The organism is Actinoplanes sp. NPDC089786 (assembly GCF_040684855.1).
Classification (GTDB): Bacteria; Actinomycetota; Actinomycetes; order Mycobacteriales; family Micromonosporaceae; genus Actinoplanes.
Window position 1 is genome coordinate 115,344 of record NZ_JBFBGU010000004.1, and the last position, 56,080, is coordinate 171,423.

Below are 56,080 nucleotides of genomic sequence, written 5' to 3' on the forward strand. Positions count from 1 at the left end.
TGGTCTCTCCGCCCTTCAGACCGGTTTTGATCTCGATGAACCGGCCGTCGGTCAGCCCCAGCGTGACGTTGACGGTCTTCCGGGTACGGCCGTCGGCGACCACGTCGACCTTGCCCTTGCCCTGGCTGCCCGCGACGGCCTCGATCGGCAGCACGAGCGCCTTGGCCGCCTTGCCGGTGATCACCTCGAGGGTCACCTCGGCCCCGTTGATCAGCTTGACGCTCTTCGGCGCGGTGCAGACCAGGCGCAGCCCGGTCGACTCGGAACCGCCCGCCGGTGTCTGCTCCTCGGGGTTCTTCGGATCCGGGGCGGGCTGGGTGGCGCCGGGACCGGGCGTCGGCGGGGTGGTCGGCTCGGGCTCGGGGATGGTGCCCTCGGGGAGGGCGGCCACGGTGCCGAGCGGCTTGCAGGCGAAGGGACCGGGTCCGTTCTTGATCTGACCGGTCACGGACTGGGCCGAGCCGTTGAGCCGGTAGGCCTGGGCGCTGTCGATCTCGGCCACGACGCCGTACCCGGCGTGCTTGGCCGAGATGATCGGCATGCCCTCGCTGACCTGGGAGCGGTCCGGCATCAGGCGCCCGGCCAGGGTCGAGCCCTTGGGGATCTCGACCTCGGTCTTCTCGCCGTCCCACCAGACCGACGCCACCCAGGTGTCGTTCCGGACCGGCGTCCGGGTCGGCTCCTTGTCGAGGTAGCGCACCTCGCCCGCGGTCGGCGCGACGATGCCGAAGACCGGGTCGATGGCGACCTTGCCGGTCAGGCTGATCTTGTTGACCACGTCCTGGCGCACCGGCTTGACCGTGGTGAGCACCGTGCCCGGGGCGTCCAGCGCGGGCGTCTCGACGCCTTCGGCCGACCCCGTGCACGCGGCGAGACCCACGACAGCCGTGAGGGCGATCGCCACCCGAGCCGCCCGTCCTGTACCCAATTCGAGCCTCCTTCACCTTCGGCTCGCAGAGGGTACAGAACGGGGTCAAAGTGTATCGACCCGGTTACGCCGGGTTGTTGGCGTGGGTGAGCGTCTCCCACGCGATGAAGACATTGTTCGACCCCCGACCCAAATATCAAGGGCTGCCTATGGAGCGGTCATCACCTCGCGCACCTCGACCGGCTGCTGGATCGGCTTGCCGCCCTGGGCCGGAGCGGCGCTGCACCGGGCCGCGATCTCCACCGCGCGGTCCGGCGTCGCCACGTCGACCAGCCGGAACCCGGCCAGCCGGCCCTCGACCGGGGCCTGGCTCGCCTCGGTCGCGGCGCCGTCGGAGACCACCACGGTCACCGCCTGGCCCACGCCCTGCGAGTCGATCAGCTCGCCCGAGGCGTTCAGCTCGGCGTCCAGCGCGACCTGGAAGTCGATGTGGGCACGGATGTCGGCCGGGTCCCACTCGCCCATCGGCGTGTCGCAACCCCGGCCGCCCTCGTAGTTCTGGATCAACAGGTACTTCGGCATCTCGGCTCCCTGACGTTGGTGTGGCCTGTGCCCGTGGGTCGGAGCCGGAACGGCGTACTCGACATGGTTTCCCGGGTTTTCCGGCCCCGGCCTTCTTCCCGGACCGCCGAACCGGCACGATGGGACGGTCGTCGATGCTCGGGGAAGGAGGCGGCTTGTTCGGCCAGGCACTGCGGACCGCCCGCCGCAGGTGCGGACTGACCCAGGAAGAGCTCGCCGCGGACAGCGGCGTCAGCGTGCGCAACATTCGCGACCTGGAGACCGGACGCATCGCACGGCCGCGCCCCGCCACCGTCCGGCGGCTCGCCGAGGCGCTCGGCCTGAGCAACGACGACCGGACGTCCTTCCTGACCGCGGCCGCGTCCCCGGCCGAACCGCCGGCCGTCGCGCCCAGCCGGCACCGGCCCCGGCCGGCCCAGATGCCCGCCGACACGGCCGTCTTCGTCGGGCGCACGGCCGAGCTGACCGAGCTGGACATCTCCGACGACGCCGGAAAGCTGCCGGTGGTGTGGACCGTCACCGGCCCGGCCGGAGTCGGCAAGACCTGCTTCGCGGTGCACTGGGCGCACAGCGCGGTCGACCGGTTCCCGGACGGTCAGCTCTACGTCAACCTGCGCGGGTACGGGCCGGGCGAGCAGGTGCCGCCGACCGAGGCGGTCCGCGGCTTCCTGGACGCGCTCGGCGTGCCGCCGCACGCCGTGCCCGACGACCCGGCCGCGCAGCTCAGCCTCTTCCGCAGCGTGCTGGCCGGCAAGCACATCCTGATCGTGCTGGACAACGCCCGCGACGCCGCCCAGGTGCGGCCGCTGCTGCCCGGCACGGCCGGCTGCGTGGTCGTGGTGACCAGCCGCAACCCGCTGCACGGGCTGGTCGCCACCGCCGGCGCCCGGCCGATCCGGCTCGAGATGCTCAGCACGGCCGACGCGGCCGGCCTGCTCACCCGGCGGGTCGGTGCGGCCCGGCTGGACGGCGACACCGACGCGGTCCGGGCCATCATCGACCGCTGCCAGCGGCTGCCGCTCGCGCTCGCCGTGGTGGCCGGGCGCCTGGTCTCCGAGCCGATGCTGACCGCGACCCGGGTGGCCGGCGATCTGGCCGCCGGGATGCCGGCGTTCGCCAGCGACGACGAGCACACCGACCTGCGCAGCGTGTTCTCCTGGTCGTACCGGATCCTCTCGCCCTGGGCGGCGCGGCTGTTCCGGCTGCTCAGTCTCAACCCCGGTCCGGACGTGTCCGAGATGGCGGCCGAGGCGCTGGCCGGCGGGCCCGCGACCGAACTGGTGGCCGAGCTGATCCGGACCCAGCTGCTCACCGAGCGGGCGCCGGGGCGGTACACGATGCACGACCTGCTGCGGTCGTACGCGAGCGAACAATGCCTGCGCACCGACGACCCGGCGGAGATCCGCGCCGGCCGGGCCCGGCTGCTCGACGCCCACCTGCTCTGGTCGTCGGCGGCCGCGCAGACCCTGGAGCCGTTCCGGGAGCCGGTCGACGAACGGGCGCCCGACCTGTTCGCCGACGACGACACCGCGATGACGTGGCTGGCCGCCGAGCGCGCCAACCTGCTCGCGCTCGTCACCATGGCGGCCGATCAGGGTTTCCCCGGCCGGACCTGGCGGCTGGCCTGGGCGCTGACCACCTTCATGCAGCGCCGCGGCCACTGGTACGACCTGATCCGCGCGCACCAGATCGCCCTGGAGGCCGCGCGCCGGGCCGGCGACATCCGGGGCGAGATCCACGCCCACCGCGGGCTGGCCCGGGCGCTGTTCCGGCTGGAGCGCTTCGACGAGGCGCGCGTCCACCTCGATCTCGCGCTGGCCCAGGCCACCAGCCTCGACGACGTGCTCGGGATGGCCCGGGCCCGGCACGGCCTCGGGTACACCGCCCAGCAGCAGGGCCGGCAGGACGAGGCGTTCGAGCACCTGTCCGAGGCGCGGCGGCTGTTCGAGGGCGCCCAGAACGTCGAGGGCGTCGCGGACGCGATGACCAGCATCGCCTGGTGTCACACGCTGCTCGGGCAATCGGCCGAGGCCCGGGACAACGCGCAGAAGGCGGTCGAGCTGTTCATCACGGTCCGCAACCGGCACGGGCAGGCGGTCGCGCTCGACACGCTCGGTCGCGCGTACGCCGGACTGGGCGACCCTCGGCGCGCGGTCACCCACCACCAGCAGGCCCGGCAGGTTTTCCATGAGCTCGGCGACCGGTATTCCGAGGCCGAGGCGTCCCGGCACCTGGCCGAGGCGCATGAGGCGGCCGGCGACCCGGTGGCCGCGCAGAACGCCTGGCAGCGGTCGGATTCGATCCTGGCCGGCGTCGACAAGCCGGTCGCACGGTCCTGACCCGAGCTGTATATCGCCGGCGGTGGAGCCGGAGCGGGCCCAAGGAGCCCACCACCCGGCCGCCCGTCCACCGCCGGCGAGAACCTGAGCGGCGGCCCTGGAGGGCAGGGCCGCCGCACTCGCGCCCGGATACTCCCCGTACCCCCGAGCGACTCCCCCGTGAGCGTCGCTTGCGGTTCCATCCCGGCGTGGTGTCCACTCTGGTGCATCCGGGACACCGGCAACAGGCGACCGACCGGCGATTGACCGGCGATTCGCAGCGGTAGCCTCCGTGTGGTGGACACCTCCTGGATCGAGGACGGCCCGGCCGACGGGCCATTGATGATCTTCCTGCACGGCTGGCCCGAGCGCGGCTTCATGTGGCGGGCCCAGCTCAGCCACTTCGCCGCGCGGGGCTGGCGGTGCGTCGCGCCGGACATGCGCGGTTACGGCTCGTCGGTGGTTCCGGCCGACACCTCCGCGTACGCGCAGCGGGAGATCGTCGCCGACATGGTCGCGCTGCACGACGCGCTGGGCGGGCCGCCCGCCGTCTGGGTCGGTCACGACTGGGGCAGCCCGGTGGTGTTCTCGCTGGCCGCCCACCACGCCGCGCGGTGCCGGGCGGTGGTGAGCCTCTGTGTGCCGTACCTTCCCCAAGGTTTCGCCCTGGCCAACCTGGTGCCGCTGGTCGACCGCGACCTGTACCCCGAGGCCCGCTTCCCGGACGGGCAGTGGGGCTACTACCGGTGGTACACGGCCGACTTCGACCGGGCCGTGTCCGACTTCGAGGCGTCGGTGCCGAACCTGGTGAAGCTGATGTTCCGGCCCGGCCACCCCGGCACGGTCGGCCGGCCGTCCCGATCGGCCGACGTGGTGCCGAACGACGGCTGGTTCGGCCCGGCGCGGCAGGCCCCCGACCTGGGCGACGACCAGCTGCTGCTGTCGCCGGAGGAGTTCACGGCGACGGTCGCCGGGCTTACCCGCACCGGCTTCCGCGGACCCTGCGCGTGGTACGTCAACGACGAGGCCAACATGGCGTACGCGTCGTCCGCGCCGCGCGGCGGCCACCTGGCGATGCCGGTGCTGTTCATCCACGCCACCTACGACGCGGTCTGCGACACCGTGCATTCGGCGCTGGCCGATCCGATGCGCGCGGCCTGTACGTCGCTGACCGAGGACACGATCAACGCCGGCCACATGGTGATGCTGGAGAAGCCGGACGAGGTCAACCACGCGATCGCGACCTGGCTTCGCGCCGCCGCCCTCTGACCGGCCTGCCCTAACCCTCGAAAACGCCGTGGGCGGGCGGCCCGGCCGGGACAATCGGCGGTATGACCCGGTTCCTCCCGCCCCTCCGGCTCGAACACCTGGTGCCCGCGTGCGCCGTGGCCGTCGTGCTCGTGGTGGTGACCGGACCCGGCTCGCCGGGGGCGGGGACCGGCGCCCGCTGGGCCGCCCTCGCGTTGCTGGCCGCGCCCGCGGTGATGATCTACATCCATCGGCCGGCGGCCGCCCTGGCCTCCGTGGTATGCGCGTTCGGGTGGGCGCTGTTCGGGCCGGGATACGGCTGGCGGGACTTCCTGCCCTTCGCGTACGCCCTGGTCACGATCATTGTCGCGCGGCGCGCCGCGGCCGTCGTGGTGCCGGTGGCGCTGCCGCCGCTGATGGTGCCCGTCCACGAGGAGGAACGGCTGTTCGCCGACGCGCCGCACGAGGTGCTGGTCGACGTGCACCTGCCGGGAACGACGTTCGCCGCCCCGCATCTGGTTGACGAGCCGGTTCCGGAACCGGTGGAGGTCGAGGAGTCGGCGGGGCACCGGCCGCCGGCGGGGCACTTCGAGCAGCCGCCCTGGCCCCGGGACTGGCCGGTCGTGGCGCGGGTGGCCGGGGTCTCGGGTGGCGTGGCGCTGGCGGTCGCGGGCGGCCTGTTCGCCTGGTGGCAGGTTTCCGACCAACCAGTCGGTAGCGGGGCGTGGCTGCTCGCGGCCGGCGTCGGCGCGGCGCTGGTGGCCCGGGCCCGGGAACGCCGCCGGGCGGTGCGGCGGTTGTTCGGCACGGTGCAGCCGGTCCGCCGCGCCCGCGTCGTCGACCAGCTCGGCTACGTGCACGTGCTGGTGCCGGCCGCGGACGGGCGTACTGCGGTGGAGTTCGGGATCGACACCGCCGACGACTGGTCCACCGACGACGAGGCGGGCGACCCGCAGACCCGGCCGGCGCTGCTCTACGGTGACCCGGCGCCGGGCGAATGGTGCGCGGTGGTGGTCGACGGGCGGCTGCACGTGCCGGTGGAGCCGGTCGGGGCGGTGACGGTCGTCCCGTACGACGCCGACCACGGCCTGCCGCGCGAGATCTCCGACGACGAGGAGCAGCTCGTCGACCCGGACGCGCTCCGCGCCGACGACCACCTGCTGCCGCCCGGGGTGATCCGCGAGCACCGCGTCTCGCCGGCCCGCGCCTGGTGCACGGTCGCCGCGATCGGGCTGGGCACGGCGTGCGCGGCGGCCGAAGGCATGCACGTCGCCGGGTACGGCGGTGACTGGCCGTCGGTCGCGGTGGTCGCGCTCGCCTCGCTGGCGGCGGTCGAGTTCGGGTGGCGGTGGCAGATCCGGGAGCGGCTCTACTGGAACGTCGGCGGCGTCACGGCGGTCGGCTTCCGGGGCACCGTCTCCGAGCCGTGGACGGTCGACACGGCCGCGGTGCACGACGACGAAGGGGCGGTCACGCTCGCGGTCGGCGACTCGGTGCTCACCGTGCCGGTGCCGCCGCCGTGGCCGCGTACCTCATCGCAGCGCACCCGCGACCAGCTCGTGGCCGCCCTGCGCGACGCCCGCTGGCAGGCCTTCGCCACCGACGACCGGCCGCCGCCTCCCCCACCTCTGGTCCCCCGCCGCCCGCTCCTGCTCGTGGCGGCCTGGGCGGTGGCGGTCGCGGCGGCCGTCGCCCTATTCGCCGACTAGAACGGGCTCCTTCGCCGCGGGCCTCGGGGCCGGGGCCGTCTGGACCGCGCCGATGCTGGCCGCCACCACCAGCACGATCGCCGCCAGCTCGGTCGCGTTCAGCGCCTGGTCCAGGATCGCCCAGCCGGCGCCGGCCGCGATCGCCGGGCCCAGGCTCATCAGCACCGCGAAGGTCGCCGTCGGCAGCCGGCGCAGGGCGATCAGTTCCAGCGAGTACGGCAGCACCGACGACAGCACCGCCACCGCGCAGCCCAGCACGAGCACCCGCGGCTCCAGCAGACCCGGACCGGCCCCGGCGATCCCCAGCGGCAGCGACAGCACCGCCGCGACGCCCATCGCCAGCGCGAGACCGTCGGCCTTCGGGAAGCTGGCCCCGGCGCGCGAGGAGAGCACGATGTACGACGCCCAGCACACCCCCGCCGCCAGCGCCAGCACCACACCCAGCCAGTTCAGCCGGTCGAAGCCACCGCGGCCCAGCAGCAGCACGCCCGCCACCGCCAGCCCCGCCCACAGCCACGCCGACCGGCGCCGCGCGGCGATCACCGACAACGTCAGCGGCCCGAGCACCTCGATCGTCACCGCCGGCCCGAGCGGGATCCGTTCGATCGCCTCGTAGAACACCGTGTTCATCGCGGTCAGGGCCAGACCGAACGCGCCGATCACCGCCCAGTCCGCGCGGCTGCGACCCCGCAGGGCCGGGCGGCAGACCGCGAGCAGCAGGAGCGCGCCGACGGTCAGGCGGATCGCCACGACCGACCAGATGCCGGCGTACGGGAAAAGGGTCGCCGCCACCGCGGCGCCGGAGTGGACCGACAGGCCGCTGGCCAGAACCAGACCCACGCCTACCGACCGTGATCTCACGTGGCCCCACGCTACGGCCGCGATCACCCTCGGCGGAACAGATGGTTACGCAGCTCACCGCCAGCTCACCGGCGGTGACGATTCGGTATAGGTAGCGACCGGATCCGGGTAACCGGGTCGACGGAGAACAACCCGATCAGTAACCTCCCCGCTCGAAAGATCAACGGGGAGGAATTTCTACAGTGGCATTCACCCGCCTGCGCCGGCTCGCCGCCGGTGTCGTGGGCGCGCTCCTGGCCGCGGCGCTGGCACCCGCCGCCGCGCCGGCCGCGTCCGGGCTCCAGATCGACTTCGACGACCTCATCCTGGTCGCGCCGACCAGCCAGACACGGTGGATCGGGGTGTCCGGCGACCAGCCGGGCGCCCTGCACGACGTGACCATCACGGTGGACTCGTCCGAGGCGGCCGGCGTCGCCGTGATCCGGCCGCTCTTCGACTGGAACACGCCCTGCAAGGCCACCAGCAAGACGCTGCTGACCTGCACGTACGAGTCGCTGGCGCGCGCGGGGAGCGGCTGGCTGGCCGAGGACCTGTGGATCCGGCCGGTGGAGGGCGCGAAGCTCGGCGCCGCGGGTTCGGTCACCATCAAGCTGACCAGCCGCGAGGGCGCGGCCGGCCGCACGTCGGCGATCGAGATCGGCGAGGCGGTGGCGCTCGAGGCCGGCCCGTCGACCGGGGGCCGGGCGAAGCCGGGCGACATCATCCGGACGCCGCTCAGCGTCAAGAACGCGAGCGAGACGGCGGTGAACGGCGTCGAGCTCTTCTTCTACATCGACCCGTGGTACACGCCGGCCAAGAAGTTCAGCAACTGCTGGTACGCGGTCAGCGCCGGCTACTGCCACTTCGACACCGTGCTGGACGCGGGCGCGACCTACGCGGCCAGCGAGGCCGCCCCGGCGCGGGTGCGGCCGGACTACCCGGCGCCCGGCATCGTCTCGCCGTCGTACACCTGGCACACCGTGGCCGACAACCGCAAGAACGTCGCGCTGGTCAAGGCCCGTAAGGCCACGAAGGGTACGGCCGGCGCGCTGCGCCTCACCAAGCAGGCCGCGGCCCGCAAGGCCGCCCACCCGCAGACCGACAGCAGCCCGTACGACACGCAGTACTCGATCACCGAGGTCACCGGCATCCAGACCGCCGACGTTGCGGCGGCCGGCGCTTCCGTGCGCGGGGCGACGGGCGCGACCGTGAAGGCCGCGGTCGGCGTGAAGAACAACGGCCCGGCGTTCGCCAAGGGCTTCCCCGAGGCCGCCGCGGTGGCCACGGTGAAGCCGCCCCGGGGTGTCACGGTCGTCGACGTGCCGGCCGGCTGCGCGGCCAAGGGCGCGACCTACGTCTGCACCACCGACGTGCTGACGATCGACCCCGGCACGTCGGTGCTGTGGACGTTCGGGCTGCGGATCGACCAGGGCGGGCCGCTGACCGGGACCGTGTCGTCGACCTCGGTCACGGCCGACGCCAACCAGGGCAACAACACCGCTCAGCTGCTGATCAACCCGCCCGGTGGCGTTCCGGCCGACGCGGCCGGCGGCTCCGGCGGGGCCGGCGGTGGCGCGCTGCCGATCACCGGTGCGCCCGCGGCGCTGCTGGCCGTCGGTGGGGCCGTGCTGCTGATCGGGGGCGCGGTCGCGTTCACGATCGCCCGCCGGCGCCGGGCGCGCTTCGTCGCCTGATTCCGCCGTTTTCGCCGAGCCCGGGCTGTCGCCCGGGCTCGGCCTGTTTCAGGAAGCCCCGGCCTGGGCTTTCCGGCCCCGGGCGGTTTCAGGAAGGCCGGGCCCGGGCTTTTCCGGCCCCAGGCTGTTTCAGGAGGCCCGGGCCACCGCGGCGGGGACGCTCGGGTCGAAGAGCAGCGTCAGATGGTTGGCGTCGGCCCGCTCGATGGTCAGCCGCGGCAACTGGGAGCGGCCGGCCTCCAGCGCGGCGTCGGTCAGGAACGGGGCGGCGTTGTCGTGGGCGCCCCGGGCGGCGGCGATGAGGTGGGCGGGCTGACCGGTGCGGGAGAGCGCCCCCAGCGTCGGCGGCCCCGACAGCGTGTCGGCCGCGTCCTCGATCAGGCGATCACGTTCGAGGCGCGGGCGCCGGCCCCCGGCCAGCATGTACTCGGCCCATTCCAGCATCGGCTGCCGCAGGTCGGGCCGGTTCGCGATGGCCTTGCCCTCGGCGACCTCGGCGTACTTCTCGGCGCTGGGCCAGTTGCGGTCGAGCCGGCGGGCGACGAACCCGAACAGCAGCCGGACGATCGGCCGGCGCAGCGCGAACCGACGCTCCGGAGCCACCCCGCCATCGAGCATGATCACGCACCGGGCCCGGTTGCCGAGCTTGGCCGCCACCAGCGGCGCCAGGAACGCGCCCATCGAATGTCCGACCACGATCACATCATGGAGCTGCAGCGCGTCGGCCATCCGCAGCACCGCCTGAGCATGCGCGGCCAGCCCCGGCCCTTCCGGCACCCCGGTCGACCCGCCGCGACCCGGCAGATCGGGCGCGACCACCCGCATGTGCGGAAGCGACCCCGCCATCGCGCTCCACACCTCCGACGTGCTGGTCAGCCCATGCAACGCGAGCACGATCGGCGACCCCGACGGCGGCCCCCAGTCCGCCACGGCCAGGCCGGCGACCACCCGCCGTCCGTTCATCCCTACCCCCACAGCCCCTGACCCAGCGAGACGGATCATCATCGAGGAGTCAGCATAGGCGTCACCACCAGCACCGACCGCGACCACGCCGATCACACCGTGGATTGACGAACGTGGCGGCCATTCACCAGGCGGTTCCCCACCATCCACGCGCCGGTCGAGCTCAGGCGGGCCAGAGGTTGCGGCTTTCGTAGACCGTCTTCAATGCCGTCAGGTCGTCGGTCATGATGCCGTCGACGCCCAGGTCGAGGAGGCGGTCGATCTCGGCCGGGTCGTCGATGGTCCAGACGTGGACCTGGAGGCCCAGCTGGTGAGCGTACGAAAGGAAGACCGTGTCGACGACCCGGACGGGGCCGGAACGCACCGGGACCTGGGCGGCCACGACCGCGTCGGTCCAGCCTCGGGGGCGGGATGATTTGCGGAAGCGGGACAGGGACGCGAGGCGCAGGCGGGTCACCGCGCGCTGGCCCATCGAGGTGGCGATCGACGGGCCGGCCAGGGCTCGGGCCGTGGCCAGGCGGGCGTCGCTGAACGAGGCCAGCAGGACCCGGGCCGAGGCGTTGCACTTCTTGATCACCTCGACCGCCGGCGCCACCACGTCGGCGGCCTTGAGGTCGACGTTGAAGCGGACCTCGGGCCAGGCGCCCAGGATGTCGTCGAGGCGGGGCACGGCGCTGGCGCCGCCGACCCGGAGCTGGGACAGGTCGGCCCAGGTCATTGACGACACCGCGCCGGGCGAACCGGTCAGCCGGGCGAGGGTGGCGTCGTGGAAGACCACCGGAACGCCATCGGCGGTGGCGTGGACGTCGGTCTCCACGAAGCGGTAGCCCAGGCCGACCGCGCGGGCGAAGGCCTCCGCCGTGTTCTCGTCGCCGGCCGCCGCCCCACCCCGGTGGGCGAACGCCAAGGGGGTGGGGGCGTCCAGATATGCGCTCACGAGATCAGTCTGGCAGAGCGGGCGGGCTCACCAGCTGACGGCGATGTACTTGGACTCCAGGTAGTCGAGCATGCCCTCGTGGCCGCCCTCGCGGCCGATGCCGCTCTGCTTCACGCCGCCGAACGGCGCCGCGGGGTCGCTGACCAGGCCACGGTTGAGGCCGACCATGCCGGCCTCGATGGCCTCGCTGACCCGCAGGCCGCGGGACAGGTCGCCGGTGTAGACGTACGCCACCAGGCCGAACTCGGTGTCGTTGGCCAGCCGGACGGCCTCCTCCTCGGTCTCGAAGGTGACGATCGGCGCGACCGGGCCGAAGATCTCCTCGCGCAGGATCGGAGCATCCGGCGCCACCCCGGTCAGCACGGTCGGCGGGTAGTAGAACCCGGGCCCCTCGGGCCGCGACCCACCGGTGACGGCGGTGGCGCCCGCCTCCAGGGCCGACGAGACCAGTTTGTCGACCTTGTCGACGGTGTCCTCGTTGACCAGCGGGCCCACCTGCGTGGCGGGATCGGTCCCGGGCCCGACGCGCAGCGCCCGCATGCGCGACGCGAGGCCGGAAGCGAAGTCATCGGCGATCGACGCCTCGACGTAGAAGCGGTTAGCCGCCGTGCACGCCTCACCACCGTTGCGCATCTTGGCGATCATCGCGCCGTCCAGGGCGGCCGACAGGTCGGCGTCGGCGAAGACCACGAACGGCGCGTTGCCGCCGAGCTCCATCGACGTGTTGACCACGTTCTCGGCGGCCTGGGCGAGCAGGATGCGCCCGACCTCGGTGCTGCCGGTGAACGACACCTTGCGTACCCGAGGGTCCTTGAGCATGGCCGACACCACCTTGCCCGAGCTCCGCGACGGCAGCACGTTGACCACGCCCTCGGGCACCCCGGCCTCGGCCAGGATGGCGGCCATGGCCAGCGCGGTCAGCGGGGTGTCGCTGGCCGGCTTGAGGATGACCGTGCAGCCGGCGGCCAGCGCCGGGCCGATCTTGCGGGTGGCCATCGCGGCCGGGAAGTTCCACGGCGTCACGAGCACGCACACGCCGACCGGCTGCTGGACGACCAGGATGCGGTTGGCGCCGGACGGCGCGGTGGCGACCTGGCCCTCGGCCCGGACGGCCTCCTCGGCGTACCAGCGGAAGAACTCGGCCGCGTACGTCACCTCGCCCTTGGCGTCGACCAGCGCCTTGCCGTTCTCCAGGCTGACCAGCTTGGCCAGCTCGTCGGCGCGCGAGGTCATCAGCTCGAACGCGCTCCGGAGGATCTCGGAACGCTGCCGCGGCGCGGTCGCCGACCAGCCGGGCAGCGCGGCCGCGGCGGCGTCGACCGCGGCCGCGGCGTCCGAGACGGTGCCGTCGGCCACGGAGGCGATGACGTCACCGGTGGCGGGGTCCTGGACGTCGAAGCGCTCGGACGAGGACACCCACTTGCCGCCGATGAAAAGATCAGTTTCCACGAGCAATACCCCCTAGTACGGGTTGGCCACCACGCCGGCCTGCAGTTCCAACCCTAGGCCGTGATCGAGCTGGTACGCGACGCGTTGCTGCTGCCTACCCCGAGGGTGCCGTGATGACACCTGCGACAGCGGTGGTACGAGGGCATGAGTTGCCTGGTTGCGATCGGTTGCGATCGGTTGCGGCAGATTGGTCCCCATGATGGTCTGGTCCGGGATGAGCGCGCTGCGACTGCTCCAGACGACCACGTTCGTCAGCACGCTCGACCGGTTCGCGATGCCGCCGATGCTGGTGGCGATGTCCGGGGCGCTGGGCGTGCCGCTGTCGACGATGGTGCACGTGGCCGGGTTCTACTTCCTGGCGTACGGCGTGATGCAGCCGGTCTGGGGTGTCGTCTCCGACCGGCTGGGCCGGGTCCGCACGCTGCGGCTGTCGCTCGTCCTGGCCGCCACCGCGTCGGCCGCCTCCGCCTGCGTCGCGAACACCGCCCAGCTCGGGGTGGCCCGGGCGATCGCCGGGGCCTGCTTCGCGGCGGCCATCCCGGCCGGCCTGATCTACGTCGGCGACACCGTCCCGGCCGAACGCCGGCAGCCGTCGATCGCCGCGCTGATGACCGGCGTGGCGGCGGGCACCGCACTGGCCTCGGCGACCGCCGGGGCGCTGGCGTCGGCGGTGAGCTGGCGCCTGATGTTCGCGCTGTCCGCGGCCTGCGCCCTGGTCCTGGTCGTGCTCCTGCGACGGCTGCCGCCGCTTCCGCTCCCGCCCGATCCCGAGCCGCTGCTGGCACCGGCCGGCCGGGTCGCCCGCTCCCCCTTCACGCTGCTGGTGCTGGCCATCGCCCTGGTCGAGGGCGGCATCCTGCTCGGCGCGCTCACCCTGCTGCCCGCCGCCACCGAGCAGGCCGGCGCCGGGCCGACGCTGGCCGGGCTGGTCACCGCGGTGTACGGGGTGGCCGTGTTCGCCTTCGCCCGGCTGGTCGGGCGGCTGTCCCGCACCCGGCCGGTGTGGCAGCTCATCGCCGGGGGCGCGGCCGCGTGCGCGCTGGCCTGCGGGGTTGCCGCCGTCTCGCGGGCACCGGTGGCCGCCGCGGGCGCGGCCGTGCTGCTCGGCATGGGCTGGGCGTCGATGCACTCGTCGCTGCAGACCTGGGCGACCGAGGTGCTGCCCTCGGCGCGGGCCACCGTGGTGTCACTGTTCGCCGGGTGCCTGTTCGCGGGCAGCTCGGTCGCGGCGGTGCTGCTCGCCGGTCCGGCCGACGCCGGCCGCTTCGACATCGTCTACGCCGCGCTGGCCGTCGCCTGCCTGCCCCTGGGCGTCCTGGCCTCGGTGGCCCGCGCGCGCTGGCGCCTTCCCACACCCGTCCTTCGACCTCCGGCGGCCCCGTAGAGAGGCCTCCGTAGAGAGGCCTCCGGCCGCCCGGTTGAGAGGCCTCAGCCGCGCCAGCCGGTGGTGGCCAGGTCGAGGACGCCCTGCTTGCCGCCGTGGGCGTCGAGCCAGCGGTAGGTCTGGCAGGCGGCCTTCGCGTACATCTGGTCGTCGGCCGTCGCGGCGGCCAGCCAGTCCTGAAGAGTGACCGGCAGGGCGCCGGTGGGCTCGACCTTGCAACGGTCGCCGGCGCCGGGCGGGCGGATGTTGCGCCCGTCCTTGGAGACGATGACGGCCAGGCCCTCGTCGAACCACTGTGGAACCCCGTCGGCACGGTCGCCCAGGCGGTGGTCGAACTCGACGTGGGCCATCTCGTGCGAGGCGATCACCACGTCGAGGCCGCGCGGGGAGAGCATCACCGCCCGGTTCAGCACCGCGACGCCACGTTCGCCGCCACCGCCGATGCGGCGGTAGCAGTCGTCGGTGAAGCAGGCGAGCAGCATCGGGTCGCTCTCCCGGCCGCCGTAGAACTCGGCGACCCGCTGGTCGGCGTCCGACCGTACCCGGATCATGATCTGGTGCTGGGTCTCGTCGAGCCCGCCCTCGACGTAGAGCCCGTCGCTCGCCTCGACCAGCGAGAAGCAGCGCGGGCAGGCGGTCGCGGCCACCGACGGATACCCGAAGGCGAGCACCGCGACCGCGGCGACGATCAGCACGACCGGCCCCGCGGCCACCCACATCCACCGGCGCCGACGCATGCCCGAAACCCTAGCTCTAGTGGGGAAATGCTCGTGGGACGCGCGGCGAGATCTCCTCGCGGAACTTCTCGATGCGCAGGGCGACCTGGTTCATGCCGACGGTCTCCTCGATGCGGTCCAGGTAGAGGTTGCGCGCGGCCAGGGCGGCCAGGTCGACGGTGAAGTAGATGGCCATCAGGGGATTCACGAACAAGACGCTTCCCTGGGTACGCCTGGTGAACCGCACGTCCCCGAAGGCGCCCCGGGTGGCCGCCTCGATCTGACCCTGCACGATGCTCGGGCGGATCGGGGTCGCCGCCTGCGCGTCCGCCACCGCCGACCGGTAGAGCTCGGCCTCGCGGCTCGCGCCCGGGATCGACAGCGCGCCCAGGTAGGCGCCGTCCCGGTCGAGCGCGGCCAGGTTCTCCAGGACCTGGGTGTGCACCACGCCGTGGAAGGCGTCGATGCCGAAGCCGAGGCAGGTGACCAGCCGCACCGGCACGTCCACGCCGGCCACCGCGGCCAGGCTGGTCATGTCCTCGACCGGGGTGCCCAGGCCGTCCTCGTCGCCGCGCATCAGGATGTCGGTGCCGCCGTCGACCAGAACGATGGCGTCGATGTCCAGCTCGTCCACCAGGTGGCGGTAGGCCGCCCGCAACGGTTGCACGCCGGTGCGCGGGAACGCGTACACCGGTCTCGGCAGGTCGTTGGCGGCCAGCCAGCGGGCCAGCGTCCGCTCCGGGAAGTAGTCGTCCGGCCCCGACGTGCCGGTGCGGGCGGCGACGATGTCCGGGGCGTGCCAGTGGTCCAGGTCGACCAGTTCGAGCGGGGTGAAGGACAGGTTCGCCAGGTGTACGCCCACACCGCGGTCGTGCAGGGCGATGGCCAGCGGCAGGGCGGCGTACACGTCGAACCCACCACCGGCGCCGGCCAGCAGAACGTTTCGCGACGAGGACAGAGCGGCGAAGAGCGGCGGATCCGCCAGGGAATTCACCGGTCCAGGTTAGGTGCGTGGATCAAGGAATCGGGGTACGGCGTCCGTATGGCAGAGACGATTGCTGATACGCGGGACCGGACGTTCTTCGGCCAGCCTCGTGCGCTCGCTCATCTGTTCGGGGTCGAGCTGTGGGAACGGTTCTCGTTCTACGGCATGCAGGGGATCCTGCTGATCTATCTGTACTACACGGCGGCGCAGGGCGGGCTCGGGATCGACCAGGCCACCGCGACCAGCATCGTCGGGGCCTACGGCGGCAGCGTCTACCTGGCCACCGTGGTCGGGGCGTGGATCGCCGACCGGCTGTTCGGGCCGGAACGGGTGCTGTTCGGCTCGGCCGTCCTGGTCATGATCGGACACATCTGCCTGGCCGTGATCCCCGGCCTGGCCGGCGTCGCGGCCGGCCTGATCGGCATCGCGCTCGGCTCCGGCGGCGTCAAGGCGACCGCCACGGCGCTGGTCGGCTCGCTCTACGCCCCCGGCGACGACCGGCGCGACGCCGGGTTCTCGCTGTTCTACCTCGGGATCAACCTGGGCGCGCTGGTCGGCCCGCTGCTGACCGGGCTGCTCCAGAAGGAGGCGGGCTTCCACTGGGGCTTCGGGCTGGCCGCCGTGGGCATGGCGCTCGGGCTCGCGCAGTACGCGTACGGGCGAAAAGGCCTGACCAACGAGGTGGCCAACCCGCTCCCCGCCGCGCGCCGCCCGATGGTGATCGCGGTCGCCGTGGCGGTGATCGTCGTGGTGGCCGTGCTGGCGTTCGCCGGCCTGATCCCGGCCGCGAGGCTGTCCACGATCGTCGTGGTGCTGAGCATCCTGGCCGCGATCGCCTACTTCGCGGTGATCCTGAGCAGCCACCGCATCAACGACACCGAGCGCCGCCGGGTGCTCGCGTTCATCCCGATGTTCCTGGTCAGCGCCGTCTTCTGGAGCCTCTACCAGCAGCAGTTCACGGTCGTCACGGTCTATTCGGACCAGCGGCTGGACCGCAACCTGTTCGGCTGGGAGATGCCGGTGAGCTGGGTGCAGTCGATCAACCCGGTGTTCATCATCATCCTGTCCGGGGTGTTCACCGTGCTCTGGACCAGGCTCGGGAGCCGCCAGCCCTCCACGCCGATCAAATTCGGTCTCGGCACCACCATCATGGGCGTGGCGTTCCTGCTCTTCCTGCCCCTGGCCGGTGGCGGTCCGAACTCGGCGCCGCTGCTCGGCCTGGCCGGCATCCTGTTCGTCTTCACGGTGGCCGAACTGCTGCTGTCCCCGGTCGGCCTGTCGCTGGCCACCAAGCTGGCGCCGGAGGCCTTCCGCACCCAGATGGTCGCCCTGTTCTTCCTGTCGGTCGCGCTCGGCACGGCGATGTCGGGCACGCTCGCCAACTACTACAGCGAGGACCACGAGGTCCCCTACTTCGGCATCATCGGCGCGGTCGCCATCGTCGCCGGCCTGATCATGATCGCCCTGACCAAACCGTTGCGACGGTTGATGGGCGGCGTCAACTAGGTAACCGTGGTGTTCACGGCCGCCGAGACGTTCCCGGCGGTGCCAACCGCTCGCCGTGGACCGCGCGCTGAGCGGCTCCATCGAGGGCAAACCGCCCGAAGCCATGACGCCACGCGGCCCGTCGGCGAGCCCCGCGACGACACCGGGGGTGGCGAGACGGAAGCGCATCAGCGAACCGTCGGCAAGTGGGGAGCCGGCTTGGGAAAAAGAAGGGTGAGTGGGCACGGACGCCGCAGGCGAAGCGCAGCGAGCCGGCCTCGGCGGGAGCTGCGGTCCGCACCCCCCACCGAGCTACGACACCAATCTTTTTGAAGTTCTGGCCGGTGAGCGCGCGGCCTAGGGGCGGAACGGGGTTGAGCGGAGATACAAATGTGGCCGGCTGTCGCCCGGGTCGGGGCCGAGGTCGGTTGCCTCCGAGGCGAACAGGACGCGGCTGGCGTCGGCTGACGGAACGGCCCGGTAGCTGGGACCGTTGGAGCCGGCGCCGGACACGTCGGTCGACACCAGCGTGGTGCTGCCGGCGCCCAGGTTGCGGAGGAAGGCGTCGCTGACGAAGCCGTTGGTGTCGCGCCGGACCAGGTCGGACGCGTTCGAACCGAAACCGGCGAAGCGGCCGTCGGCGGACAGCGCGCCCCCGGAGGTGCCGGAGTCCCCGGCGCCGGTGCGCGCCGCGTTGGCGGTCACCAGGGTGGTGGTCCTCGCGGCCACGTCGTACAGGTAGAGGTCGTCCATCCCGTTGCTGTCCGAGGGGTCCAGCCTTGCGTTCGAGACGTACAGGACCTTGCTCCCGGCGCGGTCGATGCTGGGTGCGGACGCGTCCACGAACGGGGCGGTGTCGCTGGTCTGCGGGCTGACGCGGATCGCTCCGCCGGTGGCCCGCGACGTCAGGTAGACCGCGCTGGCACTGCCGCCGTCGCCGACGTAGTCACCCGTGGCGGCGAAGGCCACCCAGGCGCCGTCGCCGGAGATCTCGGCGCTGAAGGCAGCCGCCTCGCTGTCCGGGAACGGGACCGAAACCTGCCGGGTGACGCCGGCGGTCAGGTCGCGGACGTACACCTGCGGGCGGACGCCGTTCGGGATGTCGGCCTGGATGAAGGTCACGTAGCGGCCGTCGTCCGAGATGGACGGGCTCTGCTGAAGGCCGGTGCCGGCGCCGGCTCGGACGGTGACGCCGGTGCGGCGGTCGTGGACGAAGACGTCCCGCTGGCCGTTGGTGTCGCCGGCCACCAGGTTGGACGCGTCCGAGGTGAACGCGACGTACCGGCCGTTGCCGGAGATGGCGACGTCCCGCACCGGGCCGTTGGCCGGTTGGCCGTTGCGCCCGCCGCTGACCAGCGTTGTCGTTCCGGCGTTGAGGTCGCGGACGAAGGCGTCGTGGGTGGCGTTCGTGTCACCCGCGACGAGATTGCCGGAGTCCGACACGAAGGCCACCACGCGGCCGTTGTCGGCGATGTCCCAGTCGGTGTTGGCGCCGTTGCCGGGTGTGCCGTCGGCGGCCACGTCGACCAGGACGGTGGTGGCGCCGGCGGCAGCACGAGCCGCCGCCGGCGCGAGTAGCACCGAGATCGTCGCCCCGGTGGCCACCATGGACCGAATCCCCCATGAAATCGTCATGCGGGGAGGCTAGTGATGCCGGGGCGGCGCCGCAGTCAGATCAAGGGCAGGCTATTCGAGTACGACCTCAGCGAGGCGCTCGACCTCGTCCGGGTCGTCGATGGTCGGGTTGAGGATGAGCTCCTCGGCGCCGATCGCCTCGAACGACTTGACCACCTCACGGACCTGCTCGGGCGTGCGGGCCAGGTTGTCGACGACCACCTTGGCGAAGTCGCCGTGGACGCTGTAGTAGTCGCCCACGTTCCGGGCGCCCTTGTCGGGGTCGCCGAGCCCGAAGTAGGCGATCGCCACCAGGCGCGGCTCGCCCTCGCGGCCCGCCGCCTTCCACGCGGCCCGGGCGCCGGCGAACCCGTCGGCCACCATCGAGGCCGGGGCGCTCGGTCCGACGTACCCCTGGCCCCACTTCGCCATGCGGGCGAGAGCGGCCGGGGCAATGCCGCCGAACATCAGCGGCACCGGACGGGTGCCGGTGGGAACGGCCGCGTTGTCGCCGCCGCCGACCGGCTCGCCCTTCCACACCCGGTGGTAGGTGTCGAGGTCGGCGTCGAAGCGCTTGCCGCGCGCCTTCATCGGGTAGCCCTCGGCGACGAAGTCGTCATCCCGCCCGCCGATGCCGACGCCGAGCGTGAGCCGCCCGCCGGAGACCGCGTCGATGCCGGCCACCTCCTTGGCCAGCAGCACCGGCGGCCAGACCGGCCCGAGCAGCACGTTGCTGAAGAGCCCGATGCGGCTGGTCGCGCCGGCCGCGGCGGCGAGCGCCACGGTCTCGTTCAGACCCGGGTAGGCGAGCCGCCCCACCGTTCCCAGCGTGCTGAAGCCGGCGTCCTCGGCCCGCTTGGCGAACCCCGGGATGACGGCCGGGTTCATGTCCCGTACCTGGTTCGGAAGTCCAATACCGATCTTCACGCTCGCATCGCCCTTCGCCGGTTCCTTGGACGGCCACGGTAGCGATACTTTCCACGTCAACCTTCTCCACGACACACGTGTGGAGACTCACAGAGATCGATTGAACTCAGCGGGCGTCGGCGGCCAGCGGGTTGAAGCCGAACGGGAGCTCCAGGCGATGTGCGGCCAGCAGGTCGGTGTCGGCGAGGATGTCGCGGGTGGGCGCGTCGGCCTCGATGCGGCCGTTGTCCAGGATCAGCGCCCGGGAGCACAGTTCCAGGGCGTACGGCAGGTCGTGGGTGACCATCAGCACCGTCACCGGCAGGGAGCGGACGATGTCGGCCAGCTCGCGGCGGCTGGCCGGGTCGAGGTTGGACGACGGCTCGTCCAGGACCAGCAGCGACGGGCGCATCGCCAGGACGGTGGCCACGGCCACCCGGCGGCGCTGGCCGAAGGACAGGTGTTGCGGCACCTGGTCGCGGTGGGCGCTCATGCCGACCGCGGCCAGGGCCTCGTCGACCCGGGCGTCCAGCTCGGCGCCACGCAGGCCCAGGTTGGCCGGGCCGAACGCCACGTCCTCGGCCACCGACGGCATGAACAGCTGGTCGTCGGGGTCCTGGAAGACCAGGCCGACCCGGCGGCGGATCTCGGCGATGCCGGCCCGGTCGCCCGGTTCGACGGTCGCGCCGGCCACCTCAACCGTGCCGGCGCCGCCGTGCAGAATGCCGTTGAGGTGGAGCACCAGGGTGGTCTTGCCGGCGCCGTTCGGGCCGAGCAACGCGACCCGCTCGCCCTCGGCGATGGTCAGGTCAATCCCGCGAAGAGCGGCGGTCCCATCCGGGTACGCGTAGTGCAGTCCCGTGACGCGCAAGGCGGCCGTCATGTGAGCACCGCCAGCCCGGCCGCCGCCAGCGGGAGGGTGGCCGCCGCCGCCCAGTGGGTCGCGGACGTCCGCCGGTGGGCGAGCAGAGGCAGCCGGCCGGTGTAGCCGCGCGACCGCATCGCCAGGTAGACCCGCTCGCCGCGCTCGAACGACCGCAGGAACAGCGCGCCGACGCCGACCGCGAACGCCTTCACCTGCCACAGGAAGCGCTGGTCGTACCCGCGGGACAGCCGCGCGATCCGCATCCGCCGCGCGTCCTCGGCCAGGATGTCGAGGTAGCGCAACATGAACGTGGCGATCTGGGTGAAGACCTCCGGCACCCGCAGGCGGTCCAGGCCGATGATCAGGTCGCGCATCGAGGTGGTCGCGGCGAGCAGGAGCGAGGCGAGTACGCCCAGAGTGCCCTTGGCGACGATGTTCCAGGCGCCGTGGAGCCCGTCCACCGACAGCGACAGGCCCAGCCAGGTGATCCGCTCGCCGTGACCGGCGAACGGCAGCCAGAACGCCAGCAGCACGAACGGCAGCTCGATGGTGGCCCGTTTGGCCAGCCAGCCGGGCCGGACCCGGGCGATCGCGGCCACGATCACGATCAGCGCGGCGTACCCGGCGAACGCGCGGAAGTGCTCGCGCGGCGTGACCACCACGACGATCGTGAAGAGCAGGGTGGCGGCGATCTTCACCTCGGGCGGCAGCCGGTGCAGCGGGCTGTCGTGCTCGAGATGGAGGGGGTGGGCGTGACCGGCGCCCATCTCAGGACCGCACCGGTTTGCGGCGCCGGGCCAGCCAGAAGAGGCCGCCGCCGACGCCGAAGGTGATCAGCACGCCGAGCACACCGGCCACGGCGGTGCCGAGCGGGCCGTCCAGGCCCTTGATGCCGTAGCCGGCGAACGGGCTGCCGCCCAGCTGGTGCTCCTGCTCCCGCTGGGCCATGCAGGTGCCGCCGGTGATCTCGCCGTCGGCGTTGAACGTGCAGCCTTGCCGCGCGGTGGCGTCGAGGCCGTCGGGGCTGCCCGAGGCGAAGTTGCTGACCACGCCGGCCAGCAGGAGCGCCACCAGCAGGCCGCCGGCCAGGAACCACCCGAGTCTTTTCGTCACGCCGGAACCTCCGCCGCCTTCGTCACCCGAGTGGTTCGCCGCAAGGCGTACACCAGATCGGGTCGGACCTTGGCGACGGTCGCGACCGTGGTGGCGGCGATCAGGCCCTCGCCGATGCCGATCAGCAGGTGCACGCCGGCCATGGCGCTCGCGACGGTGCCGAGGTCGAGCCGGGTGGTGCCGCCCAGGGCGTACTCGAGGACGAAGCCCTGCGAGGCGACCACGACGCTGACCACCGAGGCCACGAAGGTCGCCACCTCGACGCGCGGCAGCAGCTTGAGGACGGCGACGGCGACCAGGTAGCCGACCGCGGTGCCGAGGAGGGCCATGTTGAAGATGTTCAGGCCCAGCGCGGTGAGGCCGCCGTCGGCGAACAGCAGGCACTGCACGATCAGCACGGTGGCCACGCACAGCGCGCCCACCCAGGGGCCGACCAGCACGGCGGCCAGGGCGCCGCCGAGCAGGTGACCGGAGACGCCGGGCAGCACCTGGAAGTTGAGCATCTGCACGGCGAAGATGAAGGCCGCGACCAGGCCGGCCATCGGCGCCAGCCGGTCGTCGAGGTCGAGGCGGCCGCGCATCACACAGAAGCCGAGCGCGACCAGGGAGACGATCGCGAAGGCGGCGGAGACCCGCGCGTCCACGATGCCGTTCGCGATGTGCATCGCCACGGTCTGGTCCATGCCCGCAGCATATTTGGCACGACTGGCTGTTGCACAGACCTGGCAACAAGCGAATTCAGGGCAGGCCGACCACTTTGCCGGGATTGAACAGGTTCAGCGGATCGAGGGTCTGCTTCACGGCCGACTGCATGGCCAGCACCGCGGGCGACAGCTCCTGCCGCATGCCGCCGCGCTTGAGCAGGCCCACGCCATGTTCGCCGGTAACCGTCCCACCTGCGGCGATGGCCCCGGCGAGGATCTCCTCGAAGGCCTCCTGCGCGGCCGCCCGGGCGGCGTCGTCCCCGACCGGCGTGATGATCAAGGGGTGCAGATTGCCGTCACCGGCGTGGGCGACGGTGGCGATCGTCACGTTGTGCCGGGCGCCGATCTCCTGGATCGCGGCCAGCATCGCGGGCACCGCCGACCGTGGCACACAGACATCCTCGGTCAGCACCGGGCCAAGACGTTCCAGGGCCGGGTACGCCAGCCGGCGCGCCGCGAACAGCTGCTCCGCCTCGACCTCGTCCGTCGACGTCTCGGCCCACAGCGCGCCCGCCCCGGTGAACGCCTCGGCCATCGCCGCCGCCTCGGCCTCGCCGGCCACGCCCGGGGTGTCGATCTGGGCCAGCAGCAGCGCCTCGGCGTCGGCCGTCAGACCCAGGTGCTTCCAGTCCTCGATGGCCCGCAGGGTGGCCCGGTCGAGCAGCTCCAGGGCGGCCGGCAGCAGGCCCCGGCGGGTGCTCCCGGCCACCGCCTCACCGGCCGCGACCAGGCTGCCGAAGGCGCCCACGACCGTACGCGGCGGCTCCTTGCGGGCCGGCCGCAGGCGCAGGGTGGCCTCGGTGATCACCCCGAACGTCCCCTCGGAACCGACGAACAGGCTGGTCAGGTCGTACCCGCTGACGCCCTTGGTGGTGCGGCGGCCGAGCCGGGCCACCGTGCCGTACTCCCCCGCCGGCCCGCCCACGACGGCCGTCAGCCCGAGAACGTAGTCCCTGGTCACGCCGTACTTGAGGCAGCACGGCCCGCCGGCGTTGGTGGCCACGTTGCCGCCGATCGTCGACCACGGCGAGCTGGCCGGGTCGGGCGGGTACCAGAGGCCGTGCTTGGCCACCTCGGCCTTCAGCACGTCGTTGACCACGCCGGCCTGCGCCACGCAGACCATGTTGTCGGCGTCGATCTCCAGGATCGCGGTCATCTTGGAGAGGTCGAGGATCACACCGTCGTCGACCGCGTTGGCGCCGCCGGACACCCCGGTCCCGGCGCCGCGCGGCACCACGGCCAGCCCGCGGCGCGCGCACTCGGCGACGACCCGGGCGACCTCGTCGGTCGACCGGGGCCGCACCGCGGCGACCGCCCGGCCCACCGGCGCCCAGTCGGCCTCGTCGTGCGACAGGCTCGCCAGCACGTCCGGGTCGGTGACCTCGTCGATGCCCTCGAACAACGTCATCGCAAGAACCCGGCCGGCAGCACCACCGGCGCCCCGTCGCCGTCATCGGTGGTGAACATGGCCATACACCCAACCTAGACGAACCGGCTGAGGTCGCCCGCTCCCTCACGCAGGACTTCGGGCTCGCCGCCGGAGAAGTCGATCACGGTCGTCGGCACGGTGCCGCACTCCCCCGAGTCGACGACCGCGTCGACCTGGTGGTCGAGCGCCTCCTTGATCTCCCAGCCCTGGGTCATCGGCTCCTCGTCACCGGGCAGCAGCAGGGTGCTCGACACCAGCGGCTCGCCCAGCTCGGCCAGGATCGCCTGGGCCACGACGTGCTCCGGGATGCGTACCCCCACGGTCTTCTTCTTGGGGTGCAGCAGCCGCCGCGGAACCTCACGCGTGGCGGGCAGGATGAACGTGTACGGCCCCGGCGTGGCCGCCTTGATCGACCGGAACAGCGCGTTGTTGATCGTCACCAACTGCCCGAGCTGCGCGAAGTCGCGGCACATCAGCGTGAAGTGATGTCGCTCGTCCAGATGCCGGATGGTCCGGATCCGGTCGAGACCGTCCTTGTCACCCAGCTGAACCCCCAGGGCAAAACACGAATCCGTCGGGTACGCCACGACGCCGCCGCCCCGGATCACGCCCGCCACCTGCCCGATGACCCTGGCCTGCGGGTTCTCGGGATGCACGTCGAAATACCTCGCCACGCGAGGAGCCTAGCCCTCGTCGTCCCGCTTCCGGTCACGCCGCTCGCGCGCCTTCCGAACGATCTCAATCCCGCCGTTCACGACCACGACGACCACCCCGAGGGCGTTCAACACTTCCACGACTTCCTGCCACATACCTATCAGTGGAGGCGGAAACCCCGGCCACCTGCGAGGCAGTGAAACACCGGGACACAGAGCTGCCAACTCGGACCGACATTCACGAGGTTTCACTCAAGGCAGCTGAACGCATACTAAGAGTTGTGTCTGGCCGCTCCCGAACCGCCACCGACTCGCAGTCGATCCTACGGCTCCGGCTGAGGGAATACCGCGCTCACCACGGCAATCCAGCCTTGCGGGTGATGGAGGATCTGTCCGACCGGGTCGGTCATCGCTACTCCTACGCGTCCATCGGGCGAATGCTCGACGGGAAGAGACCGATGGACTGGCTCTTCCTCCAGACCGCCGTGCGGGTCTGTCACCGTCACGCCGGACTCCCCGGCGAGCCCGATCTGGCGCCGTGGCTGCTGGCCTTCGAACAGACCCTGCGCCATGACCACTGGATCGGGTCACCGCCGCCGCTGGCCCACGCTCACCAGATCCGTCCCGAGACGGCCGGGTTGAGCCGTTCCCTCACGCCCGGCCACGTGCTCGTCCTCACCGGACTCGACGGCGTGGGCAAGACGCAGCTCGCCGCCGAGCTGGCCTACCGCTCCCCGACCGACCACCTCACCGACGTCGTCGTGTGGGTCGAGGCAGCCTCACCGACCGCCATCCTGTCCACGCTGACCGATCTGGCCGACGAGCTCGGTGTGCCCGGCCAGGAGGACGAGGTGGCCCGGGCGAAGCGGGCCCTGACCCGGCTCGGCAACCGGGACGGCGGCCGGTCGCTGGTCGTCTTCAACGATCTGCGTGACCCCGCCGACCTGCACGAACTCTGGCCGCCGCCGGGCAACACCAGCACCGTGGTGACCACCCGATGCCGGCAGGACACGATGGCCGGGCACGGGCGGACGATCTGGGCCGTCGGCGTGTTCGAGCCCCGACAGTCGCTCGGCTACCTGACCGAGAAACTCGACGGCGACGGTCTCGACGCCGCCGCCGAGCTCGCCGAGGAGCTGGGCCACCTGCCGCTCGCACTGTCGCTCGCGGGCGCGTACATCAGGAACTACAACCTCGACTGCGCCGGCTATCTACGGCGGTTCCGGGAGCGACGACTCGCCGAGCTGGTCCCGGACCCCAAGGACCCCCTGGCGACGACCCTGGCCACGGCCTGGGATCTGTCGATCGCGGCGGCCGACGAGCGCCCGCCCGTGGGCGCGGCCCGGCTCCTGCTCCGCCTCGCGGCCCTGCTCGACCCGCACGGCAGCCCGGCCGCTCTGTTCGTCACCAAGACGGTCCAGCAGATGCTCACCGCTGAGCTGGGGGTGGCGATGACCGCCGACGACGCGTCCGACGGCCTGGCCAACCTCACTCTGCTGAGCCTGTGTGACCTGCGCGACGGTCGCCGCACGCTCGACGTGCACCCGGTGCTTCAGCGGTCGGTCCGCGAGGAGGCGGTCGAGCAGATCGCCCGGATCGCCCGGTACGCCGCGGACGCGTTGCTCGAGATCTGGCCGGACGTCGAGCGCGACGCCGACCTCGTCGAGCAGCTACGGAACAACACCGAGGCGCTCCGCCGCAACGCCGAGGCGGCGCTGTGGGACGACGGTCTGCACCAGGTCGTGTTCCGGGCCGGCAACAGCCTGTGGCCACAGGGGCTGTCCGCCACGTCCCTGGCCTGGTGGCGGGCGCTGCTGCCGCCGGCGACGGAACGGCTCGGCGCCGAGCACGCCGACACGTTGTCGATCAGGCACAACATCGCCTGGGCCCGGCACCGCACCGACGACCATGTGGGCGCGCTGGCCGAAATGCGGGACGTGCTGACCATCCGCCTCCGGCTGCTGGGACCCGAGCACTCGAACACGCTCGCATCGAGGCACGGTGTCGCCATTTTTCAGGAGGCGACCGGGGACCGTCGTGGCGCCGCGGATTCGCTACGCGCCCTCGTGTCCGGGTACGAAGCCGTGCTCGAACCGGACGCGCGCGACACCCTCAACGCCCGGATGGCCCTCGCCTGCACGCTCGGCGCCGTCGAGTCGCCGCGGGCGGCGGTGGCCGGCCTCCGGGAGGTTCTCGACGGCTATCGCCGGAACCCGAACCTGGGCGCGGAGCATCCCGAGACGCTCGAGGTCGAGCTCAACCTCGCCGGGTGGCTGGCCGGCGCGGACCTGCTCGACGAGGCGCAGACCGTCATCGACCGGTTGGCCGCCACGTCCGGCCGGGTGCTGGGACCGGACCACGTCGCCACGCTGAAGGCGCGCTACTACGCCATCGACGTGCTCGGGCAGCGAGGGCACCGGGACGAGGCCGAGATCGCGATGAACGAGCTGCTGGCCGACCTGCGGCCGGAGGGCGGCGACGGGCGGCCCGAGGTCGACGAGATCCGAGCCGCGATCGCGAACTGGTTCGACCCGACGACCTAGCGGCTCGGCCGGCGGTCGAGTTCCGTGAGGACGGTCACGTCCGAGGCCGGCTCGTCCTCCTGATCGGCGGCGTCAGCTGACGTCCTTGGGAACAGAGGAAGAGCCGGCGGCGAGCATGCGGCCGCGGGAACGCCACGCCAGCACGGATCCGACCGAGACGGCCGAGAGGATCGAGCCGACGCTCAGCCAGGAGCCGATGGATCCGATCGACCCGGCGGAGCCGATGGAACCGATCGACAGGACGGATCCGCTGGAGCCGATCGAGAGGATCGAGCCCTTCGACCACAGGCTGAGGATCGAGCCCTCGGAGCGGTAGGACAGCAACGACTTCCGGGTGCGCATCCGCCCATCATGGCGCACTAGGGTTTCGGGATGCCTTGGTTCCGGGGGGATCTGCACACGCACTCGACGCTGTCCGACGGTGGGGAGCTGACGCCGGCCGAGGTGGTGGCCGCGGCCAGGGCGGTCGGGCTCGACTTCCTCGCCGCCACCGAGCACAACTCGGACGCGAACTGGCCCGAGTGGGCCGCCGAGGACTTCCTGATCTTCCGGGGGCGGGAGAACATCACGCCGGACGGGCACTGGCTCGACATCGAGGGGCGGCTCCGTGTGGTGGCCCACCCGGTCGCCCCCTATCCGGGCGGGACGTTCACCATGTCGCGGGACGGCTTCGACCTGGTCGAGGTCTGGAACGGCGCGTGGCGCTCCGACGTGCCGTGGCAGGCCGACAACGAGGCCGGTCTCGCCGCCTGGGACCCGATGACGATCAAGGCGGTCGGCAACAGCGACATCCACCTGGCCGGCCAGATCGGCGTCGCGCACAACGTGGTGCGGGCCGACGAGCTGACCGCCGACGCGATCCTCGACGCGGTCCGGGCGGGCCGCGGCTGGATCACCGATTCCGCCGCCACCGAGCTGACCTTCGAGGCCCGCCGCGACGGTCACGTGGCCCAGATCGGCGACACGCTCCCACCCGGCGACGGCAACCCTGAGCTGACCATCGATGTCCGAAATGTCCCCGGCAACACCATCAGGATCATCCAGACCCCGAACTACGTCCGGCTCGAGGTCCGCCACCCGGACGGCCGGATGGCCGCCCTGACCAACGCCATCTACGTGGGCTAATGAGACTCGCGGCTGACCTTGTCGCCGCTACTACCCTGCAGGAACGTGCAGTCGGCCCCGGTATCGGCCCCGGTCACCGTGTCGACGTAGAGCTTCTCCCAGCCCCGCGTCGGCCGGGCCAGCGCCGACACCATCGCGGCCGCGGGCTCGCGGGCGTTCAGCTCGTCGTCGGGCAGTTCCACGTCGATGCGCCGGGCCGGCACGTCGAGCACGATCCAGTCGCCGGTGCGCAGCTTGGCCAGCGGCCCGCCGGACGCGCCCTCGGGCGCCACGTGCAGCACGACCGTCCCGTACGCGGTGCCGCTCATCCGCCCGTCGCAGATCCGGACCATGTCCCGGACGCCCTTCTGCAGCAGCTTCGACGGCAGCGGCATGTTGGAGACCTCGGGCATGCCGGGGTAGCCGCGCGGTCCGCAGCCGCGCAGCACCAGCACGGTGTTCTCGTCGACGTCCAGGGCCGGGTCGTCGACCCGGGCGTGGAAGTCTTCGATCGAGTCGAACACCAGCGCCTGACCGCGGTGTTGGAGCAGGTGGGGTGAGGCGGCGGCCGGTTTGATGATCGCGCCGTCGGGGGCCAGGTTCCCGCGCAGCCGGGCGATGCCGCCGCTCGGCAGCAGCGGCGCGTCCCGCGTACGGATCACCTCTTTGTCCCAGATCTGCGCCCCGGCCAGCGAGTCGACGAAGGGTTCGCCGGTCACCGTGATCGCCGACGGGTCGAGCAGGTCGGCGACCTCTTTCAGGACGGCCGCCAGCCCGCCCGCGCGGAACAGGTCTTCCATCAGGAAGCGACCGGACGGCTGCAGGTCGACCAGGAACGGCACCTCGGCGGCGATCCGATCAAAATCGTCGAGCGTCAGGGGTACGCCGAGCCGGCCGGCGATCGCGAGCAGGTGCACCACCGCGTTGGTCGAGCCGCCGATCGCCGCCAGCGCCACGATCGCGTTGTGGAACGACGCGCGGGTGATCACCTCGCTGGGGCGGCGGCCGGCCTCGATCATCTCGACGATGAGCCGGCCGGTGTCGTGCGAGCGGGCCAGCAGCCGGCTGTCGGGGGCCGGGGTGCCGGCGGTGCCCGGGATGGTCGTACCCAGGGCCTCGGCCAGCAGGCCCATCGTCGACGCCGTACCCATCGTGTTGCAGTGCCCTCGGCTGCGGATCATCGACGACTCGGACTCGAGGAAGGCCGCCTCGGTCAGCGTGCCGGCGCGCACCTCCTCGGACAGGCGCCAGACGTCGGTGCCGCAGCCCAGCGGCACGCCCTGGAAGGTGCCGGTGAGCATCGGCCCGCCCGGCACGACCACCGCGGGCAGGTCGACCGACGCGGCCGCCATCAGCAGCGACGGGATCGTCTTGTCGCAGCCGCCGAGCAGCACCACGCCGTCGATCGGGTTGGCCCGCAGCATCTCCTCGATCGCCATCGCGGCCATGTTGCGCCACAGCATCGCGGTCGGCCGGACGTTGGTCTCGCCCAGCGAGACGACGGGCAGATTCAGGGGTACGCCGCCGGCCGCCCAGACGCCCTGCTTGACGCTGTCGGCCACCTCGTTCAGGTGAGCGTTGCACGGGGTCAGGTCGGACGCGGTGTTCGCGATCGCGATCTGCGGCTTGCCCATGAACGAGGAGCCCGGGGTGCCGCGACGCATCCAGGCTCGATGGATGTACGAGTTCCGGTCATCCCCGCCGTACCACTGGTTGCTGCGAAGTTCCGCCACGCCCGACCGCCTTCCGATCACTCTTCTTGGACCCTACCGCCCGATTGTTGGCAAGCTAGGCCTCATGGTGGATCGATGGACCGCACAGAGGGCGTCGGACCGGACGTTCCGGCTGGCCGAGGGGCCGATCTGGGACGCGCCACGCGGCCTGGTGCACTGGGTCGAGATCGAGGCCGGGGCGCTGCACAGCGGCCGGCTGACCGACCGGGGCGTGGAGCCGGCCGGGACGCGTGAGCTCGACCGGATGGTCAGCGCGGTGGCTCTCGGGCGTACCGGAGAGCTGCTCGTAGCCGGCCTGGAGACCCTGATGGTGGTGACCGCCGAGGGTGACGTCGCCCCCGGCCCCCGGATCCTGGCGGCGGGCAGCGGCCGCCGGCTCAACGACGGCAAGTGCGACCCCGACGGCGCCTTCCTGGTCGGGACCATGCAGCTGAACGAGCAGCCGGGCGACGACGAGGTGCTGGTGCGGGTCGGCGCCGACCGGTCGGTGACGACGATCGACGCCGGGATCGGGCTGAGCAACGGCCTGGCCTGGAGCCCCGACGCGAGCCTGTGGTACTACGTCGACACCGTGCCGGGCGAGATCTACGTGCGGGCCGGCCACGGGGAGCGGCACATCTTCCTGCGGGACGACTGGGACCCGGACGGCATCTGCACCGACGCCGACGGCAACCTGTGGGTGGCCGTCTACGGGACGGGCGAGGTGCGGCGGTTCAGCCCCGAGGGCGAGCTGACCGGGGTGGTCGAGGTGGCCAGCGCCGAGGTGACCTGCCCGTTGTTCGTCGGTCCCGGCCTCGACCGGCTGCTGATCACCGCCCGCGACGCCCTCTACCTGGCCGACGTGGGCGCGACCGGGCTCCCTGCCTTCGACTGGGCGGGGTTCAACTAGGTGCGCGCCTTCGTCATCACGGGGCCCAAGCAAGCTTCGGTCATCGACGTCGACCCGCCGGTCGCGCGGCCCGGTGTGGTCGTGGTGGACGTCGACCGGGCCGGGGTGTGCGGCACCGACCTGGAGTTCTTCAGCGGCGAGATGGCCTACCTGCACTCCGGCGAGGCGGCCTACCCGATGCGGATCGGCCACGAGTGGAGTGGCGTGGTCACCGCGGCCGGAACGGCGGCCGACGAGGCCTGGCTGGGCCGGCGGGTCACCGGCGACACGATGCTGGGCTGCGGGCACTGCGCCCGATGCACGTCCGGGCGGCAGCACCTGTGCGCCGACCGGCACGAGATCGGCGTCCGGCACGGCTGGCCCGGCGCCCTGGCCGCGCAGCTCCCGGTGCCGGTGACGGCCCTGCACGAGCTGCCGGACGAGGTCGACGCCACGGTCGGGGCGATGGTCGAGCCCGGCGCCAACGCGCTGCGGGCGGTGCTGGCCGCCGCGCTGAGCCCCGGCTCCCGGGTCCTGATCATGGGTCCGGGCACGATCGGCCTGCTGGCGGCGTCGTTCGCGGCGGCGGCCGGGGCCGAGGTGCACGTGCTGGGCCTGTCGCTCGACTTCACCCGCTCACTCGGCCTCACCAACGCGTGGACCGCCGACGACCTGCCCGACCTGCCGTTCGACGCGGTCATCGACTGCTCGACCGCCGCGTCCCTGCCCGCGAGGGCGGTCGACCTGGTCGAGCCGGGCGGCCGCGTGGTCTTCATCGGCATCGCGGAGCAGCCGTCCCTGCTCGACACCCGCCGCCTCGCGCTCAAGGACGTCACCGCGGTGGGCGTCCTGAGCGGTTCGGGCGCGCTGGCTCAAACCATCTCCGCGTACGCCGCACAGGCCGTTGATCCTCGACCGCTGGTCGCCGCCACCGTGGGCCTGGACGAGGCGGTCGCGGTCCTTTCCGGCGCCCGCGACCCGTCCTGGGGCGCGGCCCCGAAGATCCACATCGACCCGCGCGGCTGAGCACGTCGAGATCGCGCGGCCGGCTTCGTCCCCGGGGTACAAGCCGACGAAGGAGCCACCAGAGATGCGAACCACCGAGATCACCGCGATCCTGACCAAGCCGATCAGCCAGGAGCTGCTGGCCCGCGACCTGACCCGGCTGGCCTACGTGGCCCAGGACGGCACCCCCCGCAGCATCCCGATCGCCTTCACCTGGAACGGGTCGGAGATCGTGCTGTGCACCTCACGCAACGCCCCGAAGCTGCCCGCCCTGCGCGCCAACCCGATGGTCGCGCTGACCATCGACACCGAGGTCCACCCGCCGAAGATCCTGCTGATCCGCGGCCGGGCCGAGCTCGACGACGTCGACGGCATCCCGGCCGAGTACCTCCAGATGAACGGCAGCTACGAGATGACCCCCGAGCAGCGGGTCGAGTGGGAGGCCGAGGTCCGCTCGCTCTACGACGGCATGGTCCGGATCGTCATCACGCCGACCTGGGCCAAGCTCATCGACTTCGAGACCACCCTGCCCTCCGCGGTCGAGGAGCTGGTCCGGCAGCGGGCCGAGCGTTCCTGACCGTTACTGAGGCAGGGAGGCTTCGACGGCCTTCAGGATGCGGTTGACGCCACGCTCGAAGCGGGTGTCGAAGTCGTGGTCGGCGCCCTCGCGGACGACCCGCGCCAGGCACGGGTGCTCTGCTGCCGGCCGTGGTGCTGGTGGCGGTTCTGGTGCCGCGTACTCAGCAGGGTTGAGTAGCGGGTCCGACGCGGGCCCCGGGCGGCGCGAATAGCGTCGGTGACGTGCTGATTCTCCTGCGGTTCACCGGCCTCGCGCTGAGCGCGCTGTCCTCGCTCTACCGCATCCACCCGGCCGTGTGGCGGCTGATGGCCCGGACGTTCCGGCCCGGTCTCAGCCGCCTTGCGCGGTTGCACGCGTGGCTCACCTGCCGGGTCGCGGCGCACGACGTGCCGGCCTATGCCGATTTCGTTGGTTCCAGGGCCCGGAAGCGGCTCGCCCTCAGCGATTTCCCGCCGACCGACAAGCAGGGGTACGTCGTGAGGTACCCCGAGCACCTGCGCTGCCGCGGTGGCGAGATCGACGTCGTCGGCAGCGTGGTCGACGAGTCGTCCGGGTCGTCGGGGCGGCCGTTCAACTGGGTGCGGAGCCGGGCCGAGCTGCGGTCGGTGCATCGGAACCTGGCGGCGTACACCACGATGATCTTTCCTGCGCGGAAGAAGCGGGGGCGGTTCGTGATCAACGCGTACTCGATGGGCGCCTGGGCGACCGGAACGACCACCGGCGCGGCGATGTCCCGGATCGCGATGGTCAAGAACACCGGGCCCGACCTGGGCAAGATCGCCGACACGCTGCGGCACTTCGGGCCCGGGTTCGACTACATCGTCACCGCGTACCCGCCGTTCCTGAAGCATCTCCGCGACGCGCTCGACGCCGACGGGTTCCCCTGGGCCGGCTACCGCGTCTCGGGGATGGTCGGCGGCGAGGGCATGACCGAGGCGCTGCGCGACTACCTGGAGGAGCGCTTCGACAAGGTGCGGTCCGGGTACGGCGCCAGCGACCTCACCATCGGCATCGCCGGCGAGACCGACTTCAGCGTCGCGGTCCGCCGCCGGCTGCGCACCGATCCCGCCCTGCGGGCCGCGCTGCTCGGCGCCGACGAGCACCGGCTGCCGATGGTGTTCCAGTACAACCCGCTGGAGACGTACCTGGAGACCACCGCCGACAACGAGATCCTCTGCACGATCACCTCGACGGCGGTGCGCAACCCGCGACTGCGCTACAACGTCGGCGACGAGGGCCGGCTGATCCCGTTCCCGGTGGTGGCGGCGCACCTCGGCAAAGCTGAGAAGGCGGAGATGCGGCTGCCGCTGCTGTTCCTGTTCGGGCGCACGGACAGCACGATCTCGTACCTGGGGGCGCATCTCTATCCCCAGGACGTCGAGTACGGGCTGTACAGCGGCAACCCGCACGCCCACCTGCTGGAGAGCTTCTGCCTGTCGCTGCACGAGCAGACCGATCTCGAGGTGCGGCCGGTGGTTCACCTCCAGCTGCGGCTCGGCGCTTTGCCTTCGGCTTCGCTCGCCACGACCTGCCGCGACGGCATCCTCCGGCATCTCGCGTCGGTGAGCCGGGACTTCGCCGCGTCGCTGCGGGAGGATCCGTCGGCCGGGGATCTGCGGGTCGAGGTTCACGATTTCGGCGCCGGCCCGTTCGCGGGTACGGCTGGGAAGATCAAGAACTCGTACCTGGCCGGTGTCCGGTGAGGACCACCGACTTCTCGGCCGCGCCGCCCGCCGGGCAGGCCACCGCGATGTTCGTCGGCGCCACCCGCTACACCGGGCCGCTGTCGATGTTCCGGACCATCCGCGCCTGGGGCCCGATGATCCGGCGGATGAAGCGGATGAAGGGCTACCGCTGGCACACCGTGTACTACCGGTTCCCGTTCACGCTCGGCACCATCGCGTTCTTCGCCGACCGGGACGCGATGCTCAGGTTCGCCCGCACCAAGCACCACCGCGACCTGATGTGCTGGGTCACCGACCACGGCGAGCGCTACGCCACCGGCGGCTTCATCCGGCTCTACCAGGCCGAGCCGCACGGCTACAGCAACGGCGTGTGGCGGGCCGCCGACGAGCCGATGGCGCACATCCCGACGTTCACGCCGCTGTCCACCGAGAACAGCGGCCCGACGGTGCACCGCTCATGAAGGCCTCGCCGGTGATCACCCGTGCCGATTTCCGCGAGTTCTGCGACTTTCCGGTACGCCTGCATCCACGCTCGCTGTACGTGCCGCTGCCGGTGCCGGTGCTCGCCCGTCATCGGCGGGTCGCCCGGTTCTTCCTGGTCCGCGACCGATCCGGCCGGGTCGTCGGCCGGACCAGCGTGCACCGCGATCCAGCCTTCGGCCCGGAGCAGCTGTTCGGGCACACCGAGTTCGTCGACGACGACGCGGTCTTCGAGGCGCTGATGGCGGTCACCTCCGGGCCGGTGTTCGGGCCGGTCGCCTTGCTGCCCAACCAGACCGGCGGGGTGATCACGTCCGGATTCGAGTCCCGCGGCTTCGTCGACTCGGCCTGGAACCCGCCGTACTACCCGTTCTTCTACGAGCGACACGGGTTCACGCGACGCTTCGAGTCGTCCACCTGGATCCTGTCGTCGTTCTCGTCGTCGCCGTTGCCACCGCTCGCCCCCGGCATGGTCATCCGCCACGGGAGCCGCCGACGGCTGGGCTCGCAGCTGCCGATCCTGCGGGAGATGCTCAACGCCGGCTTCGCGCAGCTCGGGTACTACACGCCGATCTCCGCCGCGCAGCTGGCGGAACAGACCGACGGCTTGGCGTACCTGCTCGACGAGGGCCTGCTGCTGTGGCTGGAGCTCTTCGGGCGGCCGGTGGCCTTCGTGGTCGCGGTACCGGACATCTCGCGGTTCCTGATGTCCACCGGGGGCCGGCTCGGCCCGCTCGACCAACTGCGGCTGCTGGCCACCCGGTCGCGGTACCGCCGGTCGGCCGTACTCGTCATCAAGGGTTGTGTCCCCGGCGAACAGGGCCGCGGCCACGTCTCACGACTGACCCGCCACCTGCACCACAACCTCGCCGCGGGCGGCTACCGGACCCTGCGCAGCACGTTCGTGGAACGCGACAACGTGGCGTCGGCCGCCAACTCCGGCCGGCCCCTGCACGGCTACACCTTCTACCAGCGAGGTGCCGCATGAGCTGGGTGACAACCTTCCGCGAGTACGAGCCGGTCTACCGCCGGGCGCCCAGCGCCCACAACACCCAGCCGTGGACCCTCAGCTACGGCCGCGACGAGATCGTCATCGGCGTCGACCCCGCCCGCGCCCTGCCCGCCTCGGACCCGTCCGGCCGCGATCTCGCCCTGGGCCTCGGCTGCTTCCTGGAAACCTGCCTGATCGTGGCCGCCGCCGCCGGCCTGCCCGTGACCTGCGACCGGTCCGACCCGCGGCGCCTCCGCCTGATCCCCGCCCCTGGCCCCTACCTGACCTCCTTCACCCTCGACGACATCACGTCCCGGCGGGTGGCCCGGGGCCCGTACTCCCCCGGCACCATCAGTCCCGCCTTCCTGGCCGGCCTCGAACCCGGCGTGACCCACGTGCCGTGCCGCGCCCTGGCCCCCGACCTGGCCGTGGCCGACCGGTGGATGTTCTCGACCCCTTCGGTGACCCGGGAGCTTCGCTCATGGGTACGCCTGGACCGCCGCCACCCGCGCTACCACCTCGACGGCCTGACCGACCGGGCGCTCGCCCTGTCCCTCCCGTCGGCCCGGCTCCTCGCCGCCGCCCTGCACGTCCCGCCGGCCGTTCGCCGCCTGGGCGTGGCGGCGCTGCTGGCCTTCGCGGGCCGTGGCCTGCTCCGCCATGACGGCAGCGTGCTGGTCCTGACCTCGCGGGGCGCGCCGGTCCTCGCGGAGGGGCGGCGCCTGATGCGTACCTGGCTGACCCTGGCCCGGCACGGCCTGGCCGTGCATCCGTTGAGCCAGCTCCTCGACTGCCCGGTGACCGCGGCCCGCCTCACCACCCGCGTCGGGGCAACACCGCTGGCGGTCTTCCGGGTGGGCCGGCCACTCACCGAGCCGGTGCGGTCGGCCCGCCTGCCCGCGACCTCCGTCCCCGGGCCGCCCGCGCTTCAGCGTGGCCAAGGTGGTTCCGCGGCCGCGTACGGCCTGGCCGGCAAGGTGGCACCGGTGAGGAAGGCGACGGCGGCCTCGGCGGTTTCGGTGGGCTTGTCGGCGAGGACGGTGTGCCCGGCGCCGTCGATGGTCAGCATCGTCGCCCGGGGGAACGTGTCGCGGTATTCGCGGGTCACCTCCCAGCGGAGGTAGTCGCATTGGGCGCGCAGGACCAGCACGGGGGTCGGGTTGTGGCGCAGCGCCGGGCGGGGGTCGGCGGCTTTCGAGGCTGAGGCGAGGGTGGCGAGGTTGACCCAGAGGCTGTAACCGGCGGTCGCGGCGGCCGGCCGGGCGGCCCCGGTGGCGGCCGGGCAGCCGGAACTCATGGTGAGGCTGTGCACGAACTGCTGGTACAGGCCGTCCACCTTGTGGTCGGACATCAAGGTTCGGGCCGCGGGTAGTCCGCCCAGCTGGCCCAGGAAGTAGGTCGCCGCGAAGCGGGGGTGCGCCGCGAACTGGCGGCTCTGGTCGGTCTCGCCGGTCGGGGTCAGGCTGCCGTCGCTGAAGGAGTTGCTCGACATGGCTCCGGGACTCGCCACGATCGCCTTGGCCACGTTGTCCGGGTGGGCGGCCAGGTAGTGAGCGGTGAGCTGCCCTCCCCAGGAGGAGCCGATCAGCACCACCTTCGGGGCCGCCAACGTCAGCCGGATGGCTTCGAGGTCGGCCACCTGCCGGGCCACGGTGTACTCCCGCGGATCGAGCCGGCTCGACCGGCCGGCACCGACCTGCTGGTAGTTGTAGACGGCGAATCCGGCGGCCGCGAGACGCCCGGCGAACTCATCGTTGGGCCCGGCCGGGGCTCCGGGGCCACCATGGACAAGCAGCACTGGCTCGGGGTGCGTCACGTCGCCGGCGGTTCGGACGTAGGCGATCCGGGAGCCGGTCGGCAGGTCCCAGTACCGCATGGCCGGCGAGTCGGGCAGCGGGGTGTAGGTTGCCGGCGCCCCGAACCAGGCCCAGGACAGCCCGGCCGCCAGCAGCAGGGAAACCGCGAGGCCGACGCGTGCGGACCGCCATCCCGACCACCGGGCCACGCCGGCCGCGCAGCCGAGCGTGACCAGGGTGGCAACGGCGTAGGCCAGCAACCCGTTCTCGGTGGTCTGCGCGGTGCCGAGCAAGGCGGCGAAGAACAACAGGACGGATGCGAACACCGCGACGAACCAACCCAAGGCGGCGCGGAAACGACGTCTCATGTCCTCGACGCTACGGAGATCGAACGGCTTCTCCATCCACCCGCGGTACCACAGCCGGCGGCTCAGACCAGGCCGTGGCGGTGGGCCCAGATGACGGCGTGCACCCGGTCGCGGGCGCCGAGCTTGGCCAGGACCCGGCCGACGTGGGTCTTCACCGTCGATTCGGAGAGGAACAGTTCCCCGGCGATCTCGGGGTTGGACAGGCCACGGGCGATGGCGAGGAGCACCTCGCGTTCCCGGGCGGTCAGGTCCTCCACCAGGCGTTCGGCGGCGGGCGGGCCCGCCTGGTAGTGGTCGAGGAGCGTGCGGGTGATGCGGGGCGAGACCACCGCCTCACCGGCCGCAACCGTGCGGACCGCCGACACCAGTTCCTCCGTCCGCGCGTCCTTGAGCAGGAAACCGCTCGCACCGGCGCGCAGGCCGTCGAAGGCGTATTCGTCGAGGTCGAACGTGGTCAGGATGAGCACCCGGGTGTGCGGGCAGTGGGCGACGACCTGGCGGGTCGCCTCGATGCCGTCGAGCACCGGCATCCGCACGTCCATCAGCACCACGTCGGGCCGGTGGCGGCGGGCGAGGTCGACACCGGCGCGACCGTCGCCGGCCTCCCCGACGATCCTGAGGTCGGTTTCCCGGCCCAGCACCATTGCCATGCCTTCACGCACCAGCGCCTGGTCGTCCACGAGCAGCACGGTCGTCTCAGCCATCGGTTGCCTCACGGGGTTGGGGCAGGGTCACGCGTACGGCCCAGCCGTGCTCCGGTCGTGGGCCGGCGTCGACCGTACCGCCGTAGAGCGCGAGTCTCTCGGTCAGCGCGACGAGGCCCCGCCGGGCGCCCACCGACGGCGCCGCTCCGGACCCGCGGCCGTCGTCGGCGACCTCGATGACGATGGGGTCGGCCCGGTAGTCGACGTCGACCAGCACCTGCCGGGCGTCCGCGGCGTAGCGCAGGGCGTTGGTCAGGGACTCCTGGACGCTGCGGAACACGGCGACGCGCAGGCTCGGTGACGCCGGCTCCGAACCCTGCCGGCGGACCTCGACCGGAAGGCCGGCCGTGCGGAAGGTGGCGGCGAGAGTGTCCAGGTCCTGGGTGGCCGGCTCCTCGTCGCCGCCGTCGCGGAGCACCCCGAGCAGCCGGCGCATGTCGGTCATCGCGTCCCGGCCGACGCCGCCGATCCGCTCCGCGGCCGACCGGGCCCGGTCCGGGTCGGTGTCGGCCACGGCGGCGGCGCCGTCGGCCAGGCGCACCATCACGGTGAGGCTGTGGGCCACGATGTCGTGCAGGTCGTGGGCGATCCTCGTGCGTTCGCGGGCCGCCGCCAGCCGCCCCTCCTGTTCCTTCTGCCGCGCGAGTTGTTCCGTCCGGTCGAGCAACGCCCGCAGGTACCGGCGCCGGATCCGGACGTTCGCGCCGAGGACCACCGCGGTCACCGCGATGCCCGCGTAGACGATCCCGTTCCCGCGCCAGGGAAAAGGGGTCAGCGCGACCACGGCCAGCACCGCGCCGAGCGCCGCCTCGCCGGTGGACCGGTTAGCGGCGAGGACATAGAGCGCGCAGGCGAGCGCCACGCCGATGAAGTGATCGGTCGTCAGGGCGCCACCGGCCGCCACGGCGATCAGCGGCCACCACGGCCTCGAACGGCGGACCAGCATCGTGGCCGCCACGATCAGGGTGACCGCCGCCCATGTCGGGTCGACCGGTTGCGGTATCCGGAGCCCGGCGCCGTCGTCGAACATCCACAGCAGGCACACGAAGGCGACGAACGAGTCGACCAACCGCGGATGCCTGGCCCAGAACGCGCGCACCGCGCCGGCCGGTTTCGGCAGGCGAGGTGGCTCGGGCAGGACGCGCACGGTCACGCATCCTTGCGCACGCGGTCAAACCTGGCGGTCGCGGCCGGCCTGCACGCCGCCGATGATCTGGGGGATCATCAGGGCCACCATCAGGGCCAGCGGGACCCGCCAGCCGCCGGTCGCGTCGTGCAGGACGCCGACCAGGATCGGGCCGGGGATGGCCATCAGGTAGCCGACGCCCTGGCCGAACGCGGAGAGGCGGACCACCGTCGCGGGGGTGCGGCCGCGCAGCGTGATCATGGTCAGGACAAGCGGGAACGCGCAGTTGCCGATGCCCAGCAGCACCGCACAGACCCAGGGGGCGGCGGCGGGGTCGAACCACAGGCCGGCGTACCCGGCGATACCGGCCACACCCAGGGCGAGGGCGATCAGGCTCTGGCTGCGTACGCGTCCGGCGTACGACGTCACCAGGAAGCCCAGCGGCACGCCCAGGAAGGACGTGACCGCGAAGAGCACGCCGGCCGTCGACGGCGTCAAGCCGGCGTCGCGGAAGATCTGGGGAAGCCAGCCGATGATGACGTACGCCGAGGTCGACTGCATGCCGAAGTACACGGCCAGGGCCCACGCCACGGGCTCGCGGATGACGCGCAGATGTCGGGTCGGCGTGGCACCGCCCGGCGAGGCCGAGCCTGGTGGCGGCGAGCGGAGGGCCAGCCACGGCGGCACGGCCAGGACGGCCAGCAGCGCCCACGCGGCCAGGCCCAGGCGCCAGTCGTCGTGCAGGGCGGCGGTCAGCGGGACCGTGGCGGCGGCGGCACCGGCTGCGCCCAGGTTGAGTGACAGGCTGTAGAGGCCGGTGAGCATGCCGGCGCGGTCGGCGAAGCGCTCCTTGACGATCATCGGGAGCAGCACGTTCACGACCGCGATGCCGGCCAGGGCGACGGCGCTGAACAGGACGAACAAGACCGTGCTGGGGGCGTACGCGCGAATGATCAGGCCCAGCGTGAGCACCGCCAGGCCGGCGGCGATCACGGTGGCCGCGCCGAACCGGCGGGCGAGTCGCGGAGCGGCGAAGCCGACCGACGCGAAACACACCACCGGCAGCGAGGTGAGCAGCCCGGCGACCGTGCCGCTCATGCCCAGGCCGGCGCGGATCTCGGCCAGCACGGGACCGACGCTGGTCACGGCGAGGCGCAGGTTCAGGGCGGCCAGCAGGATCGCCACCACGGCCACCACGCTGCCCGAACGCACGAGCTGCTTGTCGGCCGAGAACGAGGTGGTCACGGAGCCCATCATGGGTCAGCGGGCGGCCGAGTGCAGTGGTGACCGGCACAGTCGGTCCTTACCGAAGTGCGAGACTGAACCGCATGACCCCTGAGAACATCTCTGTGCTGGAGGCGCTTCACTCCACGCCGGCGCGCCGCTACCTGTCCTCCGACCCGATCCCGGACGAGATCATCTGGGAGCTGCTCGACGCCGCGGTCCGCGGGCCGTCCGGCGGCAACGCGCAGCCCTGGGCCTGGATCGTCGTGCGCGACCCGGAGAAGAAGCGGCAGATCGCCGAGTACTACCGCGAAGGCTGGCAGAAGGCGTACGGGACGCGGCGCGAGGAGAGCCTGAACGGCGACGCGGTGGCGCGGCGCACGTACCTCTCGGCCGAGCACCTGGCCGAGCACCTGGAGGAGGCGCCGGTCTGGATCATCCCGGCGCTGCTGGTCGGCGGGCGGTCACAGAACCCGCGGCTGGGCTCGTCCATCTACGGCGCGGTGCAGCAGCTCATGCTGGCCGCCCGGGCCTACGGCATCGGCGCCACCCTGACCACGCTGCACTCCGTGCGGGACGCCGAGACGTGTGCGCTGCTCGGCCTGCCCGAGAAGGCGACCACGATGGCGCTGGTGCCGCTCGGCTACCCGGCGAAGGGCCGCTGGGCGGAACCCAAGCGCCGGCCGCTCGAGGAGGTCGTGCACTGGGACGCGTACGGCACCAACCGGCTACGCCAGCAGTAGCGCGGCCAGCGCGGCCAGGTTGCGCCGGTCCTCGGCCGCCGGCAGGCGGTCGCGGGGATGGTCGGGGTTGGTGTCGAGGACGACGTACTCGGCACCCATCTCGATGAGCGCGCGGAAGTCGCCGGCGACCTGGTCGAGGCTGCCCGTCCCCGGCGTCCGGCCGGCGCCCGCCACGGCCGTGGTGACCCGGGCACGCATCCGCGGGCAGAACGCGACGCCCTTGGTCGCGGGCCGACCGACGTCACGGATCCAGTCGAGCGGCGCGTTGTTCGGGTGCCAGGCGTCACCGTGGGCGACCGCGCGGCGGAGCACGGCCGGGGCGGTGCCACCCACCCAGATCGGGGTACGCCGGACCGGCCCGGTCGCCACCTCGCCGTAGGTCTCCTGGCGCAGCGCGGCCCGGATCGTCGCCACGTACTCCTCCGACACCCGCCCGCGCGCGGCGTAGTCGAGCCCCAGCACCTCGAACTCCTGCTGGGCCCAGCCGGCCGCCACCCCGAGGATGAAGTGGCCGTCGGTGAAGTCGTGCAGCGCCGCGGTCATCGAGGCGGTGAGCAGCGGATGCCGGTAGGGCAGGATCGTCACGGTCGTGCCCAGCTCGAGCCCGTCGGCGTACCCGGCCATCCAGCCCAGCGTGGTGAACGGGTCGTAGAACGGCGGCGGGTAGAGCTCGGCCACGTCGGGGGTCAGGGCGACGTGGTCCGAGACCATGGCCAGGGCGAAGCCGTGCTCCTGGGCGAACCGGACCCAGTCCCGCATCTCAGCCGGTGACGCGGTCGGCCCGAAGTTCGGGACGTTGATGCCGAGCTTGGTCATCGTCCCACCAGATAACGCTCGAAGGGCTCGTTGGGGTTGTCGACGCTGCCCCGCAGCGCCGAGAAGGCGGCCGGGGCGGGCGCCGGATAGTGCAGATCCGGGATGTCGGCGCCCGCGGCCGCGTACCAGATCACCGCGATGCCCGCGGCCTGCGCGACCGTCCGGCACATGTCGCACGGCTCGCAGCTCGAATAGACCTCGGCCCCACGCAGGTCGAGCGTCCCCAGTGCACGGCAGGCCGCCCGCACCGCCTCGACCTCGGCGTGCGCCGCCGGATCGACGTCGCGCAGCGCCGTGTTCACCCCGGTGGCCAGCACCTGACCAGCACGCACGACCAGGGCGCCGAACGGCAGTTGTCCCGCCGCCGCGTTCTCGGTGGCCAGATCGACCGCTCGCCGCAGCAGTTCCGGATCAGCTGTCATGGCCCCACCCTATCGGCGGTGATCCTGCCGACAGTCGCTGTCTTTGTCCGACAATCCATCTCGGCGGCGTCCGGCGGCTGCCGTTCGCCTTCCTCGGCGTGATCGGGGCGGCCGGCGCCACCGGGATCGCGATCATGCAGCGAACCGGCCGACTGGGCGCGGAAAACTCGGGTATCAGGGAGGCATGAGCGAGCGGGTCGTAGTGGTCACCGGGGCGTCCAGTGGCATCGGAAGGGCGGCGGCGAAGGCCTTCGCGGCGCGGGGCGACCGGCTGGTGCTGGCCGCACGGAGCGAAGGCGACCTGCACCAGGTGGCGGCCGAATGCCGGGGCACGCCCCTGATCGTGCCGACCGATGTCACGAAGCGGGCCGACCTCGAGGCGCTGCGGGACGCCGCGGTGGCGGAGTTCGGGCACATCGACGTGTGGGCCGACACGGCCGCCGTGATGGCGTACGGGCGCTTCGAGGACGTACCCGCCGAGGTCTTCGACCGGGTGATCACCACCGACCTGCTGGGGTCGGCCAACGTGGCCCGGGTGGCGCTGCGCCAGTTCCGCGACCAGGAGCGCGGCACGCTGATCCTGTGCAGCTCACTGCTGGCGCACATCACCGCGCCGTACATGTCGGCCTACATCACGGCCAAGTGGGGCCTGCGCGGCCTGGCCCGGACGCTGGCCCAGGAGGCCCGCGAGACGCCCGGCATCAAGGTCTGCACGGTCGCCCCCGGCAGCGTCGACACCCCGGTCTACACCAGCGCGGCCAACTACGCGGGCTTCGTCGGCCGCCCGCCGCCGCCGGTCGACCGCCCCGAGCGGGTGGCGGCCGCGATCCTGCGCCAGGCCGACAAGCCCGGCCGCGAGATCTCAGTCGGCCCCGCGAACCGGTTCATCGAGTTCGGCTTCACCGCCCTCCCCCGGGTGTACGACGTGCTGGTCCCGCCGATGATGCGGCGCTTCGGCCTGTCCCGGGAGCCGGTCAGCCGCCACCCCGGCAACGTGTTCGGCCCGGCCAAGCGCGTCGAGGGCGGTCCCGGCCGCCCGACCTGGCGCCAGGTCACCGCCGTCGCCACCGGAGGCGTGGCCGCCGCCGCGGTCCTGAACCAGGCGGTGCGCCGGTTGTCGTCCAGCTGACCCGCTCCCGGCCGAGGCGTTTGTCCGGCACATGCCGGGGTAGCCGCCTTCGAATCCAACTGGAGGCGTCAGATGCGTGCGATGGTCTACCGCGGTCCCTACCGCACCCGGGTCGAGGAGAAGAACCCGCCGAAGATCGAACACCCCAACGACGCGATCGTACGGGTGACCCGAGCCGCCATCTGCGGCTCCGACCTGCACCTTTACCACGGCCTCATGCCGGACACCAGGGTCGGTACGACGTTCGGGCACGAGTTCGTGGGCGTGGTGGACGAGGTCGGCCCGTCGGTGCGGAACCTCAAGGCCGGCGACCGCGTGATGGTGCCGTTCAACATCTTCTGCGGGTCCTGCTTCTTCTGCGCCCGTGGGCTGTACTCGAACTGCCACAACGTCAACCCGAACGCGACCGCGGTGGGCGGGATCTACGGCTACTCGCACACCACCGGCGGGTACGACGGCGGGCAGGCCGAGTTCGTCCGGGTGCCGTTCGCCGACGTCGGGCCGAGCATCATCCCCGACTGGCTGGACGAGGAGGACGCGGTGCTGCTCACCGACGCCCTCTCCACCGGCTACTTCGGCGCCCAGCTGGGCGGCATCAAGGAGGGCGACGTCGTCCTGGTGTTCGGCGCCGGGCCGGTGGGGCTCTTCGCGGCCAAGTCGGCCTGGCTGATGGGCGCCGGCCGGGTGATCGTGATCGACCACCTGGAGTACCGGCTGGCCAAGGCGGCCGAGTTCGCCCAGGCCGAGACCATCAACTTCGCCGAGTACGACGACATCGTCGTCCACCTGAAGCGGATCACCGAGCACCTCGGCGCGGACGTCGCCATCGACGCGGTCGGCGCCGAGGCCGACGGCAACCTGATCCAGCACGTCACCGCGGTCAAGTTCAAGCTGCAGGGTGGCTCGGCGGTCGCGCTCAACTGGGCGATCGACTCGGTACGCAAGGGCGGCACGGTCTCGGTGATGGGCGCCTACGGGCCGATCTTCAGCCTGGTCAAGTTCGGCGACGCACTGAACAAGGGGCTGACCCTCCGGATGAACCAGGCGCCGGTCAAACGCCAGTGGCCGCGGCTGCTGGAGCACATCCGGAACGGCTATCTCAAGCCCAGCGACATCGTGACCCACCGGATCCCGCTGGAGCACATCTCGGAGGCGTACCACATCTTCTCGTCGAAGCTCGACGGCTGCATCAAGCCGCTGATCGTCCCCACCCCCAGCTGACGACCGGAGTCACCATGACCTACACAGCGAAGAAGCCGCAGCTCGCGGAGTCGAGCGACGACCTGCGCGCCCGGATCCCGGGCTGGGGCGCCGACCTCGATCGGAAGGACCGGCCGTCGGTGCCGCGGGAGATCTACGACCCGGGCGCGACCGGGGCGCACTGGGAGTTCCCGGAGCGCCAGCCGGAGCTGTGGCCGCGGGAGCGCTCGATCGAGCACAAGTTTCTCACCCCGGTGTTCGGCACCTCCTGCCCGCCCAAGGGGCTGTCCGGGGTGATCCGGCGGTACGCGTACCGCCGGTTCAGCGAGGCCCGGGCGGCGCACTGGCTGCTGCTGATCGCCGCCGACCGGGTCGACGTCGCGGAAAGCCGGGTCACGGCGCTGCTCCGCGGTCACCCGGACAACGTGATCGCCGAGACGGGCGTGAAGGCCGAGCTGACCCACCACGGCCTGTCGTCCCGCCGCGGCCGCATCGACGTCCGGCACCAGCCGCTCGACGCGGTCATCGCGATGGCGCCCTACGTCGCGGCGGCCGGCGTGACCTGGGCCCTGATCAACCGCGCGCGCCGGCGCGGTTAGGCCGGCGCCGCGCGATCGCTAGCGGGACGAGCGACGGAGGTCTCGGGGCGGCAGGCCGAACCAGCGACGGGACGCCCGGCTCAAGGCGGACTGCTCGGCCAGGCTGACCATGGCCGTGACCTGGGACAAGGGCAGGTCGGTCTGGGTGATCAGGCGATGGGCGGCGGCCCGGCGTACGTCGTCGAGGAGGTCTTCGAAGCTTTCCTGCTCGTCGGCCAGGCGGCGTTGCAGGGTGCGGGGGTGCATGCGGAGCTGGCGGGCGGTCGCGGCCAGGTCGACGGGGCCCGAGCCGAGGCTGCGGGCGAGCAGGTGGCGGACCCGGGCGCTGATGAAGAGGCCGGGGGCGGGGAAGTGGCTGCGCATGTAGTCGAGGGCGACCTCGCGGAGCATCTCGTTGCCGCCGCCGGTGACGGGGGTCGCGGGCAGGGTCTGCGGGACGCGCAGGACCGCGGCGGGCTGGTCGAAGCGGACGTCGGCGCCGAAGAACGTGGTGTAGTGGCCGACGGGCGCCAGGGGCGGGTGCGGCAGGTGCACCGAGCGCAGGCCGTAGCCGCCGGCCAGCAGCGTGGTCACCCGGTGGAGCAGGCCCAGCCCGAGGTCGGCCACCTGCGGGGGAAGTTCGGTGGCGCCGGAGTAGCGGATGCCGGCCACGCCGGGGCGGGACTCGGGGTCGGGGACCTGGGCCACGGACAGGCCGGGACTGTGGACGAACAGGAAGCGCCGGGCGCAGTCGAGGGCCTCGCCCAGGGTCGGGGAGTTCTCGATGGCGATGGCCAGCGGGCCGAGCACCGACGCGTTCTGCTGACCGGCCAGCCGCAGGCCCAGGTCGCCGCAGTCGCAGGCGGCCGCGGCGGCCTCCAGGGCGCGGGCCGCGGCCACGGACGGGATGACGGCGTCGTCGCTCTCCAGGGCCGACGGGGCGATGCCGAAGCCGGACAGCAGGGCGTCGCCGTCGGCACCGAGGGTGGTGACGAGGGCGGGCAGGCCACGCAGGCCGGCTGCTCGGACGACATCCGCCATGTCGTACCAGGGTAAATACTTGTCGTGAAAAGGCAAGTACTCACCGTGCCCGTGAACGAGGCTGACCATATGGCCGAACATCTGGACGTTCTGATCGTGGGCGCCGGCCTCTCGGGCGTGGGCGCCGCCTGGCGGCTTTCCCGGGACCATCCCGAACGCAGCTACGCGGTCCTCGAGGCGCGCGGCGGGCTCGGCGGCACCTGGGATCTGTTCCGGTACCCGGGCATCCGCTCCGACTCGGACATGTTCACGATGAGCTACCCGTTCAAGCCGTGGCGGAACGACCGGTCGCTGGCCGACGGCGAGGCGATCATGACCTACATCCGGGAGATCGCCGAGGACGGCGGGGCTCTGCCGCGCATCCGGTTCAACACCAAGGCGCTGAGCGCCGCCTGGTCGTCGGAGACGCAGCGGTGGACGGTCGAGACGACCAACGGCACGTACGTCGGGAAGTTCCTGTACGCCTGTTCCGGCTACTACAACTACGACCAGGGGTACCAGCCCGAGTTCCCGGGGCGGGAAGACTACGCGGGCGCCTTCGTGCATCCGCAGTTCTGGCCGTCCGATCTGGACACCCGGGGCAAGCGGATCGTGGTGATCGGCAGCGGGGCGACCGCGGTGACGCTGGTGCCGACGCTGGCCCGGACGGCCGAGCACGTGACGATGCTGCAGCGCTCCCCGACGTACCTGACGATCCTGCCGGGGCGGGACAAGATGGCCGCGGCGCTGATGCGTCGCCTGCCCGCCGGCGCGGCCCACAAGATCGTCCGTGCCCGGAACGTGGCCATGCAGCAGGGCTTCTACCAGCTCGCGCGGCGGCGACCCGAGCGGGTGAAGGCGCTGCTGCGGAAGTTCGCGGTGGGACGGCTGGGCGACGAGGCGTACGTGGACAAGCATTTCAAGCCCTCCTACCAGCCGTGGGACCAGCGGCTGTGCGTGATCCCGGACGGCGACCTGTTCGAAGCCATCAGAGGCGGCAAAGCGTCCGTGGTGACCGACACGATCGAGCGATTCGTGGCCCGCGGCATCAAGATCAGCAGCGGAGAGGTCATCCCCGCGGACATCGTCGTCTCGGCGACCGGCCTGAGCCTGCTGCCCCTCGGCGGCATCGCGCTGACCGTGGACGGCAAGCCGATCCGGCCCCGCGATCTGGTCGCCTACCGCTCGATGATGCTCAGCGGCGTACCCAACCTGGCCTTCTGCATCGGTTACACGAACGCCTCCTGGACCCTGCGCGCCGACCTCAGCCACCGCTATGTGATGCGGCTGCTTACCCACATGGACCGCAACGGGTACGCCGTGGCGACGCCGGAGCCGGACCCGCCGGGGCCGAGGCGCCCGCTGCTCGACTTCTCCTCCGGGTACGTGCAGCGCGCCCTGCCGTACTTCATGCAGCAGGGTGTACGCGACCCGTGGACGGTGAAGCAGAACTACATCTACGACCTGTTCCGCTCGCCGCGCGCGGACATCCGCCGCGGTATGACGTTCACGCGCAAGCGCGCCCGGGTAGGAGCAGCCGCATGAATCCGTATGTCTTCAGGGGAAAGACCGCGGTGGTCACCGGGGCCGCGTCCGGCATCGGCGAGCAATTGGCGTACGACCTGGCGCGCCGCGGCAGCGAACTGGTGCTCGTCGACAAGGACGGAGTCGGGCTGAAAGCGGTCGCTTCACGGGTTGAAGGAACCGTGCAAACCCACATCGCCGACCTCTCCGACCCGGCCGCGGCCTCATCCCTGGGCGTGGAGATCAGGGCGAATCACCCGCGAATAGGGCTGCTGATCAACAACGCCGGCATGGCCCTGGGCGGCACGTTCGAGCAGGTCACGATCGACGAGTTCGAGACCGTGCTGAACGTGAACCTGCGCGCGCCGGTCCGGCTCACCCACGAGCTGCTGCCGTGCCTGCTCGCGGTCGAGGGCAGCCACCTGGTCAACGTCTCCAGCCTGTACGGGCTGATCGCGCCGCCGGGCCAGGCCGCCTACAGCACCAGCAAGTTCGGGCTGCGCGGCTTCAGCGAGGTGCTGCGCTCGGAGCTGGAAGGCCGGGTCGGGGTGACGACCGTGCATCCGGGCGGGGTGCGCACCAAGATCGCCGAGAACGCCCGGGTCGGCAGCAACGTGCCGGCGGGCATCCGGGGTGACGAGCGGGAGCGCTTCCGCCGGCTGCTGTCGTACCCGCCGGAGAAGGCCGCGGCCGAGATCCTGGACGGCGTGGCCCGCCGGAAGGCGCGGGTGTTGATCGCCTCGAGCGCCAAGCTGCCGACGGCGCTGTCGCGCCTGATGCCGGTCTCGCACATGAAGGTGATCGGCCGGCTGATGCGGCTGGCGACACGATCATGACGGTACGCGAGGTGGAGGTGCACGGCGCCCGCATCCGCGCCCGCGTCTCCGGCGATCCGGGCGCGCCGACGGTGGTGCTGCTGCACGGGATCGCCCGCAGCCTGGAGGACTGGGCGCCGCAGCACGAGCGGCTCGACGACGACTACCGGGTGGTCAGCGTCGACCTGCCGGGCTTCGGGCTGAGCGACCCGCTCCCGGGACCGCCCAGCCTGGACGGCCTGGCCGCCGGCGTCGAGGACACCCTGGCCGTGCTCGGTGTCGAACGGCCGGTGCACCTGATGGGCAGCTCGCTCGGCGGGGCCGTGGCCATGCGCATGGTGTGCCGGGAGCCGGAGATCGCGCGGTCGCTCACCCTGGTGGCGAGCGCCGGGTTCGGCCGGGAGGTCACCATGGCCCTGCGCATCCTGGCCATCCCGGGGCTGGGCCGGCAGCTGATGCGGCGCTTCGACCGGCGCGCCTCGACGCGGGTCGAGCGGAGCCTGTTCGTCGACCGGTCGCTGGTCACCGACGAGCGGGTGGAGTTCGGGCTTCGCGTCGCCGCCCGTCCCTCGTACGCCGCGCACTTCCTGGCCACGGCGAAGTCGCTCGGCGGGTTCCGGGGCGTGCATCCGCGCTGGCGGACCGACCTCCTGGCCCGGGTCGCCGAGCTCGACCCGCCGACCCTGGTCGTCTGGGGCGAGAAGGACCTGATCCTGCCGGCCGCGCATCTCGAGGCGGCCCGGGCCGCCCTCCCGCACGCGGAGTTCCATCTCTTCCCGCGTACGGGCCACATGCCGCAGATCGAGCGGGCCGACGAGTTCGCGTCGTTAGCCCGCGACTTCCTGAAGAAGGCCTGAGCGCTTCCACAGCGCCTTGCCCGGGCCGTCGATCAGGCCCAGACCGTCCAGGAACTCGACGACCCGCTCCCCCGCCCAGCGAAGAGTCTCCTGGAAGTGCGGGTTGGTCCAGGCGGCTCGACGGCCCACCGCCGGTTCGATGCCCACCGACCGGTAGACGTCCTGGTGAACCAGATGGTGGCCGGTCAGCCATGCGGTCCTGGCGATGATCAGGCGATCGAAGGCCAGCCGGGGCTTGCTCGCCTGCTCGATCTGTCGCGCCAGCTCTTCTCTCGCATACCGGACATGTCGCGATTCTTCGATGACGTGGATGCGGGAGACCATGCGGACGAGGGGCTGGACCCGCTCGTCGGCCATCGCCTCGCGCTGGAAGGTGTCCAGCACCTCCTCGGCGATCAGCGTGGCCGCGTACATCCGGGGTCCGGTCGCGGTGCTCGCGACGTACTTCCCCAGCAGGTCGTCGCGCCCGGCCGGGCGGTAGTGCGGGGCGCCGAAGCGCTCGATCATCCGGCCGAACATCACCGAGTGCCGGCACTCGTCGCCGACCTCGGTCAGCGCGTACTGGGCGTGCCGGTCGGTGGGGTCCTGCCGGAAGTATTCGCGGAGCAGCATCTGCATGAGGATCGTCTCGAACCACACGCCCAGCCCGGCCACGCTGGCCACCTCGTGTTTGGACAGTTCGATCCGCTGGTCCTCGGTGAGCCCGTCCCACAGGTCGGTGCCGTAGAGGCTGCACCGCTCGGGCGGGCAGAAGTAGAGCCCGTCGACGAACGGCGCGTCCCAGTCGATCTCGACCTCGGGGTCGTAGGTGTTCGACGCCGACGATCGGAGCAACCGGGTGGCGGTCTTCTCGCGGTCCACGGTGTCCTCCTCTTGATGTTACCTCGGGTAACAGTTACTTTTCGTACTATGAACTCTCCGGACGGTCGCAGTCAACGCTGGGCCGGTCATCGTGAGCAACGCCGCGCCGAGCTGACCGCCGCGGCCATCGCCGCGATCCGTGCGCAGGGCCCGGACCTCGGCATGGAGGCGATCGCCGCTCACGCCGGGGTGAGCAAGCCCGTCCTCTACCGCTACTTCGCCGACAAGACCGAGCTCTGGCAGGCGGTGGGCCAGGAGACGGCGGCCGGCCTGCTGGCCGCGATCGGTCCGGCTGTTTCCGCGGTACGGGCGGAGCGCGACGTGGTGACCGCGGCGATCGACGCCTATCTCGCCTACATCGAGGGCGACCCGCACGTGTACCGGTTCGTCGTGCACCCGTCCGGCATCGAGCGCGGCCCCGACCTGGTCGGCGACGTGGTCGACACGGTGGCCGGCGGCCTGGCGCGCATCCTGGGCGACCGGTTGCGCTCGGTCGGCCTCGACTCCGGCCCGGCGCTGCCCTGGGCGTACGGCATCGTCGGCTACGTGCAGATGGTCGGCGACTGGTGGCTGCGCAGCCAGCAGCCGATCAGCCGGCCGGCCCTGAGCGACTACCTGACCACGTTCCTGTGGGGCGGCATCGCCGGCATCGACCGGGCCCCCGACTTCCCACCGGCTGATTGGACGGTCAAGAAATGAGCGAGGACTTCCGCGGCAACGCCATCGTCCGGGTCGGCGACTCGTCGGTCGCGCTGGCCGTGCGCCTGTCGGCCCACTTCGAGCCGCTCGAAGGACAACTCCGCTGGGCCGGCCGCGCCGCGCCGGACGACGCCCTGGTGGCCGCCTACCGGGCCGGCTTCCGCGAGGCCACGGTCACCATCGTCGGCGGCGCACCGACCCGGGCCAAGGTCGGCGAGCCCGACCCGTGGGGCGGCATCCGCCTGTCCGGCACCGGGTTCCCGCCCTGGCCCGACTTCAGCTGACCCTGGTCAGGAACTCGCGCAGCGCCCGGTAATAGGGCTCGACCGTGGCGATGTCGAGGTATTCGGCCGGGCCGTGCTGGCCGTCGCCGCCCGGGCCGAAGATCACCGCGTTGATGCCGCGGGCCGAGTAGAACCGGCCGTCCGCGGCGCCGTGCTTCCGCAGCAGCTCGCCCTGGTTCAGCAGCCGGACCTCGTCGCACTCGGGGTCGGCGTGATGGGGTGGCGCCACCGAGTCGATGGTCACCGTGACGCCTTCTTCTTCCAGGTCGGCGGCGATCTGCTCACCGGTGCGGCCGTCCTCGGGCGGGAAGCGCACGTCCAGCCACGCCGTCGCGTCGGCCGGGACCTGGTTGACGGCCGCGTTGCCGGTGGCGATCCGGGCCACGTTGACCGTGGTCACCCACTCCTCCCGGCTCGGCACGGGATAGCGCGCCAGGATCGCCTCGACCGCCCGCGTCACCTTGGTCAGGGCGTTGTCGCCGAGCCACGGGTACGCCGCGTGGGCCGCCCGCCCGGTCGCTCGCAGCCGCACCTGGAGCAGGCCCTTCGACTCGGTCACCACGCGCAGGCCGCTCTGCTCGCCGATCACCACAAAACCGGCCGTGACGCCCTGCTCGATCTGGTGTGCCGTTCCGTCGAAGCCGCCGACCTCCTCGTCACAGACCAACTGCAGGGCGAGGGGGTACGGGAGGATGGGCGCCATTTCGCGGAAGACGGTGGCCAGGACCAGCGCGGCGACCTTCATGTCCTGGGCGCCGCGGCCGTGCAGCCGGGTTCCGTCGTTGACCGGAACGAACTGGTCCGGGGTTCCCGGCACCACGTCCAGATGTCCGTTCAGGATCACTCGTGCGTCGAGCCGGCCGGGCTCGGTGGTGACCAGCGCGCTCGGTTTGCCGCGGGACTCGAAGCGCCGGACGGCGAAGCCCGGACCGACGACGTCGAGGACCAGGTCGAGGGCGCGGGCCAGGTCGGCCGGGCGGTCGGCGGTGGACGGGATCGCGATCAGGGCCTCGGCCCGCTCCAGCAGGGCGTCCAGGTTCACCTTCCCGAGCGTACGGAAAAGGGCGCGGCCGTGGTGGCCGCGCCCGTTCGCCGTGCTGGTTGCCTACTTCTTGGCCGGGGCGGTTTCCTTGCCCTTGTCGGCCGCGCCGGCCTCGTCACCCGCACCGGCCTCGTCACCCGCACCGGCCTCGTCACCCGCACCGGCATCTTCGCCCGCACCGGCGTCGTCGCCGGCTTCCTCACCCGCGCCGGCCTCGCCCGCCGCGGCCTTGGCCACGGCCAGGTCCAAGCAGGACTGGAGCAGGGTGGCCCGGGCGGCGTCGACGTCGGCCGCGGCCTCGTCACCCGCACCGGCCTCCTCGCCCGCACCGGCTTCCTCGCCGGCGCCGGCCTCTTCGCCCTGGCCGGCCTCGCCCTTGCCCTTGCCGCCCTTGCGGTCCTGGCCGGCCTCGCGGGCCGCCTTGCGTGCTTCCTTGGCCCGCTTGACGGCGCCCTTCAGCGAGCGCTGGAGCTCGCCCATCTTCGGCTTGTGCTTGGCCGCCTGGGCGGCGGGCGGCGCTTCCGGCGCGGCGGACTCGCCGGCCCCATCGGCTTCCTCGCCGGCCTCCTCGCCCTGGCCCGCGGCTTCCTGGTCGGCGGCGGCCTGGTCGACCGCGAAGGTGTCGCACGCGGTCTCGAGGGCCAGCGCCGACGCGGCGGCGGCCTCGGCGGCGCCCTGGTCCTGGACCGGCGCCAGCTCCTCGCCGTCACAGACCACCGAGCCGCCGTTGATCTCCAGCTTGGTGCACTGGGACACGTCGAACTGCTGCCCGTCCACGACCACGACATCCGCGGCCTTGGTCTCCCCGGCGGACGCGAGCTGCACACCCGTCAAGCCGCCGGCCACCAGAACGCCGGCGATCACAACCGCGCCGATCGCCTTACGGTTGACCCGGTTGCCCCTTCGGTAACGCAGACTCATCATCACTCCTCGTCGCTGGACGTCGATGTCTCTTCGCTGGGGACTTACGGGCCCGCCCTCGGAGCGGTTCACCGTTTCCACGAACGGAAAATCGGCCACAACGCGCCCCGGCCCCCAACACATGCCGCGTCTGCCCAGCTCAGTCACCCGGATCAGGGACTTCACAGCGGCTTCACACGCACCCCACATCGGCGGCAATTAAGAGACAAGAAAGGTTGAGCCGGCCCGACCCCGCGAGCCGAATCGCTCGGCAGAACGCCACCGGAACGGCCGCCGAAAAGCCCATTGATCCGCGCTCCGCCGCGGCCGCCGCACATTTCGCTATGGCGAACGAGCATTCGGGGACACTTCCCCGGACGCGTACGCCGGGGTTGGACGCGAAGCGTCGGAGTTGGGCGCGAAGCGTCGGGGTTGGGGCGCGAAGCGTCGGGAGGGTGGCCACGCACGCAGAATGAAGGGTGCGCGGCTCTGTTCTGGCCGCCCCGCGGCCTTGGAGCCGCGCGCCCGGCCCCGGCGGGAGCGACGGTCAGCACCACCCACCCAGGCACGACATCAAGCTCTTGATCTTGAATTTCGACGCCGCGCGGAGGCTCAACCCGTCGATGACACCGGGCTCTTGATCTTGAATCTCGACGCCGCGGCTCAGCTCGTCGATGACATCGGACTCGCCCGGTGGAAGGACTTCGTCCAGGTCACGGTGCGGTCGAGGAGGGCCCGGGCCGCGATGGTGACGCAGACGGCGCCGTTGACGAAGGAGGCGGTCACGTCGCTGGGGTGGTGCATGCCCCGGTAGAGGCGGGAGACGGCCACCGCGACCGGCACCAGGATCAGCAGCCAGCACGCGGCCTTCAGCCAGGCTCGCTTGAGCAGCAGGGACAGGACCAGGGCCAGGCCGGCGTAGAGGGCCACCGCGGCCGAGGTGTGGCCGGACGGGAAGCTGCTGGTCGGCGGGGAGACGTCCATCTTGGGCACGGCGGGGCGGGCGCGGTCGATGGCCAGGGTGGTGAAGAAGAAGACGACGGCCTGGGCGGCGACGGCCAGGCACAGGAAGATCGACTCGCGCCAGCGGTGCAGGCGCAGGCGCAGCACGACGGCCGCGAGGACGGCCACGCCGATGATCACGGGGGTGCTGCCGACCAGGCTGAAGAAGCCGGTCACCCCGTTCCAGTCGCCGGTGCGGGCGGCCGCGAAGTCACGGTTGACGGCGTCCTCGATCGTGAACGGCCAGTCTTTCGACAGCACCTTCGTCACCAGCAGACCGATGCAGATCATCACGACGAGCCAGATCACGATCGGGGCGATCACCCGTTTCAGAGCCTGCAACGCTATGTGCACGCGGCGTTCTTACCCAGGTCGATCTTCGGTCAAGCACCGGAACCATGGCGACGACCACCGCCGCCCCGAGCAGCCACCCGGCCACGACGTCGCTGGTGAAGTGCACGCCGAGCCCGATCCGGCTGAGCCCGGTCACCGCGGTCACCACCACCGCGGCGGCCCACAGCCAGCGCCGTCCCCGGCCGTACGGGAGCAGAATCGCCAGAAAGACCGCGCAGGTCAGCGCCGCGTTGGTGGCGTGACCGGACGGGAACGAGTAGCCGGCCGCCCGCGCCACCGGGTCGAGGAACGACGGCCGGTCGCGTTCCACCACCAGCTTGAGCAGGGCGGCGACCACGCCGCCGGCGGTCATCGCGATGATCACCCACCACGCGGCGCGCGACCGGTGCCGCCGGAACAGCCAGACGACCAGGATCAGCGCGCCGGCCCGCAGCGCCATCGGCGAGAACACCAGGCTCCACACCTGCATGGCGTCGACCACCGCGGGATGGTTCACGGCCCACACGTGCACCGCGTCGCTGACCACCAGGTCGAACGATCGCAGCGGCGCCCAGCGACCGGCCACGAAGATCGCGAGCAGGGCGAACGGCATCAGCAGGACGACGGCCACAGCAGCCGCGACGACGTTCAGACGCAACGAGACGGTACGCACCACACCGCATGGCTACCCGTTGGACGACTGATGTTCACCTGACCCGACGAGATTCCGGAGGATCCGCCCGAGTTCCGCCCGGTCGTCGCCGCTCAACCGGTCGAAGAACCGGTCCGCCTCCTCGATCCGCGCCTCCCGGATGTCGTCCGCGGCGGCCCGCCCCTTGCCGGTGAGCACGATCAGCGTGGCCCGGCGGTCGGCAGCGTCGGGGCGGCGCTCGACCAGCCCACGGCGCTCCAGGTGGTCGACGACCTCGGTGGCCGAGCGCGGCGCGATGCGCAGTCGTTCGGCCAGGTCGCCCAGCCGATGTGGCTCGTCGCTCAGGAGCACCCGCAGCGCCCGCGACTGGGCCGGGGTGATCGCCCACGGCTCCAGCGCGTCCCGCGTACGCGTACGCATCTCTCGGGCGACCGACCAGAACAGCTCGCCCAAACCCTGCTCAGACACGGGAATAGCGTAGCAGCGAAATGAGCTGTAACCTCATGTTGAGGTAACCTCATCAAAGTGAAAGGA

General features: G+C 72.0%; 53 protein-coding genes and 1 pseudogene (1 of these 54 running past the window's edge). 23 read left to right on the top strand and 31 right to left on the bottom strand.

Going from position 1 to position 56,080, the window contains the following annotated elements; all coding sequences use genetic code 11:
* Positions 1–928 carry the 5' portion of an efflux RND transporter periplasmic adaptor subunit gene (locus AB0O15_RS16955; RefSeq protein WP_364319240.1) on the bottom strand. The gene continues 83 nt to the left of window position 1, outside the view, so 928 of the gene's 1,011 nt are visible here — the first part of the coding sequence; its start codon is at positions 926–928; its stop codon lies off the left edge, out of view.
* Positions 929–1,075: 147 nt separating this feature from the next.
* The gene (locus AB0O15_RS16960) at positions 1,076–1,450 is read right to left on the bottom strand and encodes a hypothetical protein (protein ID WP_364319242.1); all 375 of its coding nucleotides are present in this window, start codon (positions 1,448–1,450) and stop codon (positions 1,076–1,078) included.
* 155 nt (positions 1,451–1,605) lie between these two features.
* Between AB0O15_RS16960 and AB0O15_RS16965 the strand changes: the two genes are divergently transcribed.
* The 3 genes from AB0O15_RS16965 to AB0O15_RS16975 all read left to right on the top strand — a co-directional run bounded on the left by AB0O15_RS16965 (position 1,606) and on the right by AB0O15_RS16975 (position 6,725).
* Entirely contained in the window at positions 1,606–3,789 is a 2,184-nt protein-coding gene (locus tag AB0O15_RS16965; RefSeq protein WP_364319244.1) for a tetratricopeptide repeat protein, read from the top strand.
* 276 nt (positions 3,790–4,065) lie between these two features.
* Positions 4,066–5,037, top strand: coding sequence for an alpha/beta fold hydrolase (locus AB0O15_RS16970; protein WP_364319246.1), 972 nt, complete (start codon positions 4,066–4,068; stop codon positions 5,035–5,037).
* 62 nt (positions 5,038–5,099) lie between these two features.
* On the top strand, positions 5,100–6,725 hold the full coding sequence (locus tag AB0O15_RS16975; RefSeq protein ID WP_364319248.1) for a hypothetical protein: 1,626 nt from the start codon (positions 5,100–5,102) through the stop codon (positions 6,723–6,725).
* Here the strand turns inward: AB0O15_RS16975 and AB0O15_RS16980 are convergent.
* Positions 6,711–7,565, bottom strand: coding sequence for an EamA family transporter (locus AB0O15_RS16980; protein ID WP_364319253.1), 855 nt, complete (start codon positions 7,563–7,565; stop codon positions 6,711–6,713). The two genes, AB0O15_RS16975 and AB0O15_RS16980, sit on opposite strands and share 15 nt — an antisense overlap.
* 203 nt (positions 7,566–7,768) lie before the next feature.
* On the opposite strand from AB0O15_RS16980, the gene AB0O15_RS16985 reads away from it, so the two are divergent.
* Positions 7,769–9,259: a hypothetical protein gene (locus AB0O15_RS16985; protein ID WP_364319255.1), complete on the top strand. Its 1,491-nt coding sequence runs from the start codon at positions 7,769–7,771 to the stop codon at positions 9,257–9,259.
* A 129-nt stretch (positions 9,260–9,388) separates the two neighbouring features.
* Here AB0O15_RS16985 and AB0O15_RS16990 read toward each other — a convergent pair whose 3' ends face one another.
* From AB0O15_RS16990 to AB0O15_RS17000, 3 genes are all read right to left on the bottom strand, one after another.
* On the bottom strand, positions 9,389–10,222 hold the full coding sequence (locus tag AB0O15_RS16990) for an alpha/beta fold hydrolase (RefSeq protein ID WP_364319257.1): 834 nt from the start codon (positions 10,220–10,222) through the stop codon (positions 9,389–9,391).
* A 163-nt stretch (positions 10,223–10,385) separates the two neighbouring features.
* A complete protein-coding gene (locus AB0O15_RS16995; protein WP_364319259.1) occupies positions 10,386–11,159 on the bottom strand; it encodes a glycerophosphodiester phosphodiesterase family protein in 774 nt (257 codons plus the stop codon).
* A gap of 27 nt (positions 11,160–11,186) precedes the next feature.
* Positions 11,187–12,608, bottom strand: a complete 1,422-nt coding sequence (locus AB0O15_RS17000; RefSeq protein WP_364319261.1) for an NAD-dependent succinate-semialdehyde dehydrogenase — start codon at positions 12,606–12,608, stop codon at positions 11,187–11,189.
* Between the two features lie 196 nt (positions 12,609–12,804).
* Here AB0O15_RS17000 and AB0O15_RS17005 point away from each other — a divergent pair, with 196 nt between their 5' ends.
* Entirely contained in the window at positions 12,805–13,992 is a 1,188-nt protein-coding gene (locus AB0O15_RS17005; protein ID WP_364319263.1) for an MFS transporter, read from the top strand.
* A gap of 44 nt (positions 13,993–14,036) precedes the next feature.
* On the opposite strand, the gene AB0O15_RS17010 is transcribed toward AB0O15_RS17005, so the two are convergent.
* Complete coding sequence (locus tag AB0O15_RS17010; RefSeq protein WP_364319265.1) at positions 14,037–14,729, bottom strand: hypothetical protein; 693 nt, start codon at positions 14,727–14,729, stop codon at positions 14,037–14,039.
* A gap of 16 nt (positions 14,730–14,745) precedes the next feature.
* Positions 14,746–15,702, bottom strand: coding sequence for a DUF1152 domain-containing protein (locus tag AB0O15_RS17015; protein WP_364319266.1), 957 nt, complete (start codon positions 15,700–15,702; stop codon positions 14,746–14,748).
* Positions 15,703–15,750: 48 nt separating this feature from the next.
* On the opposite strand from AB0O15_RS17015, the gene AB0O15_RS17020 reads away from it, so the two are divergent.
* Positions 15,751–17,199: a peptide MFS transporter gene (locus AB0O15_RS17020; RefSeq protein WP_364319268.1), complete on the top strand. Its 1,449-nt coding sequence runs from the start codon at positions 15,751–15,753 to the stop codon at positions 17,197–17,199.
* A gap of 336 nt (positions 17,200–17,535) precedes the next feature.
* On the opposite strand, the gene AB0O15_RS17025 is transcribed toward AB0O15_RS17020, so the two are convergent.
* The 8 genes from AB0O15_RS17025 to AB0O15_RS17060 form a co-directional block, all read right to left on the bottom strand.
* Positions 17,536–18,813: a hypothetical protein gene (locus tag AB0O15_RS17025; protein ID WP_364319270.1), complete on the bottom strand. Its 1,278-nt coding sequence runs from the start codon at positions 18,811–18,813 to the stop codon at positions 17,536–17,538.
* Between the two features lie 51 nt (positions 18,814–18,864).
* A complete protein-coding gene (locus tag AB0O15_RS17030; RefSeq protein WP_364319272.1) occupies positions 18,865–19,719 on the bottom strand; it encodes an LLM class flavin-dependent oxidoreductase in 855 nt (284 codons plus the stop codon).
* A gap of 106 nt (positions 19,720–19,825) precedes the next feature.
* Complete coding sequence (locus AB0O15_RS17035; protein ID WP_364319274.1) at positions 19,826–20,581, bottom strand: ABC transporter ATP-binding protein; 756 nt, start codon at positions 20,579–20,581, stop codon at positions 19,826–19,828.
* Positions 20,578–21,330: a cobalt ECF transporter T component CbiQ gene (gene cbiQ / locus AB0O15_RS17040; RefSeq protein ID WP_364319276.1), complete on the bottom strand. Its 753-nt coding sequence runs from the start codon at positions 21,328–21,330 to the stop codon at positions 20,578–20,580. Before cbiQ ends, AB0O15_RS17035 begins: the two co-directional genes overlap by 4 nt.
* A 1-nt stretch (position 21,331) precedes the next feature.
* On the bottom strand, positions 21,332–21,676 hold the full coding sequence (locus tag AB0O15_RS17045; RefSeq protein WP_364319278.1) for a PDGLE domain-containing protein: 345 nt from the start codon (positions 21,674–21,676) through the stop codon (positions 21,332–21,334).
* Entirely contained in the window at positions 21,673–22,359 is a 687-nt protein-coding gene (locus AB0O15_RS17050) for an energy-coupling factor ABC transporter permease (protein WP_364319280.1), read from the bottom strand. The genes AB0O15_RS17045 and AB0O15_RS17050 overlap by 4 nt, the downstream gene beginning before the upstream one ends.
* A gap of 55 nt (positions 22,360–22,414) precedes the next feature.
* Positions 22,415–23,788 (bottom strand): FAD-linked oxidase C-terminal domain-containing protein, encoded by a 1,374-nt coding sequence (locus tag AB0O15_RS17055; RefSeq protein ID WP_364319282.1) that lies wholly within the window; start codon positions 23,786–23,788, stop codon positions 22,415–22,417.
* A gap of 74 nt (positions 23,789–23,862) precedes the next feature.
* The gene (locus AB0O15_RS17060) at positions 23,863–24,483 is read right to left on the bottom strand and encodes an L-threonylcarbamoyladenylate synthase (RefSeq protein WP_364319284.1); all 621 of its coding nucleotides are present in this window, start codon (positions 24,481–24,483) and stop codon (positions 23,863–23,865) included.
* Positions 24,484–24,842: 359 nt separating this feature from the next.
* On the opposite strand from AB0O15_RS17060, the gene AB0O15_RS17065 reads away from it, so the two are divergent.
* A complete protein-coding gene (locus AB0O15_RS17065) occupies positions 24,843–27,005 on the top strand; it encodes a tetratricopeptide repeat protein (RefSeq protein ID WP_364319286.1) in 2,163 nt (720 codons plus the stop codon).
* Positions 27,006–27,104: 99 nt separating this feature from the next.
* On the opposite strand, the pseudogene AB0O15_RS17070 reads toward AB0O15_RS17065, so the two are convergent.
* A pseudogene (locus tag AB0O15_RS17070) lies at positions 27,105–27,347 on the bottom strand (hypothetical protein); the annotation flags it as partial.
* 30 nt (positions 27,348–27,377) lie between these two features.
* Between AB0O15_RS17070 and AB0O15_RS17075 the strand changes: the two are divergent.
* Entirely contained in the window at positions 27,378–28,130 is a 753-nt protein-coding gene (locus AB0O15_RS17075; RefSeq protein ID WP_364319287.1) for a PHP-associated domain-containing protein, read from the top strand.
* Here the strand turns inward: AB0O15_RS17075 and AB0O15_RS17080 are convergent.
* Positions 28,127–29,842 carry an IlvD/Edd family dehydratase gene (locus tag AB0O15_RS17080; protein ID WP_364319289.1) on the bottom strand — a complete coding sequence of 572 codons (1,716 nt, stop codon included), beginning with the start codon at positions 29,840–29,842 and terminating at the stop codon, positions 28,127–28,129. The two genes, AB0O15_RS17075 and AB0O15_RS17080, sit on opposite strands and share 4 nt — an antisense overlap.
* Positions 29,843–29,906: 64 nt before the next feature.
* On the opposite strand from AB0O15_RS17080, the gene AB0O15_RS17085 reads away from it, so the two are divergent.
* From AB0O15_RS17085 to AB0O15_RS17110, 6 genes are all read left to right on the top strand, one after another.
* Complete coding sequence (locus AB0O15_RS17085) at positions 29,907–30,731, top strand: SMP-30/gluconolactonase/LRE family protein (RefSeq protein WP_364319291.1); 825 nt, start codon at positions 29,907–29,909, stop codon at positions 30,729–30,731.
* On the top strand, positions 30,732–31,736 hold the full coding sequence (locus tag AB0O15_RS17090) for an alcohol dehydrogenase catalytic domain-containing protein (protein WP_364319293.1): 1,005 nt from the start codon (positions 30,732–30,734) through the stop codon (positions 31,734–31,736).
* Positions 31,737–31,800: 64 nt separating this feature from the next.
* Entirely contained in the window at positions 31,801–32,292 is a 492-nt protein-coding gene (locus tag AB0O15_RS17095) for a pyridoxamine 5'-phosphate oxidase family protein (protein WP_364319295.1), read from the top strand.
* Between the two features lie 224 nt (positions 32,293–32,516).
* Positions 32,517–33,998 carry a phenylacetate--CoA ligase family protein gene (locus tag AB0O15_RS17100; protein WP_364319297.1) on the top strand — a complete coding sequence of 494 codons (1,482 nt, stop codon included), beginning with the start codon at positions 32,517–32,519 and terminating at the stop codon, positions 33,996–33,998.
* A complete protein-coding gene (locus AB0O15_RS17105; RefSeq protein ID WP_364319299.1) occupies positions 33,995–34,441 on the top strand; it encodes a DUF4188 domain-containing protein in 447 nt (148 codons plus the stop codon). The genes AB0O15_RS17100 and AB0O15_RS17105 overlap by 4 nt, the downstream gene beginning before the upstream one ends.
* On the top strand, positions 34,438–35,448 hold the full coding sequence (locus AB0O15_RS17110; RefSeq protein ID WP_364319301.1) for a hypothetical protein: 1,011 nt from the start codon (positions 34,438–34,440) through the stop codon (positions 35,446–35,448). Before AB0O15_RS17105 ends, AB0O15_RS17110 begins: the two co-directional genes overlap by 4 nt.
* A 931-nt stretch (positions 35,449–36,379) precedes the next feature.
* Here AB0O15_RS17110 and AB0O15_RS17115 read toward each other — a convergent pair.
* From AB0O15_RS17115 to AB0O15_RS17130, 4 genes are all read right to left on the bottom strand, one after another.
* Entirely contained in the window at positions 36,380–37,615 is a 1,236-nt protein-coding gene (locus AB0O15_RS17115) for an alpha/beta hydrolase (protein ID WP_364319303.1), read from the bottom strand.
* Positions 37,616–37,677: 62 nt separating this feature from the next.
* A complete protein-coding gene (locus tag AB0O15_RS17120; RefSeq protein WP_364319305.1) occupies positions 37,678–38,319 on the bottom strand; it encodes a response regulator transcription factor in 642 nt (213 codons plus the stop codon).
* Complete coding sequence (locus tag AB0O15_RS17125; protein ID WP_364319307.1) at positions 38,312–39,472, bottom strand: histidine kinase; 1,161 nt, start codon at positions 39,470–39,472, stop codon at positions 38,312–38,314. The genes AB0O15_RS17120 and AB0O15_RS17125 overlap by 8 nt, the downstream gene beginning before the upstream one ends.
* 18 nt (positions 39,473–39,490) lie before the next feature.
* Positions 39,491–40,690 carry an MFS transporter gene (locus AB0O15_RS17130; RefSeq protein ID WP_364319309.1) on the bottom strand — a complete coding sequence of 400 codons (1,200 nt, stop codon included), beginning with the start codon at positions 40,688–40,690 and terminating at the stop codon, positions 39,491–39,493.
* A gap of 83 nt (positions 40,691–40,773) precedes the next feature.
* On the opposite strand from AB0O15_RS17130, the gene AB0O15_RS17135 reads away from it, so the two are divergent.
* On the top strand, positions 40,774–41,412 hold the full coding sequence (locus AB0O15_RS17135; RefSeq protein WP_364319311.1) for a nitroreductase family protein: 639 nt from the start codon (positions 40,774–40,776) through the stop codon (positions 41,410–41,412).
* Here the strand turns inward: AB0O15_RS17135 and AB0O15_RS17140 are convergent.
* Positions 41,398–42,228, bottom strand: coding sequence for an LLM class flavin-dependent oxidoreductase (locus AB0O15_RS17140; protein ID WP_364319313.1), 831 nt, complete (start codon positions 42,226–42,228; stop codon positions 41,398–41,400). The genes AB0O15_RS17135 and AB0O15_RS17140 overlap by 15 nt on opposite strands.
* Positions 42,225–42,650 (bottom strand): nucleoside deaminase, encoded by a 426-nt coding sequence (locus AB0O15_RS17145; protein WP_364319315.1) that lies wholly within the window; start codon positions 42,648–42,650, stop codon positions 42,225–42,227. Before AB0O15_RS17145 ends, AB0O15_RS17140 begins: the two co-directional genes overlap by 4 nt.
* A 184-nt stretch (positions 42,651–42,834) precedes the next feature.
* On the opposite strand from AB0O15_RS17145, the gene AB0O15_RS17150 reads away from it, so the two are divergent.
* From AB0O15_RS17150 to AB0O15_RS17160, 3 genes are all read left to right on the top strand, one after another.
* Positions 42,835–43,779: an SDR family NAD(P)-dependent oxidoreductase gene (locus tag AB0O15_RS17150; protein ID WP_364319317.1), complete on the top strand. Its 945-nt coding sequence runs from the start codon at positions 42,835–42,837 to the stop codon at positions 43,777–43,779.
* A 72-nt stretch (positions 43,780–43,851) separates the two neighbouring features.
* Positions 43,852–45,000, top strand: coding sequence for a zinc-dependent alcohol dehydrogenase (locus tag AB0O15_RS17155; RefSeq protein WP_364319319.1), 1,149 nt, complete (start codon positions 43,852–43,854; stop codon positions 44,998–45,000).
* Positions 45,001–45,014: 14 nt separating this feature from the next.
* Positions 45,015–45,578, top strand: a complete 564-nt coding sequence (locus tag AB0O15_RS17160) for a hypothetical protein (RefSeq protein WP_364319321.1) — start codon at positions 45,015–45,017, stop codon at positions 45,576–45,578.
* Positions 45,579–45,596: 18 nt separating this feature from the next.
* Here the strand turns inward: AB0O15_RS17160 and AB0O15_RS17165 are convergent, their stop codons facing one another.
* On the bottom strand, positions 45,597–46,598 hold the full coding sequence (locus AB0O15_RS17165; RefSeq protein WP_364319323.1) for an AraC family transcriptional regulator ligand-binding domain-containing protein: 1,002 nt from the start codon (positions 46,596–46,598) through the stop codon (positions 45,597–45,599).
* A gap of 69 nt (positions 46,599–46,667) precedes the next feature.
* On the opposite strand from AB0O15_RS17165, the gene AB0O15_RS17170 reads away from it, so the two are divergent.
* Genes AB0O15_RS17170 through AB0O15_RS17180 form a run of 3 tightly spaced genes read left to right on the top strand, consistent with a single transcriptional unit; the run spans position 46,668 to position 49,773 of the window.
* On the top strand, positions 46,668–48,122 hold the full coding sequence (locus tag AB0O15_RS17170) for an NAD(P)/FAD-dependent oxidoreductase (protein ID WP_364319325.1): 1,455 nt from the start codon (positions 46,668–46,670) through the stop codon (positions 48,120–48,122).
* Positions 48,119–48,937, top strand: a complete 819-nt coding sequence (locus tag AB0O15_RS17175) for an SDR family NAD(P)-dependent oxidoreductase (RefSeq protein ID WP_364319327.1) — start codon at positions 48,119–48,121, stop codon at positions 48,935–48,937. The genes AB0O15_RS17170 and AB0O15_RS17175 overlap by 4 nt, the downstream gene beginning before the upstream one ends.
* Positions 48,934–49,773 (top strand): alpha/beta fold hydrolase, encoded by an 840-nt coding sequence (locus AB0O15_RS17180; protein ID WP_364319329.1) that lies wholly within the window; start codon positions 48,934–48,936, stop codon positions 49,771–49,773. Before AB0O15_RS17175 ends, AB0O15_RS17180 begins: the two co-directional genes overlap by 4 nt.
* Here AB0O15_RS17180 and AB0O15_RS17185 read toward each other — a convergent pair.
* Positions 49,744–50,634, bottom strand: a complete 891-nt coding sequence (locus AB0O15_RS17185; RefSeq protein WP_364319330.1) for a diiron oxygenase — start codon at positions 50,632–50,634, stop codon at positions 49,744–49,746. The two genes, AB0O15_RS17180 and AB0O15_RS17185, sit on opposite strands and share 30 nt — an antisense overlap.
* Positions 50,635–50,682: 48 nt before the next feature.
* On the opposite strand from AB0O15_RS17185, the gene AB0O15_RS17190 reads away from it, so the two are divergent.
* Both AB0O15_RS17190 and AB0O15_RS17195 read left to right on the top strand, forming a co-directional pair.
* Positions 50,683–51,333, top strand: coding sequence for a TetR/AcrR family transcriptional regulator (locus AB0O15_RS17190; RefSeq protein ID WP_364319331.1), 651 nt, complete (start codon positions 50,683–50,685; stop codon positions 51,331–51,333).
* Complete coding sequence (locus AB0O15_RS17195; protein WP_364319333.1) at positions 51,330–51,617, top strand: DUF4873 domain-containing protein; 288 nt, start codon at positions 51,330–51,332, stop codon at positions 51,615–51,617. Before AB0O15_RS17190 ends, AB0O15_RS17195 begins: the two co-directional genes overlap by 4 nt.
* On the opposite strand, the gene AB0O15_RS17200 is transcribed toward AB0O15_RS17195, so the two are convergent.
* The 5 genes from AB0O15_RS17200 to AB0O15_RS17220 all read right to left on the bottom strand — a co-directional run bounded on the left by AB0O15_RS17200 (position 51,610) and on the right by AB0O15_RS17220 (position 56,014).
* Positions 51,610–52,659, bottom strand: a complete 1,050-nt coding sequence (locus tag AB0O15_RS17200; RefSeq protein WP_364319335.1) for a M20/M25/M40 family metallo-hydrolase — start codon at positions 52,657–52,659, stop codon at positions 51,610–51,612. The two genes, AB0O15_RS17195 and AB0O15_RS17200, sit on opposite strands and share 8 nt — an antisense overlap.
* A 63-nt stretch (positions 52,660–52,722) precedes the next feature.
* Complete coding sequence (locus tag AB0O15_RS17205) at positions 52,723–53,580, bottom strand: hypothetical protein (protein ID WP_364319337.1); 858 nt, start codon at positions 53,578–53,580, stop codon at positions 52,723–52,725.
* Positions 53,581–54,222: 642 nt separating this feature from the next.
* Entirely contained in the window at positions 54,223–54,831 is a 609-nt protein-coding gene (locus AB0O15_RS17210; RefSeq protein ID WP_364319339.1) for a phosphatase PAP2 family protein, read from the bottom strand.
* On the bottom strand, positions 54,773–55,570 hold the full coding sequence (locus AB0O15_RS17215) for a phosphatase PAP2 family protein (RefSeq protein ID WP_364319341.1): 798 nt from the start codon (positions 55,568–55,570) through the stop codon (positions 54,773–54,775). The genes AB0O15_RS17210 and AB0O15_RS17215 overlap by 59 nt, the downstream gene beginning before the upstream one ends.
* Before the next feature lie 9 nt (positions 55,571–55,579).
* Positions 55,580–56,014 carry a MarR family transcriptional regulator gene (locus tag AB0O15_RS17220; protein ID WP_364319342.1) on the bottom strand — a complete coding sequence of 145 codons (435 nt, stop codon included), beginning with the start codon at positions 56,012–56,014 and terminating at the stop codon, positions 55,580–55,582.
* Between the last annotated feature and the right edge of the window lie 66 nt (positions 56,015–56,080).

What these genes read in the sequence shown, in the direction of transcription:
- AB0O15_RS17135 (WP_364319311.1), top strand. Translation starts at nt 40,774, where the DNA reads ATGACCCCTGAGAACATCTCTGTGCTGGAGGCGCTTCACTCCACGCCG.
- AB0O15_RS17085 (WP_364319291.1), top strand. Translation starts at nt 29,907, where the DNA reads ATGGTGGATCGATGGACCGCACAGAGGGCGTCGGACCGGACGTTCCGG.
- AB0O15_RS17115 (WP_364319303.1), bottom strand. Translation starts at nt 37,615, where the DNA reads ATGAGACGTCGTTTCCGCGCCGCCTTGGGTTGGTTCGTCGCGGTGTTC.
- AB0O15_RS16975 (WP_364319248.1), top strand. Translation starts at nt 5,100, where the DNA reads ATGACCCGGTTCCTCCCGCCCCTCCGGCTCGAACACCTGGTGCCCGCG.
- AB0O15_RS17160 (WP_364319321.1), top strand. Translation starts at nt 45,015, where the DNA reads ATGACCTACACAGCGAAGAAGCCGCAGCTCGCGGAGTCGAGCGACGAC.
- AB0O15_RS17065 (WP_364319286.1), top strand. Translation starts at nt 24,843, where the DNA reads ATGGAGGATCTGTCCGACCGGGTCGGTCATCGCTACTCCTACGCGTCC.
- AB0O15_RS17195 (WP_364319333.1), top strand. Translation starts at nt 51,330, where the DNA reads ATGAGCGAGGACTTCCGCGGCAACGCCATCGTCCGGGTCGGCGACTCG.
- AB0O15_RS17005 (WP_364319263.1), top strand. Translation starts at nt 12,805, where the DNA reads ATGATGGTCTGGTCCGGGATGAGCGCGCTGCGACTGCTCCAGACGACC.
- AB0O15_RS17155 (WP_364319319.1), top strand. Translation starts at nt 43,852, where the DNA reads ATGCGTGCGATGGTCTACCGCGGTCCCTACCGCACCCGGGTCGAGGAG.
- AB0O15_RS17170 (WP_364319325.1), top strand. Translation starts at nt 46,668, where the DNA reads ATGGCCGAACATCTGGACGTTCTGATCGTGGGCGCCGGCCTCTCGGGC.
- AB0O15_RS17120 (WP_364319305.1), bottom strand. Translation starts at nt 38,319, where the DNA reads ATGGCTGAGACGACCGTGCTGCTCGTGGACGACCAGGCGCTGGTGCGT.
- AB0O15_RS16990 (WP_364319257.1), bottom strand. Translation starts at nt 10,222, where the DNA reads ATGAACGGACGGCGGGTGGTCGCCGGCCTGGCCGTGGCGGACTGGGGG.
- AB0O15_RS17025 (WP_364319270.1), bottom strand. Translation starts at nt 18,813, where the DNA reads ATGACGATTTCATGGGGGATTCGGTCCATGGTGGCCACCGGGGCGACG.
- AB0O15_RS17110 (WP_364319301.1), top strand. Translation starts at nt 34,438, where the DNA reads ATGAAGGCCTCGCCGGTGATCACCCGTGCCGATTTCCGCGAGTTCTGC.
- AB0O15_RS17165 (WP_364319323.1), bottom strand. Translation starts at nt 46,598, where the DNA reads ATGGCGGATGTCGTCCGAGCAGCCGGCCTGCGTGGCCTGCCCGCCCTC.
- AB0O15_RS17175 (WP_364319327.1), top strand. Translation starts at nt 48,119, where the DNA reads ATGAATCCGTATGTCTTCAGGGGAAAGACCGCGGTGGTCACCGGGGCC.
- AB0O15_RS17055 (WP_364319282.1), bottom strand. Translation starts at nt 23,788, where the DNA reads ATGACGTTGTTCGAGGGCATCGACGAGGTCACCGACCCGGACGTGCTG.
- AB0O15_RS17140 (WP_364319313.1), bottom strand. Translation starts at nt 42,228, where the DNA reads ATGACCAAGCTCGGCATCAACGTCCCGAACTTCGGGCCGACCGCGTCA.
- AB0O15_RS16960 (WP_364319242.1), bottom strand. Translation starts at nt 1,450, where the DNA reads ATGCCGAAGTACCTGTTGATCCAGAACTACGAGGGCGGCCGGGGTTGC.
- AB0O15_RS17075 (WP_364319287.1), top strand. Translation starts at nt 27,378, where the DNA reads ATGCCTTGGTTCCGGGGGGATCTGCACACGCACTCGACGCTGTCCGAC.
- AB0O15_RS17150 (WP_364319317.1), top strand. Translation starts at nt 42,835, where the DNA reads ATGAGCGAGCGGGTCGTAGTGGTCACCGGGGCGTCCAGTGGCATCGGA.
- AB0O15_RS17035 (WP_364319274.1), bottom strand. Translation starts at nt 20,581, where the DNA reads ATGACGGCCGCCTTGCGCGTCACGGGACTGCACTACGCGTACCCGGAT.
- cbiQ (WP_364319276.1), bottom strand. Translation starts at nt 21,330, where the DNA reads ATGGGCGCCGGTCACGCCCACCCCCTCCATCTCGAGCACGACAGCCCG.
- AB0O15_RS17190 (WP_364319331.1), top strand. Translation starts at nt 50,683, where the DNA reads ATGAACTCTCCGGACGGTCGCAGTCAACGCTGGGCCGGTCATCGTGAG.
- AB0O15_RS17010 (WP_364319265.1), bottom strand. Translation starts at nt 14,729, where the DNA reads ATGCGTCGGCGCCGGTGGATGTGGGTGGCCGCGGGGCCGGTCGTGCTG.
- AB0O15_RS17180 (WP_364319329.1), top strand. Translation starts at nt 48,934, where the DNA reads ATGACGGTACGCGAGGTGGAGGTGCACGGCGCCCGCATCCGCGCCCGC.
- AB0O15_RS17205 (WP_364319337.1), bottom strand. Translation starts at nt 53,580, where the DNA reads ATGAGTCTGCGTTACCGAAGGGGCAACCGGGTCAACCGTAAGGCGATC.
- AB0O15_RS17020 (WP_364319268.1), top strand. Translation starts at nt 15,751, where the DNA reads ATGGCAGAGACGATTGCTGATACGCGGGACCGGACGTTCTTCGGCCAG.
- AB0O15_RS17145 (WP_364319315.1), bottom strand. Translation starts at nt 42,650, where the DNA reads ATGACAGCTGATCCGGAACTGCTGCGGCGAGCGGTCGATCTGGCCACC.
- AB0O15_RS17050 (WP_364319280.1), bottom strand. Translation starts at nt 22,359, where the DNA reads ATGGACCAGACCGTGGCGATGCACATCGCGAACGGCATCGTGGACGCG.
- AB0O15_RS17095 (WP_364319295.1), top strand. Translation starts at nt 31,801, where the DNA reads ATGCGAACCACCGAGATCACCGCGATCCTGACCAAGCCGATCAGCCAG.